Origin of the sequence: Shewanella submarina, from assembly GCF_042646185.1 — a bacterium.
GTDB lineage: Bacteria > Pseudomonadota > Gammaproteobacteria > Enterobacterales > Shewanellaceae > Shewanella > Shewanella corallii.
The window spans coordinates 1-56,642 of record NZ_JBHRTD010000018.1 but is presented as its reverse complement, the minus strand read 5'-3'; the positions used below and the strand labels follow the sequence as shown (position 1 = coordinate 56,642).

Genomic DNA, 56,642 nt, shown 5'->3' with positions numbered 1-56,642 from the left:
CTGTGTCCAACCCCGCCACAAGCCTATGCACAAAGCACCGATAAAAATTCATTCAGAAGATAGCAATTGTTCGCCACAAACCGTTAGAATGAGCGGTTATTCGGTAAGGAAGGGTACCTTCCACAAATTTCCAAGCCATAAGTTGTCGGTAAAACTACGCCATGAAATCACATATCCAATCGTTACTCGAACAAACTGTCGATTCCCTGAAACAGCAAGCAATTCTGCCAGCTGATTTTGCGCCGCGAATCCAGGTAGATCGAACCAAGGATAAGAGCCACGGAGATCTGGCAACCAACCTGGCCATGATGATGACCAAGGCCGCCGGCAAGAATCCACGTGAGCTGGCGCAGTTGATCATCGATAACCTGCCTGCCTCCAGCCATGTGGCCAAAGTAGAGATCGCAGGTCCTGGCTTTATCAACTTCTTTATTGATGAAAATGCCCTGGCCAACCAGCTGATGACAGCCCTGAAAGACGACAAGTTCGGTCTTGAGCTGCCTGCTGCCCAGACAGTAGTGGTGGATTACTCCTCCCCTAACCTGGCCAAAGAGATGCACGTAGGCCACCTGCGCTCCACCATCATTGGTGATGCCTGTGCCCGCGCTCTGGAATTCCTGGGCCACAATGTTATTCGTCAAAACCACGTAGGTGACTGGGGTACCCAGTTCGGCATGCTACTGGCCTATATGGAAGAGCTGCAGGCAGAAAAAGGCGAACAGGCCGAACTGGCGCTGTCAGATCTGGAAACCTTCTACCGTGCTGCAAAGCTGCGTTTCGACGAGTCTGCTGAGTTCGCGACCCGTGCCCGTAACCTGGTAGTGTCCCTGCAGTCAGGCGATGAGTACTGCCTGAAACTGTGGAAAGAGTTCAACGATATTTCCCTGAGCCACTGTCTGGAAATTTACCAGCGTTTGGGAGTAAGCATGACCAAGGCCGACGTACATGGCGAATCTGCTTACAACGACGATCTGGCTCAGGTGGTTAAAGATCTGGATGCCCAGGGCCTGCTGTCTGAAAGCAATGGCGCCAAAGTGGTATTCCAGGAAGAGTTCCGTAACAAAGAAGGCGAGCCTCTGCCGGTAATCATTCAGAAAGCCGACGGCGGTTACCTGTATGCCACCACTGACCTGGCAGCTATCCGGTACCGTGCCAACACCCTGAAAGCTGACCGCGCCCTGTACTTCGTGGACCTGCGTCAGGCACTGCACTTCCAGCAGGTATTCTCGCTGGCCAAGACTGCAGGTTTTGCCCCTGAGTCCATGAGCCTGGAACACCTGGGCTTCGGTACCATGAACGGTGAAGATGGTCGTCCATTCAAGACCCGCTCCGGTGGTGTCGTCAAGCTGGTTGACCTGCTGGATGAAGCCAACGTCCGCGCTCTGGAACTGGTTCGCAGCAAAAACCCGGATATGGATGAGCAGGAACTGGCACACATCGCCAAAGTGGTGGGTACCAGCTCTGTTAAATATGCCGATCTGTCCAAGAACCGCGCCAGCGACTATATCTTCAGCTTCGAGCAGATGCTGAGCTTCGAAGGCAACACAGCACCATACCTGCTGTACGCCTATACTCGTGTTGCCGGTATCTTTAAGCGTGCTGAAGGTGTTGACCTGTCCAACGCGACTATCAGCCTGGAACACGACAAAGAGAAGGATCTGGGTAACAAGCTGGCTCAGTTTGGCGAAACCCTGACCCGTATGGTTGGCAAAGGTCACCCGCACGTACTTTGTGCTTACCTGTTTGAGCTGGCCGGTGCCTTCTCCAGCTTCTACGAGGCCTGTCCGGTACTGAACGCAGAAACGGAAGAACAGAAGCACAGCCGTTTGCTGCTGAGCCAGCTGACAGCCAAGACCCTGAAGCAAGGTCTGGATCTGTTGGGCATCGAGACTCTGGAGCGCATGTAATCAATGACCCGGGACTACGCTAATCGTAAACCTCGCAGCACCAAGCCCCGCAAACCCCGCAGCAACAGTAAGGCAGCGCCGAAAAAGCGCTTCCCTGTTGTGGTGGCGGCAATTGCCCTGTTGGGACTGGCAGGCTTTGGTTACTTTTTGTGGAGCATCACGGGTAGCTCAGATCAGGCAGAGGTTGTAGAGACTCAGGTCGAGCAACCCAAGCCTAAACCCGCGCCCAAAAAGGATCCGGACGCTCTGCCACCCAAACCAAAGGATGAGTGGACTTATCAGACCGAGCTGGAAAACAAACAGGTGGAAGTGGACCTGCCAGAGCAGTCAACCGCACCTACCCGCCCCTATCAGATGCAGTGCGCTTCTTTCCGGGTGGAATCACAGGCTGATGAAATGAAAGCTATGATCGCCTTCCAGGGCCTTACGGCTCAGGTACGTAAGGTACAGGGCAGCAGTGGCACATGGTACAAGGTGGTATTGGGTCCCTATGACACCAAGCGTGCCGCCGAACGTCAGCGCCATGTGCTGCAACGTGCCGGTATCAATGGATGTCAGATCTGGTTCTGGGAAGGTTAATACCTACAGCAGGTTAACCAGCTAATCCACATCGAGAATTGCTTTTCAGCCCCGCATCACGCGGGGCTGTTTTTTTGTGCACTCCCTCCCCGCGCCCTTGTAACAAATCATTTTTCCCCTTGTATTCCCAAAAGCCCGTCCCCATATCCTTTTCATCGACCAGCAGCAATGCTGTTTTTGCTGGCAACTTGAGAGGATCTATCGTGACCACAATCGTATCAGTACGCCGTAACAACCACGTGGTTATCGCAGGTGATGGCCAGGTATCTCTGGGCAACACAGTGATGAAAGGCAACGCCAGAAAAGTCCGTCGTCTTTACAACAATAAAGTATTGGCTGGTTTTGCCGGTGGCACCGCCGATGCTTTTACCCTGTTTGAACGCTTCGAAGCCAAACTGGAAATGCACCAGGGCCACCTGCTGAAATCAGCCGTTGAACTGGCCAAAGACTGGCGCTCTGACCGCGCCCTGCGCAAGCTGGAAGCCATGTTGGTGGTCGCCGACCATGAGAGCTCCCTTATCATCACAGGTAATGGTGATGTGGTGCAGCCAGAGCACGACCTGCTGGCCATTGGCTCAGGCGGGAACTATGCCCAGGCTGCCGCCCTGGCACTGATTGAAAACACAGATTTAAGCGCCCGCGACATCGCTGAAAAAGCCCTGACCATCGCCGGTGATATCTGTGTGTACACAAACCAATTCAAAACCGTTGAAGAACTGTCTTACTGAGACGGAGCGTTGAGGAAGTAATATGTCTGAAATGACCCCCCGCGAGATTGTCCACGAACTGGACGCCCACATTATCGGTCAACATAAGGCCAAACGCTCTGTCGCCATCGCCCTGCGTAACCGCTGGCGTCGTATGCAACTGGATGCTGCCCTGCGTCAGGAAGTGACCCCAAAGAACATCCTGATGATCGGCCCAACCGGTGTAGGTAAAACCGAAATTGCCCGCCGTCTGGCAAAGCTGGCTAAGGCACCTTTCATAAAGGTTGAAGCCACCAAGTTCACCGAAGTGGGCTATGTGGGTAAAGAAGTTGAAACCATCATCCGCGATCTGACCGATGCAGCCGTTAAGCTGACCCGCGAAGAGCAGATGGTGAAGTGCCGCACCCGCGCCGAAGAAGCTGCCGAGGAGCGTATTCTGGATGCGCTGCTGCCCAAGCCAAAGAATGACTGGGATAACGACACCCAGAGCGAAAGCCAGTCCAACACTCGTCAGATCTTCCGCAAGAAACTGCGCGAAGGTCAGTTAGATGACAAAGAGATCGAAATCGATATCTCTGCGCCACAAATGGGCGTTGAGATCATGTCTCCTCCTGGCATGGAAGAGATGACCAACCAGCTGCAGAGCCTGTTCCAGAACATGGGCCAGGGTGCCAGCAAGCGCAAGAAGATGAAGATAAAGGATGCCCAGAAGCAACTGATCGAAGAGGAAGCGGCCAAGCTGGTCAACCAGGAAGACCTGAAAGAACAGGCTATCGAACTGGTAGAACAGCACGGTATCGTGTTCCTGGACGAGATCGACAAGATCTGTAAGCGCGGTGAAACCTCAGGCCCGGACGTATCCCGTGAAGGTGTACAGCGCGACCTGCTGCCACTGGTAGAAGGCTGCACAGTAAACACCAAGCACGGCATGGTGAAGACTGACCATATCCTGTTTATTGCATCAGGTGCGTTCCAGATGGCCAAGCCGTCAGATCTGATCCCTGAGCTACAGGGTCGTCTGCCAATCCGTGTTGAACTTGATGCCCTGACCGCAGGTGACTTCAAGCGTATTCTGACCGAGCCACATGCCTCGCTGACAGAGCAATATGTCGCCCTGATGGGTACTGAAGGTGTGAGCATTGAATTTACCGAGTCTGGTATCGACCGTATCGCTGAAGCCGCGTGGCAGGTAAACGAGCGTACCGAAAACATCGGTGCCCGTCGTCTGCACACTGTGATGGAGCGCCTGATGGAGGAGATCTCCTACGAGGCTTCCGACAAGTCCGGCAGCACCATGGTGATTGACGCTGACTATGTTAACGCTCACCTGGACAACCTGGTTCAGGACGAAGATCTGAGCCGCTTCGTGCTTTAATGCGCCAAAGTTTGTTTGTTCCTGTTAGCGCGGGAAAACTGCAGTTGCCCTTGAGTAACTGATTAAAAAAGCCGGGGAATGGTCCCCGGCTTTTGCGTATCTGGAGTGAAGCAATCGACGCTTAGTCAGCCCCCAGCAACACATCCTCTTTAATCAGACGTTTGCACAGTGACAGCAGCAGCTCACGCTCATCGCCAGACAAAGGCGCATAAAAGTCATCGACCACCAGTGCCACGGATTTCTGGGCTGAGGTCTCCACCTCCCGGCCCTTATCTGTCAGGCTCAAATATCTGGCTTTTTTATTCTGCTCACTCTTGTGCGCCACTATCAGCTCACGCTTGATGCAGTTGTCTACCAGACGTTTTATCACTGAACGTTCCCGGTGCAGCCGGTCGCATAATGTTTGCTGCGGCACCTCCCCCAGGTGGGCCAGCACCCTCAGAGCCCCCAGCATCTCCAGAGTGATATCAAACTCAGCCGCCAGTTGTTGGTTGGCCAGGGTGCGAAACTGCTTGTAAGCCAGTCCCATCATAAAAGATTGGCTCATATCCAATTCGGGAATATCGGTAATGCCTTTGCTCATCGGATTCTCTTGTTCTCTGGCGTCATCAAATACAAGGGTAAGCGCTGTGCGCAACGCGCTTTAATGTTCACTGCGGGCTAACCAACCCGTCAGTCGAAAAATAAGGTACAAAATACCCAGGGTGGCGGTCAGCTCCCAGCCCCGTAAAAAGGTATCAGACAAGCCAGTATTGGTGTTGGTCATATACAGCTGCAACGGCAATACGGTCGCCAACAGAGCATCACCGTGTACGTCCCGCAGTGTACCGGTTTCCTTGGTAAAATTGAGGGAAATCCAATACACCAGAGCAAACAAACAGATAGCATACAAGCTTATCACTCCCTGATGACCTGCCATCAACACCATAAAGCATGCCGCCACCGCACAGCCACCTACCTGAGTCACAAATCTGTCCTGTAGTACTGCCATAAACTGCTGTCGGCTGGTTTGGGTAGCCACCGCAATAACAGGCACGATACAGAAAGCTGCCGACACCAGATCCACTATCATCAGAAATGCCAGCCCAGCGCCTATCAAGCCGAGCGACACTAACCGCTGCTCATAAGTGACCTGAGTCGGTGGAGAACTTATAGCCGTACTCTGAGCCTTAGCCTCAGGCTTTACCGGCAAAAACCAGAGCACGGTTTTAAGTACCAAAGCAGTGATCACCATGGCCAGCAAAATCTCATGCAGTCGCTGGGGCATATCCGCCTGGGTATGCTGGGCAAATACCACAATCAATACCCAGTTGATGGTGGGCATAAAGAGTTTGCCGATTTTGACCGGGGTGTCGGCACGGCGACGCATCTGATCAAACAGCACCGCACTGATACTCCACACTACAAAAGGATGGTCACTGAACACCTCATAGGTGATGAGTGCACCGCACGCCGCAACCATAGTGGGAGCAAACATGCCCACCAGCCCTTTCCAGCTGTAATCTTTGCCCTTGGTCAGCACTATCACAGGAAACAATGACAGGTATACAGAAGCGTCCAGATGCAGCAGCTTGCCCAGCAGCATACAAAGACAGACCACCAGGCTGATGCGCAGGGCATCCACAGACCAGTACCTGGCCGCTGTTCTCTGCCCTGACTTCTTCGGCTCTGTCAGGGATACCTGAGTCTCGTCGGCGCTTTGATTGACCAAAGTTGTCATCTGCAACTTACCTCAAGCCATCAGTACAAGTAGCGAAACAGGGCCACCAGCTTTATCCAGCTATGGCTCAGGCCGTCGATAATTGCACCGCCATCTTCCACTACCACGCTGGCACGGGAGCCGGAAAACAGACTGGGATCCTGACCATCAACATGAATGCGTACCCTTACCTTCTGCTGCTCGCGGATCCAACGGTTGTCATTGGTTATGGTCGACAGCTGATTGCCCGGATTACTGGCATCGAAAACCGCTCTGTCCTGACTCAGGATTGCGCCGCTGAACAGCTTCCCCGGAATGGCATCAAAGCTGATCAGTACCCGGGTATCCGGCTTAAGGTGAGTAATGCCTTTTTCATTGAAATCAGCACTCAGCCAATTGCTTTGCTCATTCACCACAAACAGTACCGGGCTACCGGCTTTAACATAACTGCCTGTCTGCAGCTGCAGGTTACTGACGGTACCGGCCGACTGCGCCTTAATTTGAGTTCTGGACAGATCCAGCTGCGCCCTTTCCAACTTGGCACGGGCCAATGCCACAGAGGCAGACTCACCGCTTTGGGTCAGCTCAGCCTGAATACGGCTGACATCAGCCCGGGCAGCCGCCTCACCACTGTCAGCCACCTTGGTGGCAGCCAGCGCATCGTCAAGCTCCTGCTCAGATACCAGGCCCTTTGCCTGCAATGCCTGCACCCGCTTCAGCCGCACATGGCTATTGGCCGCTTCAGTTCGTTTCTGCGCCAACGCCTGCCTGGCGGCCTGCAGCTCCTGCACTCTGGCCGCATTGTCCTCTTTGGCCTTATTCAGCTCAGCCTGCGCCTGCGCAACCGCCAACTGGTAGCTTGTGGCATCTATGCTGAACAGCAACTGCCCTTGCTGAACCGGCTCACCATTATGCACAGCAACCTGTGTCACCACGCCCGACACTTCCGGGGCGATATTGGACACTGACTTATGCAGGGTTGCCTGAGTGGTGAAAGGCGCCAGATTATCCGACATCACCAGAAAAACGGAAAATGTTACAGCCACGGCAATCACAGCCCAAAGCAAAGTTTTATAGATGACTTCTCTCACATTGTTACCCAAGCAACAAAAATAATGAGAGGCATTATATTTATTTTTGTTGCGCAAGCAACAATAAAATCAGGATAGATAGGATCAATCTGCATTAACCAGGAATAAGATCTTGATGAAATTCGGGGCAGCTCACAGCTGATGGTTTGAATTCATTGGATAAAAACGCCACCATCCTGAATCAGGATTTTCCTCACCGAATTGACCGGCACTTAAATGAACAAACAACTCTACATACTGCGCCATGGCCAGACCCGATTTAACGCCGAAGGCAAACTTCAGGGCCACTGTAATTCCCCTCTGACTGAGCTGGGCGAGTCTCAGGCCAGAGCCCTGGGAACTGCGCTGGCAAGGGCCCTGACTCAGGATGGCTGCCCAGTTGATGAGTGGCAGTTAATCGCCAGTCCGCTGGGTCGTGCCGTGCAAACCGCTCAGCTGGTATGTGAGGGTCTGGGGTTGGATAACAGCGCGATTCATACCGATGAGCGAGTGATGGAAGCCAGATTGGGCGATTGGGAGCAACAGGAGATCGCCACCATTATGGCCGCGCACCCGGAACTGGATGGTCGCGGTGACTGGTATCTGCAGGCACCCAATGCCGAGTCTCTGGTGCAGATCCGCAGTCGGCTGCAAAACTGGCTTCAGGATCCGGCGACGCCAGACAAGGTGATACTGGTATCCCACGGTCTGACCGGTGTGGTGCTCAGAGGCATGCTGCAACATCTGGATGATGACGCCCTGTGGCAGCAGGATAAGCCCCAGGATGCCTTTTATCATTTCCGGGAAGGTCAGCTAAACCGGATAAAGGTCTCCTGCTAATCTTCGGAGGCGCACAGCCTCCCCTTCCACATTCCTTCTTCGCCAACAGGTCCGAACAGAGCCAATTCAGGGTGAAAAAAGACTTTTCGCATAATCCTCCCTATCCAGCCAGAATCCCGACACTTTGGTTACAAACCGCGACGCAAACCCAAGATAAAACCTTGCACCTGGGTTTTATTGCAGAGGTTGACGCGAAGGTAAAGATTCCACCTCAAATCGGCTATTTCGATTAATGGCCAGCATTACGTTCGTTTACTTTTTGATCGTATTTATAATACATATAGTTTCCCCGGCGGCAGAATTGCCTGGCAGGGCCGGTATAAAAAGCGGTTGTTAATTACGAAAAGTCACCACTGGTCAAGGGGAGCGACCATGAAACTATATCAAAGCGCTTTGGCTTCATTGCTGTTACTGGCGGGTCTGACCGCTACAGCCGAGGCCGTTATTAAGCCCTATCCCGCCGGGCTAATCATGCGGGGAAAATATGACGGCACCAAGTGTGAAGCGCCAAGGGGCAATATGGCCGCAGGCTACTGTCAGGTTTACTGGAAAGATGTAGAACCGGTCAAAGGCCAATTCAACTGGAGTGTTATCGATAATGCCATTGCTGTTGCCGAAGCCCATAACGCAGCCAAGGGGGTTTCCAATAAGGATGGCTACAAGGTGATGATACGTATCCGTACCGGTGTCTATGCGCCAGACTGGGTAAAGGATGATCCCAATGTGGGAAAAATTACCTGGTACTTTAAAAACACCACGGCCAACCAAACCCATCAGTTGCCATTGTTCTGGAATGATCCCTATCAGGACCACTATCAAGATTTAATGCAAGCTGCAGCCAGCCGTTACGACGACCGTGATGTAGTCGGCGGAGTTGCGGCCTCCATGTGTATGACAGTACACACTGAAATCATGTGGAACCGCACCGGCCGCAAAGAAGTACGCTCGACCAATATGGCCACCATGCGCGGATTGAGCAGCGGTAAACGCTACACCAATGAACGTGATTTCGCCTGCCTGCAACGTCAGGTTCGTATTCACGCCAACACCTGGCACAACACCCCGACCCTGTTCGGTAGTCACCTGTATCAGGTTTATAACTACAACAATGGCGAAAAGAGCAGTGACTATAACAAGACCCGGGATCTGTTCAACTATTGTCGCTCCGGCAGTCAACTGGGTAAACGCTGCGTACTGGGTAACAACAGCCTGCGCCATGATGAAGTCAATAATGACGGCTCGATTAACCAGCTGCTGTATGAAGTTGCACAGGCTGGTGACCCCGTTTATTTCCAGACCAATGTATTCAAAAGCGACACTGGTAACTTCTTTGGTATCAATGAACTCAAAGGAGCCATGAACAATGCTGCAAATTGGGGAGCCATTTCGGTAGAGATCCCCATGTACTGGGACTGCAGCGACTATTTCAATAAGTCCGGATGTACTCAGGCTGTGATAGATCAGCGCCAGAATGAGTTCCATACCTATCAGGCGAGATTGAAGAATAATTTCCGACCTGCCGATGCCACCGACACCAACCGTTATGTGCGCACCCGTCATAACCTGTCCGGTGCGGGTTGGGTGCATAACTCAGGCGCTCTGGATCAGCTCTCATCCACCAGCAGTGGCGAGGTATGGGGTATCTCTTCAGGCAGCAGTATCTGGTATCGCCCAAGTCAGCACAGCAACTGGCAGAGAATCTCAGGAGCTTTGGTACATGTTCAGGTCGCAGGCAAAGGCCGGGTTGTCGGGGTCAATGGCAACGGCAATCTCTACCAGAGAGATAGAGCCAACAACCGCTGGACCGGGCTGGGCAAACCGTCACTGAACAGTGGAGAAAAGCTGATTACAGTGGATACCACAGACGATGGCGTGCTGTGGGCCACCACCAGTAGCAACCGGGTTTTCAAACGCACAGCTTCGGGCAGTTGGTCTCTGGTTAACGGCGGTCTCAAGCAGGTATCTGTCAATGATGATGGCTCAGAGGTTTGGGGCATAGCACCCAACAACACCATCTGGCGCTGGAACGGCTCAGGATGGAGCAATATCAGTGGCGGTCTGAAGCAGATATCAGCCGGAACCCATGGCAATGTCTGGGGAGTCAACGGCAGCAATACTGTGTACTACCGCGATGGTAACCGCTGGCAGTCTCTGGGTGAGATGAAAGCAGTATCAGCCCGATAAGCAAAAAACGCCGCCCGGGGAAAGCCAAAGACTTATCCATCGGGCGGCTGTGGCAACTTTGCATCAACTATTCAGTGGAGCAATAGAGCAGCACCAATCATCTCAGGGCGATGTTCAAATCATTCAGCAACTGCAACTGGTAATTCTGTCACGCCCCTCTTTTTTGGAGCGGTAAAGGGCGGTATCAGCACAGCACAGCATGGCAACAGGCGAAGGAAAGTTCTCGCCGTCTTCCGATGCAATGCCCTGGCTGACGCTCACCATGGTTTCCTCCGGCAATCCATACATGCCGAACTCCAGCGAGCGTACTCTGGCGCGAATACGTTCAGCTACTTCCTGCGCCTGCCATTCCGCACAGCCCGGCAGGATCAGGGCAAACTCTTCTCCGCCATAACGGGCAGCCATCGACTGCTTGTTGGGCAACTCACCGCGGATCACCCGGGCAATCCGCTTTAAACACTTATCTCCCTGAATATGGCCATGCATATCGTTGAAAGACTTAAAATAATCCACATCGATAATGACGGTACACAGAGGCAACTTATCTTCCTTACAACTGTCCCAATGACGCTGCAGCGCTTCATCAAACGCTCGCCGGTTATAAAGAGATGTCAGGGGATCTTTGGCCGCCAGCTCAGACATGCGCGCCAGCTCAGCTTTCAGCTCACTTAAATCCTGCAGTGACAACACAAACAGCTCGCCAATACTGGAAACCGACAAATGCACAGGTAACACACCGCCACAGGCCTGATTAATCACCACCTCTCTGGGGCCGTGTTGCAGGGGCATCAACATCCCCTCCCGGCGCACCAGCATAAACTCGTACTCGGACTTAAAAGGCGTGGTAAGCCAGCTCTGCCAATGTTCATCCAAAAACGATTCGCAGGTGTCGCCCAGCAGCATGGCTGCCGCCAGATTGATACTCAACACTTTGCCTTTACCATCCACCAGCACCTTGGCGTCCTGCATCTGCCCCAACAGTTGAGTCAGTTCATTCTGCAATGGATCTGGTCCCACTCTCAGATGGTTCAATCTGGGGTGAAATGGTGTCACATTGGCTGAGGTTATCTTGTTATATTTGGCGGTTAATACGCTCATCACCGGCTCCCTGTCGGTACACTTTCCCGAATTGGCAAGCCCAGTTTATGACGCCACTATATGTTGAACCTTCCGGCAATCTTGATTTTTAACATACTGTTTCTAAACAAAATAAATTCAACCTCAACAGCAAGACGGAGCCTGTTGTAAGGTTGCTGGCGGATAAAATGAGATGTTGGAAGTGGGGGTTGAAGGAAGAGAGGGGCAGAAAACTGATGGTATCGATGACGATTTGCTCTTATAAGATGACTATTTTCCCTAAATAAAAGTGCCGAAAAAGATCGGCACCAAACAACACACATACAGCTGCAAATCAGACTTTAAGCTGTGGGTTTTTTATCAATCACCACAGGATCCGGGCTGTTTAGCAACAGGCTCTGGCCCTCGATATTAAACAGCAGTCTGAAGCCCGTTTGCCCATTCACCTGGTCGGAGTCATGCAATGTTAAAGTTTCAGGCGTGGCAACGACGGAGTCGATTACCCCATCAAAGGGGTTGGCAAATGAGGCACCGGCAAAGCTTAAGCCTTTACCTGTCTGGTCATCCAGGCTGTAGATAATCTGGGTATTTTCCTCTGTTACTACTACAGTACCTGGCGGGTTATAAGTAAACAGTGGAACGCCAGCCTCATCCAAAGTAACAGTTACAGTAATTTTTTTTAGTGCCATTTTTTCTTCCTTGTTGTTGAAACTACAAATACACAGAGGGCAACTCGCCCTGTCTTGCCAGTCGCTGTTTCAGCGACTCAAGCTTTTGTCCCTCTCCCAAACATTCAAGCGCCTTGATATAGGGCGCCAGCAATCTGGGCTCCATTGATTTATCAATCATGACGGCCAGGCTGGCCTCGACCTCAAAGCAAAGCGCTTGTGACACCTGAGAGAAATGGCTTTGCTCTATGGTAAGCAGGAGCATTTTTGCTGCAGACAAGTCACTGAGCAGACTGGTATCAGCCGATGATTCGACATGCAGCTTGGACAGCAAATCCACCGCTATATGACTTGCTGCCAACGCTTCAGCATCATCGCCACTGAGTAGGTATTGTTTGGCTTTGGCATAACTTAGCAATGCGGCAAGCTTGTCCTGCCTTACCGCAGACAACTGAGTGGTATCTATATTGAGTCGACGCTCTATATCGCTGACAGTATTCAGGTCTTCATGGGGTACCAAGCCATGTAACAGCCGACTGACTTCCAGCAAGGCTAGCTCATAGACCCATAACAAATTGTTCGGATCTTCCTTTAGCACCTCGTATCTGAGTGCAAAAGCTGTATTTAAAGCCAACTTTCCTTTCTGCACTTCACTTTTATAGAAATACAGGTCTGCCAGTTTCTCAAGCAGATAACTGCGGCGATCTTTGATATAGGCGTCCTTATCCCGCTCAAGGGCTGCATCAATCTGCTCGTAAAGCTGTATCCCTGCACTTATCTGCCCCTGATGCACTTTGGACGTCGCCAACCAGGATTGAGTGTTGGCGGTATTGGCCAACAATTGCTCATTATCAGGTTGTAACTGCAACAAGCGCTCTTGAGTCACCAAAGCCGTCTCAAAATTGATTGTGGCTGAGTCGAAATCCATGCGCTTGAGTGCCAGTGAGCCTAAGGAGCTTTGGGCATAGGAAAGCTCCAGCAGCGCGTCAAAATCCTGCGGCGCAGCCGCTACCATAGCCTCGCTGTGGTCAAGATAAGCCTTAAACCAGGGTCGGGTGGCGTCCCAGTCTGAGTTGTCATACTCCAACTGTCCCAACCAAAAGGCGTTAGCCCCCAGGGTTTTAAGTAGTTTCAGATTCTCGGGCTGAACCTGCAACAACACCAGCAACTGCGCCCGTGCGGTCAGCAGCGCCTGCTTGGCCTCATCGGTTTTACCGCGGGAGTAGGCCACCTCGCCTATCGCCTCCAGCGTTTGGCCATGCTGGAAACGGGCGTCGAAACCCACGCCCTCGTCCCAATCCGGGCGGCTGAAATACTCCAGCGCCTTGTTGCTGATGCCATCGAGCAAGTCCATACGGCCAATGCCCCTGAGCTTATCGGCGAAATCCCCCACCATAAAGCCCAGCAGGTTTTCCGCCGCCAGCCGCTTTTCGGTGGCGCGCTGCTCAGCCTGCTGACTCTGAAAGCCCATGTAGGCAGACAGGCAGGTCAACAACAGCAAAGAAGCGGCAATGGCTATTTTGCTCAGCTGCAGTAAACGCTCCCGTCGCTCTGACTCTCTGATATAGGTCAGTTCAGACTCGGTTAATACCAGCAGAGGATCGGCTCGCAACTCCTGAGCCTCCTGCAGCGGTTTACCATGGGGTAATAAGTAGTTACGGGACCGTTTTTCATCCAGCCAGCGGCGGGTATGAACAGAGAGCCTGGCCCGGCTTTTGAGCGCATCCTGATGTTGATTAATCCACTCACTGGCTCTGTGCCAGCGCCGTAACAGGGCTTCATGGGCGATGCGGAAACAACGTTCGCCGTGATACAGGTGAGCCACAAACAAACGGGCGGTCACCAGAGCATCCACCAGACGTCGTTCAGCATCGGTTTGCAGGGCGCTGAACCGGGCGCTGCGACTGGTCAGCGTCTCCTCGTCTTCACGGAAACTGACCAGCAGGGAGAGGACTCTCGGCAGGGCTTCAGCATCCTTTTTAGGGAGTTGACTGATGGTTTGCTCGGCGGTCTGACCTATGGCTCCCTCAAGTCCGCCCAGTGCCTGATAACAACTGACCAGCAGGGTATTACCCTGTTTGCCCAGATACAGGGCTTCCAGAGTGTACTGCAACATAGGCAGTGCATCGGGGTAGTTGGCGGCTTCCTCCACCAGCAGTTCATCCAGAGTCAGGCCCGACTCAGGATCGGTTTGCCACTCTAATCCGGCGGCCCGTGCGGGCAGTCGTATCATACGGGCCAGCTCTGCCCTGGATGCCTGGGCCAAATCAAACTGTGCCCCGCGTGCCCGTCCTTCAGACAGCGTGGGGAAACTCACCAGCTCAGGGTAAAACTCATTGCGACAGGCGCTGAGCACCAGTACCGCGCCAGATCCTGCCAGGGTCTCCAAGAGCTCAATAAAGGCAGTTCTGTCCTGTCGGCTGTGTTCCCGGGAGGTAAGCAGCACTTCCAGCCTGTCCACCACCAACGCCAGTCTGGGCATGTCAGGTCCGACTCGCGGCAGGCGTTTTTTTAGGTCTTTCAGCAGCTCACCGGCATTGTTGCGAAGCTTTTCTGACAGGCTGAAGGCACTTTCGTCGGGGAACAACCCCTCACCCTCCAACTCCCAATCCAACATGGCGCTGGCCACTGCCATAAACAGCATGCCCTGCTCCACATCGGCAAAATCCACTGTGACATGGGACAATACAGCGACGCCGTCTACGCCTTCTGGCAGCGCCAGTCTTGGCAGCACTCCCGCCTGCAGCAATGAGGACTTGCCGCAGCCGCTTGGCCCTAATACCAGACAAAATGCACGGCCATAACGGACCTGGCGCACAATGCGTTCAAGCAGGGCATCCAGCGCCCGCTCGCGACCAAAAAACAGATCTGAATACGCCTGAGAGTAGGCCTGCAGGCCGGGAAAGGGAGATTTTCCTGCCCAGGAAGAGGCTAATTCAGGCTGTGGCGCAGGGCTTTGGGGCAGTTGGATATCCGCGAGGATGCGATAACCTTTGCCGCGAATGGTTTCAATATATGAGGGATTGGATGCGCTGTCTCCGAGAGCACGGCGCAACTGGTTTATCACCTTGTGCAGCGGGTTGTCGCCACTTTCGAAAGCTGGCCAGACACTGTCAAGTAGCTGTTCGGTGGTAACAAGTTCTCCGGGACGGGCGCAGAGCAACAGCAGCACTTCCATCGCCTTGGGCTCGATGGATTTGGCCCGGCCATGTCGCGCTAATTTGTTGGTGGCCGGCAATACCTGCCATTCACCCAAACCAAACTCTACCCTGTCCATTTGATATGCCATCCCTGAATCAAGGCACCTTTATATCCCAGCCCCGCGAAGATGTTAACCTTTTGACAGCAAATGAAACAATTTGAAAAAACCAGGAAGGCTTTCATACTCAGAAACTCAGCCCCTAAAGCAGGACAAGTGGCGCTCAAGAGCTTAAAATCAGCTCATCACTCTGGAATGCGAGCAGTCATGAACACTCATCCCAACGTCACAGCACTGAAACTGAAAAAGAAGTCCCGCCTGCTGGAAATCACCTTCAGCGACGGCAGCCAGCACAGCCTGAGCTGTGAGTTTTTGCGGGTGCACTCCCCGTCCGCCGAGGTCCACGGACACGGCAAGCCCGTACTGGTTACCCATAAGAAAGATGTGAACATCAGGGCTATCGAACCCGTGGGAAACTATGCGGTTAAGCTGATCTTCGATGATGGACATGATACCGGCCTCTACTCCTGGAAAGTGCTGTGGGATCTGGCCAGCAACCAGACCACACTGTGGGAACAATATCTGGCCCGTCTGCGCGCAGAGAAAGGCTCCCGCGAGCCGCTGATCGCCATGAATATCAAGTATTCCTGAGCAACTATCCGGCTATGGCAGCGGCATCCCGGCGGGATCGCCAGCTGTCGGGCAACTCAACTGCCGACCACAGATCACGGCACAGCTCCGCAGAATTATCCCACCTTCCTGCCAACAACCAGTGCACCAGTTTGTCTGCCACACAGGGGTAATTAATGGGCTGGGGACACAACTGCTTCAGCCAGCGTTCAAGGGTGACAGGGTCGAGACTCATCATGGTCTCAGCCGCTCCCAATAACTCCAACGCCGCCACATTGGACAGCTGCTCAAACTGACCGATAACCGGCTTAACCAGCAGCTTCTTTCCTAATGTCAGCGCTTCGCTGGCCAGTTCAAATCCGGCATTACCTATCACACCACCGCAGTTTGCCAGTTGCGCCTTAAAACCATCCCGATCAAACCCGCGCCACTCGATATGTGGAGGCAATGCGTCCGGCTTTATGCCTGCGTGATACACCTTAAAGCTGTAGTCACTGTGAGGTGCCAGCAGGGCGGCAATAGACTCGGGAGACTCAAAAGGCAGATACACCAGAATATGATGGGGGAACTCCTGCTGCACGGGGCTGACTTCAACAAAAGGCGGCAGAATGGGAAAGCCAAAGTGATGCCAGTGACAACCCAGTGCAACGTCTACCGGGGCAAAGTAGTTCAACAGCTTTTCGTTAAGCCAGGTATCGCCGACTTTGGGCACGGGATACTTAAGGGCAGCCTGATGACTTATCCCCACAGACGGCACGCCCTGTTGACGGGCCGCCCAGGCGGAAACCGGCTCGAAATCGTTGAGCACCAGATCATAGCCTGGCAGATCCAGCGAGTTGATCTCCCGCCACCATCCCAGGTTCAGGTTTTTCAATACCGTCTTGCCCGGCGAGATGGCGCCGCTGCAGGTGACAAATGTCAGCCCTCTGGCAACCCGGTAGTCGCCGAACGCCTGCATATCAAAAAACTGATCCGCCGCACGACCGCTGAACAGGTAGTCGACCTCAACGCCCTGCCTGGCCAGCGCATCAGCCATCACTCTGGCGCGGCTCAGGTGTCCATTGCCTGTGCCCTGCACTCCATACAGTATTTTCATTGGCTCAATCCCCTCTTTCTTCCCCGAATCACGCCACCAGCAAGGTTGCCGGGACCAATCCAAATGCGCCGATCCCCAAAGCAGCACCGGCCAGAATATCCAATGGGTAATGCACCCCCAAACCTATGCGGGAGAGGCCAACCATCGCCGCCCAGGCAAAGGCCAGTGGCGCAAAGACAGGGTAAACCGCCAATATCGCACTGGCGTATACACAGGCGCCCGCGGTATGACCGGATGGCAGACTGAATCTGTCTGAGGGTTCAAAATCGATTTTCAGCCCCAGCGCCTGATGGCATGGACGGGTTCGGCGTATGCTGTTTTTGAGCAGCCAATAAAGGGGGAGTTCAATGACAAATCCGGCGGCCAACAGCAGAAAGAACTGCTGACCTTTTTCGCTCAGCCCGAGCAGGGCCAATGCCGTCACCAGATAAACCGGGCCATCAGCGGTCGCTGATAATCGTCTGAGCCAACGCAGACTGTTATAACGGTGAAACCAGCCAACTATGGTGCAATAGAGACGCTTGTCCTGTTCACTTAACAGCCTTGCCGGAGCCAGGAATAATAGCCGCACTTGCGTGCCTCCAGTCAGATTGATTCTGACTCAGGCTATGTTTGAGGCATGACGCGAACGTGACAGTTTGCCTACAGATTTATGAAACCGCAGAGTGGTCCCGGGCCGCCCGGGCACGGTAAATCTTAATCAGGTGGTAGATATTGATGCAGGCGACAAAGGCATTCATCCCCGCCACCGGCCAGGCGGTGATGGCAACGCCATAAATGACAAACAGAGAACAGCCAATAAAGTTAAGCCAGCGCAGCCAGATAATATCTTTCATCATGAGTGAAATGGCCACCATGACTGATGCAGCATAACCAGTAATTTCTACGGTATCCATTTGGCCTCCGGCAAAGTTCGGCATTCGATGGCAGTCTAACAAAGGGATGATTAAAAATCCCCCGCATGTCGGGTTTGCCATCGGATAATATGCTGTCATGATGAGGATTTGTCGCCGGCTGGCAGATAAAACCTGACAAATCAGTCTGCTGAAAGCTTGTGTGACAAGCCGCACAAAATTGCGGCAATACCGTGATTGATGACGCTTTAATTTTTAAGATTCCCTTATATACTGCGATAAGTAGCCATGCCCAATATCAGGGTGCGTCAAACAGGAGTGCTATATGGAATACAACACCTCAGAACTTTGTGACATGTTCCTGGATGTGGTCGATGTCGTCGAGCCGATGTTCAGCAACTATGGTGGTTGTAGCTCTTTTGGTGGTGCTATCAGCACCGTGAAATGCTTTGAAGACAACGGTGTGATTGCCGATGTGCTCTCTGAAGACGGCGAAGGCCGGGTATTGTTGGTTGACGGTGGCGGTTCGCTGCGTCGCGCACTGCTGGATGCCAATCTGGCAGAGACAGCAGTAGCCAATAACTGGGAAGGTATTCTGGTTTATGGCTGTGTGCGTGATGTCGATGCCCTGGAAGAGTTTGATATTGGTATTCAGGCTATCGCCTCAATTCCAGTAGGCGCTGACAATAACGGCGTTGGTGAAGTTGATGTACCGGTGAATTTCGGTGGCGTGACCTTCCTGCCCGGTGACCATGTCTACGCCGACAACACAGGCGTTATCCTGTCGCCTGAGCCCCTGGATATTGAATAAAGAGCGATTGAATAACGGGCCTCAGCCACGCGATACACCACCGGAAGGGAGCCATTGGCTCCCTTTTTGTTTGCGCTATTTTTCTCAATTTACACGCAGCACAATGAAAGCTGGGTAATGAACCCGCTCACGGCTTGTAATCCCCCGTCACCACAGTGAAAATAGCGGCCATCGCCAAAATTTATATGGACTGGCCCAAATGGATGCACTGACACTTTTCCCCAAGGAACAGCTTGATTCCCTGATCTCCCCAAGGCCGGGAGAAACCAAACTGGGCCAATGCTTTGCCCTGCTCGACAGCTTTACCCCACAGGCACTCAACCAGGCCAAAGCCAATGGTGCCCGCTATGCCTTACTGGGTGTCAGTGAAGATGTAGGCCCCCGGGCCAATCTGGGTCAGGGTGGCGCCGACCACAGCTTTACTCCTGCCATCAAAGCCTTTGCCAACCTGCAGTCCAACCGTTTTTTCGACGGTGAACAGTGCCTGTTGGTCGGTCATATCAGTTTAAGCCACCCTCAAATTGAGGACGAACTGGACGCACTGCGCCTGGCAGTCGCACTGCTGGACGATGCCGTGACTCAGACTGTCACTATGCTGCTCGCTGCCGGACTGGTACCTGTGGTGATTGGTGGTGGTCATAACAATGCCTATGGCTTGCTGCGGGCGACCTCTGAGCATCATGGTAAAGGTGTGGCAGCGGTGAATCTGGATCCCCACTGCGATTTCCGCCCTTTGGAAGGCCGTCACAGTGGCAATGGCTTCAGCTATGCCGCCGTTCAGGGATATCTGGCTCAGTATCATATTCTGGGACTGCATGAACAGAAGAACAGCGAAGCCAGTCTGCAACAGCTTGAAGCTTTTGGGGGCAGCTGGCACAGCTTTCAGGATATCTGGGTACGCCGCACGATTTCGCTGGAAAACGCGCTGACGCAGATCATTGAGGCCAATAATAAGCAGCCTGTGGGGCTGGAGCTGGATCTGGATGCCATCAGTGAGTTGCCCTCCAGCGCCATCACTTTTGCCGGTGTGCCTCTGACAGATGCCTGCCACTATGTTTCCTCCCTGACAACCCACTGCCCCTGCGCTTATCTGCATCTTGCAGAAGCGGCACCGGCAAGGCATCCCGCCGGTATCGAAGCGGGCAAAAGAGTCACGGGTCAGGCTATTGCCGAGCTGCTGCTGGCTTATATGAGCGGCAAACCCTAGTTTTCATTGGCTTGCCGCAATAAACCTCAAGTTGAAAGATGACGTATGTTACGTATCGCTAAATCTTACAGCTTGGTTATAATGCGGCATGCCTTGCCAAACCCGTGTGCTGTGTCAGGTTTTTCCAGCAAATATGACTCTGCGCGCCGAATTGGTGAGCAAAGGCAGTGATGCCGACATAACAGGAAAGTTAATTACCAACTCGATCACAGAGTGGGGCGTCAAAGTTACCCGGTATATCCCCTTTGACATACACTCGCTGTACATCATCGATACAACAGGAAGCAATCAATGTCTGAGGACAAGTCATCCAGTACCCACTTCGGATATAAAACCGTAGAGTCGGAAAAGAAAGCCGATATGGTTGCCGACGTATTCCACTCAGTAGCCGCCAAATACGACATTATGAATGACGTGATGTCCTTCGGTATTCACAGGCTCTGGAAACGATTCACCATTGAGACGGCTGCAGCCCGTCCGGGTATGAAGGTGCTGGATCTGGCCGGTGGTACCGGTGATTTGACCGCAAAGTTCTCCCAGCTGGTTGGTGAAAAAGGTGAGGTTATCCTGGCCGATATCAACGACTCCATGCTGAAAGTGGGCCGCTCTAAACTGCGCGACCGCGGCATTGTGGGCAATGTGAACTATGTTCAGGCCAACGCCGAAGCCCTGCCTTTCCCTGATAACCATTTCGATATCATCACCATTGCCTTTGGTCTGCGTAATGTGACCGACAAGGACAAAGCCCTGCGTTCTATGCAGCGTGTACTGAAGCCGGGTGGTAAATTGCTGGTGCTGGAGTTTTCCAAGCCGCAGCACGATTTGATGCGCAAGGTGTACGACATGTACAGCTTCAAAATCCTGCCTAAGATGGGCGATATCATCACTCAGGATGCCGGTAGCTATGAGTACCTGGCTGAGTCTATCCGTATGCACCCGGATCAGGAGACACTGAAGCAGATGATGATCGACGCCGGTTTCGAGCAGGTGGATTACACCAATATGACTGACGGCATCGTCGCCCTGCACAAAGGGTACAAGTTCTGATGTTACAGCGGGAGTGGCCTTTGTTGGTTTGCGCCGCCGCCGAGTCCGGCATTAACCGGATGATTCAGCAGGCTCCGGCGGAATATGCCAGAGCTCAGCTGGATGGTAAGTCGGTGACAGTGGAACTGACTCAGCTTTCCTTCCCTCTGACCCTGATATTCAGCGGCCAACGTACTCAGGTGTTGAGCCGCTATGAAGGTGATGTCAGCGTCAGTGTGAAAGCCGATGCCGCCACTCTGATTAAGCTGGGCGAAGGCGCTCAGCTGACTGAATTAATTAAACAGGACAAGCTGTCTCTGGACGGTGACCTGGCGACCTTGCAGGCGTTGAGTCAGTTCCTGCAGCAAAACCCGCTGGATTTTGCTGACCCCATTTCCCGCTATCTGGGAGATGCCCCTACCCATAAACTCTTCGAAACGCTCAAATCCGGTCAGATGTTCGCACTCAAGGTGCTCCAGGGTACCCGTGATCATTTAAGTGAACTGGCGACCGAAGAGTACCGCATCGCTCCGGGCCGACTGGAGTATCTGCACTTCAAAGACAGACTCGAAGATCTGTGCCGTGATGTCGACAACATAGACACCCGGATACAACAACTGACAGACAAGGTAAAACCATGACAGGCGCCAGCTTCCGCCGTGGCTACCAGGTTATCCGTACTGCGCTGCAGTATGGCCTGGATGAAATGCTACCGGCGAAACTCACCCCCTGGTACTACAAACTTCTGCGAGGCAGCCTGTTCTGGTTGCGCAATCAACATAAAGACAAGCCCTCCGGCGAACGCCTGAAACTGGCAATGCAGGAGTTGGGACCGGTTTACATTAAATTCGGTCAGATGTTGTCTACCCGCAGAGACCTGTTGAGCGATGAGTGGGCCGAAGAGCTGGCCATGCTGCAGGACAGGGTTCCACCTTTCTGCTCAACCCTGGCCCGTGAAGCCATTGAGGCGGAGTTGGGACAGTCCATCGACAGCCTGTTTGAAGATTTCGACGATGAACCTCTGGCCTCAGCCTCCATCAGTCAGGTCCATACCGCCACGCTGAAGCGCACCGGCGAGCCTGTGGTACTTAAGGTACTGCGCCCCAATGTGGAAGCTCAGGTGAAAGCGGATTTGGAACTCATGACCCAAAGCGCCCGCTTTGTTGAATGGGTTCTGGGTGACGGCAACCGTCTGCGTCCGCTGGAAGTGGTGCAGGATTATGAGAACACCATTCTGGGTGAGCTGAACCTCAAGCTGGAAGCCCACAACGCCATGAAGCTGAGGGGTAATTTCCAGGATTCAGACGCCATCTATATCCCCTATGTCTACGAAGATCTCTGCTATCCCCGCCTGATGGTGATGGAGAAGGTCGAAGGTATTCCGGTTTCCGATATCGAAGCGCTGAAAGCTCAGGGCACAAACTTCAAGCTGCTGGCAGAACGCGGAGTGGAGCTGTTCTTTACTCAGGTGTTCCGCGATAACTTCTTCCATGCGGATATGCACCCGGGCAATATTTTTGTCTCCCGTGATCACCCGGACAACCCTTACTACATTGGGTTGGACTGCGGCATCATGGGCACACTGACCGAGGAAGACCAGCGCTATCTGGCCGAGAACTTCCTGGCCTTCTTCAACCGCGATTACAAGCGTATTGCCCAGCTGTATGTGGAGTCCGGCTGGGTATCCGCCAACACAGATGTGCCCGCCTTTGAGCAGGCAATCAAGGCGGTGTGTGAACCTATGTTCAACAAGCCGCTGAATGAGATCTCTTTCGGTCACGTACTGTTGGAGCTGTTCCGCACTGCCCGCCGCTTCGACATAGTGGTGCAGCCGCAACTGGTATTGCTGGAAAAAACCCTGCTTTATATTGAAGGTTTGGGACGCCAGCTTTACCCGGAGCTGGACTTGTGGGCCACCGCCAAGCCGTTTCTTGAGAACTGGATGGCTGAGCAGGTCGGTGCCAAAGCAATGTTCAAAAAAGTGCAATCCAAGGCCCCCTACTGGTCTGATAAACTCCCTGAGCTTCCTGAGCTGGTGTATGACAATCTCAAGCTGGGTAAGAAGTTAATGGGTAATTACCAACAGCTCATTGACCGTTACTTAAGTCATCAAGAAAGAGCTCATAAAAGTAACTACCTGCTGATAACTTCTGCCGTTTTGGTGATCTGCGGCACGATATTGTTCGGACAGATGGATACACTATGGCTTCCTTGCGCCTGTATTGTGACCGGCGCAGCAGTGTGGCTTTTGGGATGGCGAGCCAGGCCTCGAAAGCGAAAATTTTAGGTAGCACTAAACAACTAAAGGTTCATAATAGAACCGATACTTAATCTAAGAGGAAAGCTTCACATGGGTGGCATTAGTATTTGGCAACTTCTGATTATCGCGCTGATCGTAGTACTGCTGTTCGGTACCAAGAAACTGCGTACCCTGGGTGGTGACCTGGGCGGTGCAATCAAGGGGTTCAAGAACGCCATGTCTTCTGAAGACGAGAAAAAGGCTCTTGAAGAGCAGAAAGCTCAGCAAGCTGCTCCACAACAGACCGCAGCTCAGCAGCAGCCAGAGCAAACTGCTCAGACTGCACAACCAGCTCAAAAAGCTGAAGAGAAGAAAGAACAGGCGTAATTTTCTATGTTCGATGGTATCGGCTTTATGGAGCTGCTGCTCATCGGTATTATCGGCCTGGTGGTACTGGGCCCTGAGAGATTACCGGTGGCAGTTCGCTCAATCACAGGTTGGATCCGTGCGATGAAACGCATGGCTAACTCAGTGAAAGATGAGTTGGAACAAGAGCTGAAAATTGAACAACTGCACAATGACCTGAAACAAGCAGAGTCAAAGGGGCTGTCTAATCTGTCCCCTGAGTTGCAGGAGTCCATTGATCAGCTTAAGCAGGCTGCTCAGTCGGTGAACCGCCCTTATCAGGTTGACGATGTGCTCGACAGCCAGAAAAAGCAGGAATCAGCACCCTCTGCCGCGCCAGCGAACACCACTTCATCCGCACAGGCTACTCAGACCGGCAACACTGCTGACTCTGCAGATAACAAGCCTCAAGCAAACGGATAATCGATGTCGCAACAACAACCTTTAATCGCACACTTGCTGGAGCTGCGCACACGCCTGTTGCATGCCGTTGCTGCTGTGATGCTGGTGTTTCTCTGCCTGGTTTACTGGGCGCAGGACATCTATCACTATGTAGCAACGCCGCTGCTGGAAGTGATGCCACAAAGCGGCAGCATGATTGCTACCGACGTGGCTGCGCCATTCTTCGCGCCTTTTAAGCTGACACTGATCCTGTCGTTTTTTATTGCCATTCCCTATGTGCTTTATCAGATCTGGGCGTTTATCGCACCCGGCCTGTACAAGCATGAAAAACGACTGGTAATGCCGCTGCTGTTCAGCAGTACCATGCTGTTCTATCTGGGCATGGCGTTCGCTTATTTTATTGTGTTCCCGGTTGTGTTCGGCTTCTTCACCAGTGTCGCGCCGGAAGGGGTTAACATTGCAACCGATATCAACAGCTACCTGAGCTTCGTGCTTAAGCTGTTCTTCGCATTCGGTCTGTCATTTGAAATCCCTGTGGCTGTGGTACTGCTGTGCTGGGCCGGGGTGACCTCAGTGGAAGACCTGAAAGAGAAGCGCCCTTACATAGTTGTTGGTGCCTTCGTAGTTGGTATGTTGTTGACACCGCCAGACGTGATCTCTCAGACCATGTTGGCCGTGCCTATGCTGCTTTTGTTTGAAGCCGGATTGCTTGCTGCTCGTTTTTACAGTAAAACTGACAGCGAAGATGAATCCGACGAACAAGAACACGCCAACTGATCCGACTGCAGTACTGCGGATCTCCCGGCTGTAAAACAATAAGGATGCTGTGTATGCGTTTTGCAGGGATTTCCGCCGTTTGCCTTTTATTGTCAACTCAGGCCTTTGCCTCGGTTGAAACTCAATTGACCCAATGTGCCGCCATCAGCGATAAGCTGGACAGGCTTATCTGTTACGACAAGCTGGCGGCCGCTGTCGGTCACTCCTCCTCCCAACCAGCTGTTGTTTCTGCTCCAGCCAAGCCAGCTGTCGCGCCTGTACCTGCAGCCCCGGTAGCAGCACCTGTTGCTGTAGTCAGTGCTGAAGAGCAGTTTGGTAATGAAAACAAAGCCAAAAGACAGCAAGCAGAAGAGATAGAAAAGCTCTACTTCGAAGTTGCTTCGGTTGATAAAGACCCCTATGGCCGCCTGCAACTGACCTTCAGCAATGGCCAGAAGTGGAAGCAAACCGAAAGCCGCCGTTTTAAGGTGAAAGCAGGCCAGACAGTGTTTATTGAACGCGCCGCGCTGGGCTCTTTCCTGATGGGAATGGATGACCGTAACAGCACTATCAGGGTCAAACGCATTAAGTAAATATGTCCGACCACATAGACATCGCTGTCAATCTGATTGGCAGCGCCCTTGAATCGAATCTCGACACTGTTGTAGCTGAAGCCGAAGCAGCCGGTGTTTCTCCTCTGATTGTTATCGGCAGTTCTCTGGTAGAAAGCCGTCAGGCCATTGAGGCATGTCAGGGGTATCCCGGCAAGCTCTACTCAACCGCCGGCGTGCACCCTCACCATGCCAGCAGCTGGAATGAGTCCAGCTACGACGAGAACCGTGCACTGTGCGCCAATACCTACGTGGTGGCTGTGGGCGAGTGTGGTCTGGACTATAACCGCGACTTTTCTCCAAGAGACAAACAGCGTGAAGCCTTTGCCGCTCAACTCAAGCTGGCAGTGGAGTTGCAGTTGCCCGTTTTGATGCATGAGCGGGATGCCCATGCAGATTTTCTGGCAATTCTGAAAGAGTACAGACCCCATTTGGTGGATGCCGTGCTGCACTGTTTTACCGGTAACCGTGAGTCCCTTGAAGCTTATCTTGAGCAGGATATTTATCTTGGGATTACCGGCTGGGTGTGCGATGAACGTCGCGGTCAGGAGCTGGCCGAAATAGTGCCTTTAATCCCCGACGACCGCATTATGATAGAGACGGACAGTCCCTACCTGCTGCCCCGCAGCATGCGCCCCAAGCCAAAATCCAGCAAAAACCTGCCAAAGTACCTGCCCTATATCGCTGAGTACATTGCGGGCCTGCGTCGCCAGGCACCGGATCAGTTTGCCGCCAGAACCCTGGCCAACAGTCGCCGTTTCTTCCGCCTGGATGCCCTGCCATGAAACACCTGATATTGTTGCTGGCCTGGGTATGGGTGCTCATTGCACCGACTGCGCAGGCCAAAGATGAGCTGGAGATCAATGACTCATCACAGCCACGTATAGCCCTGAATCAGTGGATGGATATCAGCACTAAAGAGGTGATGAGCCTCAATGCGCTGATGCGTCTGTCTGAGGATGACTGGCAACCTCTGAAAACCGGTGACACAGAAAGAATTGGTGTCAGCCAATTCTGGTTCAGGTTGAAGGTTGCCAACGGTCTGGGCTACAACTACCGCGTCCTGTCTCTTAATAATCCTCTGCTGGATCGCATTGAGATCTTCCACCTTGAAAATGGCCGCTTGATTGATCAGGCCATTATGGGTGACAGCTTACCCTTCTCCCAGCGTCCGGTAAAAAGCACAGGTTTCCTGTTCCCCATCGAGATGGAGCCCAACTCTGAGCATACTTTGTATGTTCGGATTGACTCCCGTGGCGCGGCGCATCTGAACTTTATGCTGCTGTCACCCAAGTTGATGTACCAGCAGATGGAATCCTATCTGCTGCTCAATGGTGCCCAGCTCGGCGCGCTGGCTGCAATCGGTCTGTTCTCTCTGTTTATTGCCCTGACCTCCAAGTCATTCAGTTACGCCTATTACTCGGGCTATGTGCTGAGTATGACCCTGCTGGTTGCTGCCATTAATGGCTTTGCTTTTCGCTTTCTGTGGCCCTCGCTGCCGCAGATGCAACTGTACGCTATCCCCTTTCTAATCCCGCTGGTGATGGCCTTCGCAGTCATGTTTACCGAGAAGTTACTGCAACTTAAACGCCATAGCATGCGGCAGTTACGCCTCTCCAGAGCGACTGCTGCCATCGCCGTGTTTATCAGTCTTATCTCGCCGCTGATGCCCTATGACCTGGCGATACGTATCCAAATCATTATGGTACTGGCCATCAGCAGCATGTTGATGTTCTTCGCCATTCGTCAGGCGATTAAGGGTGACAAGCTGGCCAGGCTCTACAGCATTGGCTGGTGCACCATGTTGGCAGGTGCCCTGTACACAGGACTCTTGTACCTGGGCATTTTGCACGCCGATTACAAGCCGCAACTGCCGGTAATGGTTGGGCTGACATTTGAGGTGGTGTTTATGGCGGCCGTGTTGGCTATTCGCTACAACGATGAACGCCGTGCCAAACAGGCGATGCAGGAGAAAGCACTGGAACAGGCCCAACGGCTGCAGGATCTCAGAGAGGAAGCCCTGCGGGATGAAGAGAAGACCAAGCAGCAATTGGAGCGCATGGTGCAGGAACGCACTCTGGAGCTGGAAATCACCCTGCGAGAGCTGAATGAAGCCAACCAAAAGCTCACTGAAAAAGCGACGGTAGACAGCCTGACTCAGCTGAAAAACCGCCGTGCCTTTGATAAACGCCTGGTGGCCGAAGGTCGCATCAGCCGGCGTCAGCAAACCGCGCTGTCACTGCTGATGGCAGACGTCGATCACTTTAAAGCTATCAACGACAGTTATGGCCATCTTGCCGGTGATGAAATTTTGCGCCAGGTGGCAGAGTTACTTCAGTCACAACTTAAGCGCCCAAGTGATCTGCTGTCACGTTTTGGGGGTGAGGAGTTTGCTATCATACTGCCCAACACCTCTGCCGAGGGGGCAATTCTGCTGGCTGAACAGATACGTGAAGCCGTGTTAGACGCCGATATTGAGTGGGAGGGCAAAGCCATTCCACTGACCATCAGTGTCGGGGTCAGTGCCGCTATTATTGAGTCCGATGAGCACCCGACAGAGTTACTAGAGCAAGCGGATAAGGCCCTGTACCAGGCCAAGCAAACAGGCCGTAACAAGGTGTGCCTCTATTCGCCAAAGGACACGACAGTCACCGAATTCAGGAGTCGAATGTGAATATCATTACCAGTGCTTTTCCCAACCGCAGAATGCGCCGTATGCGCAAGCACGATTTCAGCCGCCGCTTGATGGCTGAAAATCAGCTGACGGTGAACGACCTTATTTATCCTATGTTCGTGTTGGAAGGTAACAACCGTACTGAGCAGGTTGCTTCCATGCCGGGTGTTGAGCGCTACTCCATTGACCTGCTGCTGAAAGAGGCGGAAGAGTTGGTTGAACTGGGTATCCCTATGATCGCCCTGTTCCCGGTCACTCCTTCAGAGAAAAAATCTCTGATGGCTGAAGAAGCCTATAACGCCGATGCGCTGGCTCAGCGTGCAGTACGTGAACTCAAGCGTGAATTCCCTGAGCTGGGCATTATGACCGACGTGGCGCTGGATCCCTTCACTACCCACGGTCAGGACGGCATCATCGACGATACCGGTTATATCCTGAATGACATCACCACAGAGATTCTGGTGAAGCAGGCCCTGTCTCACGCCGAAGCCGGTGCTGATGTGGTTGCTCCTTCCGACATGATGGACGGCCGTATCGGCGCCATCCGTCAGGCACTGGAAGAGGCCGGTCACGTAAACACCCAGATTATGGCTTACAGCGCCAAGTACTCTTCCAACTACTATGGTCCATTCCGTGATGCAGTTGGTTCAGCCGGTAACCTGAAAGGCGGTAACAAGCACAGCTATCAGATGGATCCTGCCAACAGCGACGAAGCCCTGCATGAAGTGGCTTTGGACATTCAGGAAGGCGCTGACATGGTAATGGTGAAACCAGGTATGCCTTATCTGGATATCGTTCGCCGAGTAAAGACAGAGCTGGCGGTACCCACTTTCGCTTATCAGGTCAGTGGCGAGTACGCCATGCACATGGCAGCCATTCAGAACGGCTGGCTGTCTGAAAAGGCGGTGATCATGGAATCCCTGCTGTGCTTCAAGCGTGCTGGTGCCGATGGCATTCTGACCTACTTTGCCAAGCAGGCTGCACAGTGGCTGAAAGAAGCCAGATAATCGCCTGAGCCAGGTAAAACGCCGCTGCATTCAGCGGCGTTTTTGTATCTGTGATACCAGCAGTTAATCTTTTATAAACAAAGTGATCCAGCTAACATTCAGGGCCACTACCGCTGGGCAAAAACTCCTCACCATGATTGGATAAGAACATACTGAAGTGTGAGGTTCTGATACCATGACTAAAGCGATAAAAGTTCTGCTCGCCACCACTGCACTGTTTTTCAGTGCTCAAACTCTGGCTTCCGGTGGATGCGGCTTTGAAACAGAAAACACAGGGCTGATCGGCTCCTGTACCCAAGAGGAACAAGAAGTGATTCTGACCGGAATGATAGAACCCAAAACGCTGATTCAGGAAGATGATTTCAGTGAAGGCTACCAAAGTTATCAGGTGGATCAGGGCACGCTGGCTGCGCTGAAGTCTGTTACCACACCAACTGAGATTGTCGTGATTATCGGTACCTGGTGCCCAGACTGTCACCGCGAAACACCTCGCTTTATCCGCATTATGGAAGAGCTGAATAACCCGAACATCACCGCCAAATACATAGGCGTTGATCGTCAGAAGAAAGATGATGAGGGCCTGGCTAACGAGTATGAGTTTACCCGTATCCCCACCTTTATCGTGATTCAGGATGACAAAGAGATTGGCCGCATTGTTGAGCGTCCGACTGAGTCTCTGGAAAAAGATCTGGCGAAGATTCTGAAGTAATCAAAATCTCCCAGGATCAAAAAAGGCCGCAGTAGCGGCCTTTTTACTATCGAACCCCAGCTTAATGACTGAGGTTTTCTGCCAACTGTTGCAGCACACCTTCACGCAGGGCGCCACCGGACAGATGCAGCTTATCGATATGCAGCTGATCAAACAGGGCAATAAGGATAGCAACACCGGCGGCAAAGGTGGGGACACGCTCGGCATTCAGGCCTGTAATTCCGGTGAGTCTGGCATCTGTCTGGGCCAGAATTTCATCACGTATGCTCAGCAGTACTTCTTTGGTGATGATTTGTGGCAGCTCTCTGTGAGCCAATAACTCCATCACAGACTGCACTGAACCCGATGCTCCAACAACGCCATTCCAACCGAGTCGGCGCAGTTCCTGCTCCTTCTCGCCCAGAATACGGATGGCATCTGCGGCGGCATCTTCGAAGTCTTTCACTGAGTAGGGGAAGCTATCGAAGTACTGACGTGAGCTGGTCACACAACCAAAACCTACACTGGCCTTGAACAGGACTTCCATCCCCTCGCCCACGATGAACTCGGTACTGGCACCGCCAATATCCACCACCAGACGACGACCGCCGCCCTGAGTGTTGGCCACCATGCCCTGATAAATCAGTTCGGCTTCGCGCATACCGGAAATGACTTCGATGGGACATCCCAACAGAGGCACTGCGCGCTCGCTGAACTCATCGGCATTGCTGACACTTCGCAGTGTTGCCGTAGCGATAACGGCAACGTTGCGGCGATCAACCTTGTGATGGTCCAGCATACGACCAAACATCGCCAGACAATCCAGCCCCCGTTCCATCACGGATTGCTGCAGTCGGCCATCTTCCCCCATCCCCTCAGCCAAGCGTACTTTGCGCTTGTACTTGGCGATGATCTTGGGGCGGTGGCCTTCTGTATGAGCCACCAACATGTTAAAGCTGTTAGAGCCCAGCGTTATGGCTGCATAATTGGTCTTGCGCATTTACGAGTGTCTACGGGTCCTGTCGTGACGTGGAGGACGACCACTGCGATGAGCTCCCTGTGGTCGTGGTGCACCTGTGCGTTCGCGCAGATTGCGCGGCGCGGTGCTGTGTTTACGGTGGATCTTCACCGGCGGAGCCAGATCTTCCAGCAGCGCTTCTCTGTCATAGTTGCTCAGAGGAATGGAGTGCTTAATGTACTCCTCAATCGCTGGCAGATTCAGAGCGTATTCTTCACAGGCAAAGCTGACAGACACGCCCTTCTGACCTGCACGACCGGTACGACCGATACGGTGTACATAGTCTTCGCAATCATCCGGCAGATCATAGTTGTATACATGGGACACATCAGAGATGTGCAGGCCACGGGCTGCTACGTCGGTCGCAACCAGGATATCCAGTTGGCCTTTGGTGAACTGTTCCAGAATGCGCAAACGCTTCTTCTGAGGCACATCACCGGTCAACAGGCCAACACGGTGACCATCACCTTCCAGTGCTGCCCACAGCTTTTCACACATATGCTTGGTGTTGGCAAACACAATGGCTTTGTCCGGCCAGTCCTCTTCAATCAGCGTCTGCAGCAGACGCATCTTGTCTTCCATGGAAGGATAGAAGAGTTCTTCTTTAATATTCTTGGAGGTTTTCTCCTCCGGCGCGATCTCAACCTTTTCAGGGTCGTTCATATGATCGTAAGCCAGCTCCTGTACCTTCATGGACAGGGTAGCTGAGAACAGCATATTCAGACGGTCTTTCGCATTCGGCATACGGCGGAACAGGAAACGAATATCCTTGATAAAGCCCAGGTCGAACATGCGGTCAGCTTCATCCAGCACCACGGCCTGGATGGCAGACAGGTTAATCACCCCCTGACGCACGTAATCAATAATACGACCTGTGGTACCAATCAGGACATCGACGCCTTTTTCCAACACTTTCATCTGGGCGTCGTAGCCTTCACCGCCGTATACAATGCCCACTTTCAGCTTGGTATGCTTGGACAGCAAAGTGGCATCTTTGGCGATTTGAATCGCCAATTCACGGGTAGGTGCCATAATGATGGCTCGAGGCTGATTAGTCTGGCGACCTTCCGGCTCAGCAGTCGTCAACAGATGGTTAAAGGTGGCTACCAGAAATGCCAGGGTTTTACCTGTACCGGTTTGTGCCTGACCTGCGATATCTTTTTGCTGGAGGAGAATTGGCAGCGACAGCGCCTGAATTGGAGTGCAATACTCAAAGCCGTTTTCGGACAGTGCCTTAAGCACCTTCTCTTGCAGAGGGAACTCGGCAAATTTTTGTTTGGATAAATGTGTTTCGCTCATAGCGCAAGCATACCAGTTAGGGTTGCAATAAGATACTCGATCGTTTGAAATAGCGGCAAGTAAAACAAGGTGTAACTAACGGGGCGATATAATCAATCAGGTTTCTAAACCCAAATATTGGCGGTCGCCGTATTCGGAATGGATTTCTGATATTTTCATTGAGATGAAAATGAGTCTCATACCCCGGGCTTGAAAAGCCAAAAAACGCACCCAATATACAGGGTATGCCATTCACAAACCAGCGATGGCACCACATAAACCGGAGAAGATCATGAGTGACAAAATCGTAACCCTGAGCGACGACAGCTTTGAAAATGACGTACTGAAATCAGAACTGCCTGTACTGGTAGATTTCTGGGCTGAATGGTGCGGCCCATGCAAAATGATCGCTCCAATCCTGGATGACGTTGCCGGCGAGTACGAAGGTAAACTGACCGTAGCCAAGCTGAACGTTGACCAGAACAACGCCTCTCCAGCCAAATATGGCGTGCGTGGTATTCCAACTCTGCTGCTGTTCAAAAACGGTGAGCTGGCTGGTACCAAAGTTGGCGCTCTGTCCAAGACTCAATTGAAAGAGTTTATCGACGCTCAGATCTAATTTGAGCCCGAGTGCGTCAAACGGCACAATTTTATTGATAAATTGTGCCGTTCCTTCCGAAAAAATATGGACGCCTCCATTGGTTAGTGCTACTTTAATAACCAGATTCTTTCAAATAACCCACTCCTCACCGTTCAATCCACTCAAGCCTACACAATCGAAGCAGATTGAGCGCGATGAGCCTGTCGCGTAGTTACAAGACCCATCGAAATGAACTTATCAGAACTGAAAAACAAGTCGATTTCCGACTTAGTAGCCTTAGCCGAAAGCATGAAACTGGAAAATATGGCCCGCGCCCGCAAGCAGGACATTATTTTCTCTATCCTGAAAGCCCACGCCAAAAGCGGTGAAGACATTTTCGGTGGCGGTGTACTGGAAATTCTGCAAGATGGTTTCGGCTTCCTTCGCAGCGCCGACGGTTCCTACCTGGCAGGCCCGGACGATATCTATGTATCACCAAGCCAGATTCGCCGCTTTAATATGCGCACCGGTGATACCATTGCAGGTAAGATTCGCCCACCTAAAGAAGGTGAACGTTATTTTGCCCTGCTGAAAGTCAACGAAGTTAACTTCGACAAGCCTGAAAACTCCCGCAACAAGATCCTGTTTGAAAACCTTACCCCACTGCACGCTGAAGAACGCCTGCGTATGGAGCGTGGTAACGGTTCAACTGAAGATATTACCGCCCGTATTCTTGACCTGTGTTCCCCTGTGGGTAAAGGTCAGCGTGGTCTGATTGTAGCCCCGCCAAAAGCCGGTAAGACTTTGTTGCTACAGAATATTGCTCAGTCAATCTCCTACAACAATCCAGATGTGGTGTTGATGGTATTGCTGATTGACGAACGTCCTGAAGAAGTAACTGAAATGCAGCGTCTGGTTAAAGGTGAAGTGATCGCTTCTACCTTTGATGAGCCAGCAAGCCGTCACGTTCAGGTTGCTGAAATGGTGATTGAAAAGGCCAAGCGCCTGGTAGAGCACAAGAAAGACGTAGTGATCCTGCTGGACTCTATTACCCGTCTGGCCCGTGCCTACAACACAGTAATCCCTTCTTCCGGTAAAGTACTGACAGGTGGTGTGGACGCCAACGCCCTGCACCGTCCAAAGCGCTTCTTCGGTGCTGCCCGTAACATCGAAAACGGTGGCAGCCTGACCATTATCGCCACGGCTCTGGTTGATACCGGCTCCAAGATGGACGAAGTGATCTACGAAGAATTTAAAGGTACCGGTAACCAGGAACTGCACCTGTCCCGTAAGGCGGCAGAAAAGCGTGTATTCCCGGCCATCGACTTTAACCGTTCAGGTACCCGTCGCGAAGAGAAGCTGACAACTCCTGACGAACTGCAGAAGATGTGGATCCTGCGTAAGATTCTGAACCCAATGGACGAAGTAAGCGCCATGGAGTTCTTAATTGACAAGCTGGCCATGACCAAGACCAATGACGAGTTCTTCACTGCGATGAAGCGCGCCAAGTCTTAATCAGCTAATACGTTGAGACCAATAGCTTGATATGAAAGCCACCTTTCCCAGGTGGCTTTTTTATTGGGCGATACTCAGTTGATGGCGCAAGCACCATGGCTATGTGAGTAACCCTGAAATTGACAAGCTGGCCATGACCAAGACCAATGACGAGTTCTTCACTGCCATGAAACGCACCAAGTCTTAATCATCTGCTTAACTGCACTGAAAGCTTGAACAGAAAGCCACTCAAACGAGTGGATTTTTATTGCCTGTATTCAGCATGTTAGTTCCATTACTCGACATAAAAAAAGCCACCGGAGACGGTGGCTTTTGAATTACGGAGTAAGAGTAATGGCTGGTTCGTTCCAGCTGGCTTTCACTTGATTAGCAAGACACCAGGGTAGCTGACATCTTGCGTCTCAAATAGGCGATCTGCTGCATATGCGGCAGGTCCTTAGGACAATTGTCCTGACAACCCAACAGCGTCATACAACCGAATACACCATCCTGGTTACCAATGACATGGTAGAAGTCATCGGCACTGCGGGCATCGCGACTGTCCAGCTCAAAGCGGGCAATCTTCATCAGGCCAACTGCACCCACGAAGGTTTCACGCATCTGCTTGGTGGCGCAGGCGGATACGCACACACCGCACTCCACGCAACGTTCCAGCTCGTAGAGTTTGGCGGCCTCTTCTGGATCCATAGGAGCTTCCAAAACATGGATATCCTGATCGTCACCACGGGGATGCAGCCACAGCTTAAGACGCTCGGCGATTTCACGCATAAACTTGCCTGTGTTCACCGACAGATCGCCAATCAACTCAAAGCCCGGCAATGGCATCAGGGTGATAGTGGCATCACTGAATTTGCTGGTCAGGGTGCGGCAAGCCAGAGTAGGCATGCCGTTAATCACCATGGCGCAGCTGCCACAGATACCGGCACGGCAAACAAAGTCGAACTGCAGCGAGCTGTCCTGCTCTTCACGCAGACGATTCAGGGCGATAAACACTGTCATTCCCGGCGTTTCATCCAGCTGATAGCTGACCATTTTCGGCTTATCACCCGGCTGTTGCGGATCAAAACGGAAAATATTGAATGTTAGGGTACGGCCCTGACTCATGAGTTTTTATCTCCAACCTGCGCTGACAATTTGTCGATCAGACGTTCGTTCTTTGGCATTAATTCTTGTGGCAGTTCAAATGGCATCAGCGCTTGCTGCTGGGTATATCTGTCTGCATGTTCACCCAGCTCCGCCAGCTTAACGGCGATTTCAGCTTCACGGGTGGCGGTATCCGGGTGTGGAATGGTGTTGTCGATACCATAGCCGCGATAGCCAGGTGGCAACTCCATCTGCATCACATCCAGATCTTCATAGTGAATTTCCGGCTCCAGCGCATTGGCATCCGGCCAACAGCACAGAGTGCGCTTCAGCCAGTCGCGGTCATTCCGTTGCGGGAAGTCTTCACGGGCGTGGGCACCCCGGCTCTCGGTACGGGCCGCTGCACCGCAGGCCACAGTCAGTGCCACTTTAATCATGCGGCGTACCCGCAGAGCTTCAACCAGCTCGGGGTTGGCATGACGCTTCTTGTTCTTAACAATCAGATTGCGGCTACGTTCCAGCAGGGCTTTCAGGCCTTCAACGGCTTTATCCAGCTCAGGACCGTTACGGAAGATGCCCACATAGTCCATCATGATTCGCTGCATTTCCTGCTTCAGTATGTACGGGCTCTCAGTGCCATGGCCGTCAATCAGAGCATCAATCTCAGTGCTCAGCTCGCCCATCGCCTGCTCAACCAGACTGGTGTCCACCACCAGATCGTTGTTCTCGCCAAAGTCAGCCACGTACTTACCTATGATCATACCGGCAACCACTGTCTCAGCCAGGGAGTTACCGCCCAGACGGTTAAAGCCGTGCATATCCCAGCAAGCCGCTTCACCTACGCTGAAAAGACCTTTCAGCTGTGGGCTTTCGCCGGTAGCGTCGGTACGGATACCGCCCATGGAGTAGTGTTGGGTTGGGCGCACAGGGATCCAATCCACAGCAGGATCAATCCCCAGGAAGTACTCACAGATCTCCTGCACTTCACGCAGGTTGGTCTCGATATGCTCGCGACCCAGCAGGGTAATATCCAGCCACAGGTGAGGGCCGTAAGGCGAGTCAACGCCTTTGCCTTTACGCATATGTTCAGTCATACGACGGGAAACCACGTCACGGCTGGCCAGCTCTTTCTTATCTGGCTCATAGTCGGGCATAAAGCGGTGACCATCGACATCACGCAACAGACCACCGTCACCACGACAACCTTCAGTGGTCAGAATGCCCACAGGCACAATGGCGGTTGGGTGGAACTGTACGGCTTCCATATTGCCCAGGGTCGCAACGCCGGTTTCCAGCGCCATCGCCTGGCCAATACCTTCACAGATAATGGCGTTGGTAGATACTTCATAGATGCGGCCATAGCCACCTGTGGCAATTGTGGTGGACTTGGCAATATAGGCGCGCAGCTCACCGGTGATCAGGCAGCGGGCGATCACACCGTGACAGCGCTTGCCGTCGTGAATGATCTTCAGGGCTTCCATACGTTCATGCACAGGAATGCCCATAGAGATAGCTTTGTTATCGACTGCATACAGCAGCGAGTGACCTGTGCCATCAGCGGTGTAGCAGGTGCGCCACTTCTTGGTACCACCAAAGTCACGGGCGTTAATCAGACCGTGTGCCGCTTCGGCTTCTTCAATGGTCACCTTCTCGGCGTTAACCACAACCTGACGGGGACCTTGAGTCACACGGGTCCAGGGCACTCCCCAGTTGGCCAGTTCGCGCACAGCTTTGGGGGCACAGTGGGCAAACATACGTGCCACCTGCTGATCACAGCCCCAGTCAGAACCTTTGACTGTATCCTGGAAATGAACGTCTTCGTTATCGCCCATCCCTTTAACTGTGTTACCCAAACTCGCCTGCATACCGCCCTGGGCAGCAGCAGAGTGAGAACGCTTGGCCGGGATCAGTGACAATACCAGAGTGTCCAGACCACGTTCTTTGGAGGCAATGGCTACCCGCAAACCTGCAAGGCCGGCACCCACCACCAATGAATCTGTATAGATAATTTTCACGCTTGTTCCTTACAACTTTCTACAGCTGCAATATCAAGTAGTTACACTTCAGCTTTGGCTCAGCTCGGTGAATATGGTGTTACCGGCAGAGTCAACTCACTGCCAATCAGCAGGTAGCACATCAGACTGGCGATACCCAGCACCATCAAATAGATCATCAGACCATGGGCAAAACGGCGCAGCTTATGACGCTGGAAAGTCAGGCCCCACTTCACCGCCACCCGGTACAGGCCAAACACAGCGTGTACCACTACTGCAGGCAGCAACAGGGCGTACAGAACCCAGGTGTTGTCGTGATATACCCGCTCAGCGCTCATATTCGGACCGATATTGGGGGCCTGGATCATCTCAAACAGGTGAACCGGAACCAGGAAGAAGAGTGCAGCGCCAGTCAGCAACTGGAAATACCAGATACGGGTGTCACTGTGGCGGATGGTATTCAGGCTGGATTGCAGCGCGCGCCACTGGCCCAACTGAGTCGGGAAACGACGCAGAGCTGTCAGTGCGTGCAATACAAAGACGGCCAGCATAAACACAGAGATGATCTGGGTGATTACCGGGAATCCTTTGCCATCCTCACTGAAAATGCTGCCTTCAAGAAAGTGCACTACATGATAAAAAGCATCTTTGCCCAGCAGAATGCTGGATTCAAAGTGCAGATGGAACAGCAGAAATACGCCCATCAGTACCCCGGTGGCGCTTTGCAACCGATCTGCCTTGGCAGACCAGTGATGACCAAGCACCCGTGGGCTGACGGGATTGGGTACATAGGTTTTGGTTGTCATTGTTAATTATTGTGTGGCCGGTATCGGCCTGTTTTGAGTAGGGGCGATTAAGATAGCAGCGACTCTGTTAGCCTTGACGCAATAATCAACAAGTTGCGACACAGATCACCGGCAGGATAGCTTTTTTCAGAGCATGATCACGCCAACCCTTGCTTCCACGGCAAGTGGCCAGACCAATTAACCAATAAATTCATTTAGTTACCTGACGCCCAATGTGCAACTCACAATTGCAGCAACGGGATGTCGACACATATTGGTCGAATATTCGCACTGCACCTCGCCTTGGGCTACAATACCGCCCCAATTTTCAACATAGCCACAGAGGCATGTCATGGCCTGGATCCAACTGCGAATTCATACCGGCAAACAGGAAGCCGAGTTGTTAAGTGATCTTTTAATGGAGCTGGGATCGGTTTCCATCACCTTTGAAGATGGTCAGGATGAACCGATTTTTGAACCTAAGCTGGGAGAAACCCCGCTGTGGACAGATACAGTGGTTATCGCCCTGTTCGATGCCAATATGGATCTGCAGCCAATAGTAGAAATGCTGAAGAACCTGCCGTACATGAGCCAGGACTTCGCCTACAAGATTGAGCAAATCGAAGACAAGGACTGGGTCCGTGAATGGATGGATGCCTTCCACCCAATCAAGTTTGGTCAGCGTCTGTGGATCTGCCCAAGCTGGCGCGAAATTCCTGACCCACAAGCCGTAAACGTGATCCTGGATCCTGGTCTGGCTTTCGGTACCGGTACCCACCCTACGACAGCCCTGTGTCTGGAATGGTTGGATGGACTGGAGCTGGCAGGCAAAGAGGTGGTCGACTTCGGTTGTGGCTCTGGCATCCTGGCAGTAGCTGCGCTGAAACTGGGCGCGGACAAAGTCACTGGTATCGATATCGACTATCAGGCCATTGATGCTTCCAAAGCCAATGCGGAGCGCAATGACGTGGCTGATCGTCTGTCTCTGTATCTGCCTCAGGACCAACCTGCTGACCTGAAAACCGAGATTCTGGTAGCCAATATTCTGGCCGGCCCACTGCGCGAACTGGCACCGCTGATCGCCGACCTGGTGCAACCGGGTGGCAAGCTGGCTCTGTCCGGCCTGCTGCGTGAACAGGCTGAAGAGATCTCCGAGTGTTATGCCCAGTGGTTTGTGATGGATGAACCTGCTCACAAAGAGGACTGGACGCGCTTGACGGGTGTACGTAAATAGTACAAACACCCTTGCATGGCGCGTCAGCGCTGACTTCTTGCCAGACAAATGTCAAGAAAAAAAGTTGCACTCAGGTCATTTATTGACCTTTTCAGGAAGTGTAAAAAGGCGTACTATAGCGCCCCTTTGAAGAGCAAGGTGAAGCAATCATGCAAATTGGACCCTATCAACTGAAGAATCAGCTGATCGTGGCACCAATGGCTGGTGTCACCGATCAAGCCTTCCGCAACCTCTGCCTTCGTTATGGCGCAGCCATGGCGGTGTCGGAAATGTTGCTGGCTAATCCGGATGTATGGGACACGGATAAAAGCCGCCTGAGACTGAGTCATTCAGGTGAGGAAGGTATTCGCTCAGTACAGATTGCCGGGGCAGATCCAGATGCCATGGCCTGGGCCGCGCGCTACAACGTAGAGCAAGGTGCCCAGATCATCGACATCAATATGGGGTGCCCGGCCAAGAAAGTGAATAAAAAGCTGGCTGGTTCAGCCCTGATGCAAAATCCCGAGCTTGTGGATCAAATCCTCAAGGCCGTGGTTGGCGCAGTGGATGTACCGGTTACGCTCAAAATTCGCACGGGTTGGGATCCGGACCACAGGAATGGTGTCCAGATCGCCCGGATAGCCGAAGATAGTGGCATTGCCTCGTTGGCCGTTCACGGCCGTACCAGACAGTGCATGTACAAAGGCGATGCCGAGTACGACACCATTAAAGCTATAAAACAAAGCGTCTCAATACCCGTGGTCGCTAATGGGGATATCACCACGCCGGAGAAGGCACGTTATGTGCTGGACTACACCGGAGTGGATGCCCTGATGATCGGCCGGGGAGCTCAGGGACGCCCCTGGTTATTCAGAGAAATACAACATTATCTGGATACCGGGGAAAAGCTGCCGCCCGTGACGGTGGAGGAAAAGCGTCAAGTGATGCTTGACCACCTTACCAAGCTGTATGCCCTGTATGGGGAGTTTAAAGGCGTGCGATTCGCCCGCAAACATATCGGCTGGTACCTGGACCAGGACGCACAACGGGATTTCAGAGCCCAGTTTAACAAGCTGGAATCCGCGGCGGAGCAATATTCCCTTGTGGAATATTATTTTGATGAATTGATTTCAGAATTAGACAAAGAGCAGATTACGAATGTTTGATCAGACAACTCACACAGAAGCCCATCCGCTTACCGTAGGCAAAATTGAAACTGCTAACGGCACCATTAAGCCTCAGTTGCTGCGCGACGCTGTAAAGCGCGCTGTAAGCAACTTCTTCGCTCAGTTGGACGGTCAGGAAGCACAGGAAGTTTACGAGATGGTGCTTTGCGAAGTTGAAGCTCCACTGCTGGACATCATCATGCAGCACACTCGCGGTAACCAAACCCGCGCAGCCAACATGCTGGGTATCAACCGTGGTACTCTGCGCAAGAAGCTGAAAAAGTACGGCATGAACTAATCAAGTATTCTTAATGCTTTGATTCAAAAGGGCTCGTTAAGTAATTAACGGGCCCTTTTTCTTTAGGCAGCATCCACATCTGTCCATTTGATAATGGCGCGTACATTCATCAGGGCGAAAACCATATTGGCGACCCACATGGCACTGCTGCCGGACATTACGCCCACCACTATCCAGCACAGATTGCCGAATATCATCACCACAAAGCCGCTGCGGCTCTTGTTGCCGATCAGCCAGATAGCGATAAAGGTGAGCAGCATCGCCAACCAATCCACCCCCAGATAAACCCAGAAGTCCATCAAGCCGCTCCTTTGCCTGTTGCTGTAACGAATTTATCCAAGCTATCAAGACTTTCATCGAATGACGACTGCCAGACAGTAGAATATGGCAATTGTATCGGCGCCGTGCTACATCTGAAGAGTCCCTCTTTTCCCGGGTGCAGGTATGCAGTATCAAACCTTTGTGTTGGACGACATGTCCAGTTTGGCCGAATCGGTGCAGGTTGAATTTAAGCTGGCCGCCGGTCGCGATGGACTGGGAAAAGTGCCCGAGGATATGTGGGAGAGTTACAGCGCCTTCGCCAATACCATTGGCGGCGAAATCATTCTTGGCGTACGGGAAGAGCAAGGCGTGTTTACTCTGGAAGGTATCCCTCAGCCGGACCCTATGATTGAGTATCTGTGGCAACACCTGAACGACAAATCCAAAGTCAGTATCAACATACTTCAGCCAACGGATATTCAACTTATTCGACTTGTCGATAAACATGTCATTCGTATCCGGGTCCCCCAGGCGGAGATTCATCAAAGGCCTGTGTTTATTGGTACCGATGCCTACAGTGGCTGCTACCTGAGAGTGGATGAAGCCGATATGCATGCCAGCCGGCGTCAGGTATCACAGATGATGCGCCGGGCAAGGGAGGCTCTCTCTGGGCAATAGATCAAACCAGGGACGGGATATCACAGCCTCTTCAATCGCACTTAAATATTCAGGGTTTTCGCAAATACCTGACTCAATCCAGGCGGAGATCCAATCATCGGGTTGAGCGATCAAGCCACCTCCTGCTGACGGGTAAGCCTGCTGACTTAGCGTCAGATTATGCCTGCTGAATGTCAGCTGCGCAGATTGCATATAGGCTGAGTGCGGCCAGGCCCAACTCGCACCATAAGTAAGCAACCACTCACAGCCAACCTCTTCTGAAACAGGCGTCAGGATAATCTGCCTGAATTTTAATCCGGCCATCAGACTCTCGGTAAAATCAGGCCTGACATCTCCCTGTTTAGCCACACAGATCTGTGGCAGTGGTACCACCTTGTCAGATGTGGACTGGCAGCCCACTAATACCAAACAGATCAACATGCTTATCAGCAACCTATCCATTGCCGCCTCTCCCCCTCAAGCACCAGCTTTAAGCATAGGCGACCAAAGAGAAATTGGGATTGTTCCGAAATGACTATTCAGCATTGCATTCACAGAACAAACAACGGGTTAAAATATTGACCGGGATCGCAACATCATATCTGCCAAGCTTTATAGTGACCCCGCTTTTCATAACCCCAGGCTTTCCGTAAATCGGAGAGCAAAAACAATAAGATGAGAGTGCCCGATGAACACAAAAGCTATACTCTGCTCTGCCCTGCTGCTGTCTGCACCTGCTGCCCAAAGCGAAGAACTGATCCAGTGGTGGGATGTGAGCGTTACCGCCCTGTATGGCCAAAACTATGACCTGGCCCCCAGCCATGATCAGACCGGACTGACCTTTGAAACGGCCGGTGGCTGGAAGTACGGTGACTGGTTTGCGTTCCAGGATGTCACTTTCTTCAATGGCAACAACGGTGGTGTAGATGACTCCACCTATGGTGAAATCACCACCCGCTTCAGCATGGGCAAGATATTCGGTATGCAGGCCATGGGCCCGGTTTCAGACCTGTCGCTGGCACTGTCTCTGGAAGAGGGCAAGGGTGATGTAGAAACTCTGCTGTATGGTCTGGGTATGGACCTGGATGTTCCCGGCTTTACCTACCTGAACCTGAACACTTATCGTCGTCACGCACTTAACAGCAGCGGCAATATCACTGATGGCTGGCAGCTGTCTCCCTCTTTCCGTATCGACATCCCAGTTGGCAGCAGTAAGCTGATCATCGATGGCTATATCGACTGGGTTTTCGCTACCGATGATGACGCCTTTGAGCCTCACTTCCACTTCAACCCGCAAATCAAATACGATCTGGGCCAGTTGCTGATGGGCGACGCCAAAGCCAACAAATTCCTGGTCGGTATCGAATATGATTTCTGGGAAAACAAATACGGTGTCGATGGTATCCAGCAGAATACCTTCTCTGTGATTGCCAAGTACCACTTCTGATAAAGACACAGAAGTAAAAAGGCCCCGAAACCATTCGGGGCCTTTTTATATCTGAGTCAACTCACTCAGTTGATTCAGTTCAAGGTGGGGCAAACTGCCCGCTCCCGGTATAGAAGGCTCGGCACCGACGCCAGGGTTCAACCAGGCGGAACAGCAGCCTGCGCGGCGAGCGCCCTGCACATCAGACGACCAGCTGTCTCCCACATGCAATATATCAGCAGGAGTAACAGCCAATCGCTCACAGGCCTGATCAAACATGTCGCCCCAGGGTTTCATTCTCACCCCCTGTCCCGGGTGCAACACAAATCGCATCAGTTCACCCAAGCCTATTTTGTCGGCATCGACATTGCCATTGGTGATGCCAACCAGAACATACTTCTCATCCAGTTGTGCCAGCAACGCCAGAGTATCTTCAGGTACGCTGAAGTCACTGCGATAGTGTAAAAAGCACTCCATCGCCTGGGCCACTTCCCGCTTTACCTGATCCGGTGAATATCCCCATAGAATCAACGCCCGGGTCAACACTGCCTCGCGACAAGCGCCGGTGTCATGCAGCAGTGCCGGATTAGCCCTGACCACCAGACGTTTGCAAGCCAGCCAATCGGAGTCGCTCCATTCATGTGCAGCATTAAAGCGGCTGCACAAATGGTCATTCAATTTGGCTCTGGCGGTGTGGATAATAGGTCGGTTGTCATATAGTGTGTCGTCCAGATCAAAGGACAACACACTGACTTTGCCCGGCCGCAAATAGATCTTCATTTGTTTCCTTTTCTGGCTCTTGGGTGAGCCCCGTCGTATACCTTGGCCAAATGACCAAAGTCCAGACTGGTATAAATCTGTGTGGTCGCCAGATTGGCGTGTCCCAATAGCTCCTGAACCGCCCGTAAATCGCCGCTGGACTCCAGCATATGGGTGGCAAATGAGTGTCTCAGTTTATGGGGATGGACCCGACCACTGCTGCCCTGTTCAACACCCCATCTGGCCAGCCTGGATTGAATGCTGCGGTGGGATAAACGAGCGCCGGTTTTGGCGAGGAACAGCGCATTGTCTTGACAGGGAAATGTCCCACGGATCTTGAGCCAATCCTGCAGCGCGGCGATGGCTTTACTGCCCACAGGCACAATACGCTCTTTACTGCCTTTACCCATGACTCTGACTTCCCGGGTCGAAAAGTCGATATCCCCGGTATCCAATGCCGCCAGCTCAGCCAATCGCAAACCTGAAGAGTAAAACAACTCCATCATGGCTTTATCTCTGAGCAGCAGCGGGTCGTCACCATCCATACTCAAAAGTGCGCTGACACCATCGGCGTCCATATTCTTGGGCAGAGGTTTATTTTGTTTGGGAGCTTTGAGTGTTCTGGCCGGATTGGCTTCGACGACCTTTTCCCGCCGCAGAAACTCGTAAAACTGCTTGATTGCGGACACAGACAAGGCAATGGAGCGGGGGCTCAACCCCTGCCGATGCAGTTTGGCCAAAATGCCCTGCAGTTCATCCCGGTCAGCGCTGAGCAGGCTCAGTTCCGGCTTAAGCAGTTTGATACGTTGTAATTCGTAGAGATAGTTACGACAGGTGAGTGGCGACAGTTGCCGCTCAGATGCGAGAAAATTGCTAAAGCGTTCCAGCCACAGGCTGTCTTTGTCTGTCATGGCTTACCCTGTCAGAGTTTAGGTAACAGGTGATCCAGCATCAGTCTCAGTTGGTCCATCAACATATGATCCATCTCTGGATGGAAATGACTGCCGTCGTGGCTGGCAATGGCAAAGATAACCCGGCCACACTCTTCTGATAAGCGGGTCAGAGCCACGGAGCCAATTTCAGCGCCGAACAATCGCTGCGACTCCGACTGAGTCAATCGACCGAAGTAGTAACCTGTATCCAGCCGTTTTTTCCAGATATCGGCCAGCGCGCTGTCGAGGTCATGCACTGTGATTAAGCGAACATGGCTGAAACCATATTGAGTCTGGAGCCGGGTCGACAGCAGTTGCCGCAGCTCACCCATATCTTCACAGTCCAGCAATTCACTGGAAAGTTCGCAATTAAATCGGAATATCTTTTCGTTACGGGAAGCCATCGACAGCAGGTGAGTGATCTCCTCTTCCAACTGACTGACTCTGGCCCTGAGCATCTCCTGGCGACGCTCAACCAGAGACACTGCACCCCGCTCTGCATGTGGCAACCTGAGAGCCAGCAGCAGCTCAGGATGACGCTGAAAGAAGTCAGGATTATCGAGCAGATACTCACGGATTATCTGCTCATCCAGCATGGCCACATCGGCCTCGATATCGGAAGTCACAACCTGACTGGCAGGCTGAATGGTGTCACTCATAACTGAAATTGTCCGTCAAATACCTGCTCTGCAGGCCCTGTCATCCATAAAGGTTTACCTTCGCCTTCCCAACTGATGGAAAGGCTGCCACCGGGTAAGTCTACCTGAACCTGCTGTCCAAGTTTACCCTGCAATTGGCCTACAACTACGGCAGCGCAGGCACCACTGCCACAAGCCAGGGTTTCTGCAGCGCCCCTTTCGTACACTCTCAGTTTAATATGATCTTTGCTGAGTATCTGCATAAAGCCAACATTCACCCCTTTGGGGAAACGTTCATGGCGGGTCAACTGACGGCCAATGCCATCGACATCAGCCTCATCGACATTATCCACATCCATCACGCAGTGAGGATTCCCCATGGAGACAGCGCCACACAGGAACGCCTGTTGTCCTGCCTGCAGCAGGTAAGTCTTTTCAGGTTTCTTGGCTTTGAAAGGAATTTGCGAAGGTTCCAGCACAGGAACGCCCATATTAACCGTGACATTACCATCACGCTCAATTCGCAGCGTCATCTTGCCATTGGCGGTGCTAACTCGGATTTTATGCTTGTTGGTCAGTCCTTTATTACGTACAAAGCGAGCAAAACAGCGGGCGCCATTACCGCACTGCTCTACTTCGCTGCCATCGGCATTGAAGATACGATAATGGAAATCCAGATCAGGATCATAGGGTGGCTCTACCAGCAGTAACTGATCAAAGCCGATACCAAAATTTCTGTCAGCCAGACGCTTGATCTGCTCGGGCGAAAAAAACACATTCTGTGTTACGCCATCGACCACCATAAAGTCATTGCCCAGACCGTGCATCTTAGTGAAATGGATCAAAAGAAGGTTCCTTTCGCGACGCCCGCAGGCGTCGGCTAACTCATTAACTTAATTGTCAGTTTACGGCAGCAGGTGCTCACCTTGCCAGAGCTGGACTAATTTTTCCCGCTCGCGCACCAGATAATGTTTGTCGCCGTCCACCATGACTTCTGCCACCCGGGGACGGGAATTGTAGTTGGATGCCATAGTAAAACCGTAAGCTCCGGCACTGCGTACTGCAAGCAGATCGCCCGCCTGCACATTCAACTGACGGTTTTTACCCAGGAAGTCGCCGGTTTCACACACAGGACCAACAATATCAAACGCCCGGGTTTCACCGGCCCGTGGTGACACGGGAATAATCTTCTGCCAGGCACTGTAGAGGGACGGCCTGATCAGATCATTCATGGCACCGTCGACAATGGCAAAGTTCTTGTCACTGTTCTCTTTGAGATAAAGCACCTGGGTCACAAAGAGTCCGGCATTGGCAGCAATGGCACGGCCCGGCTCAAAAATCAGCGTCAGCTGGCGACCTTCAAATTTAGTCAGCAGGGCTTTGGCATAATCATCAGGATGAGGAGGAGTCTCTTCGTCGTAGGTCACCCCCAGGCCGCCACCCACATCAAAGTGCTCAATCACCACGCCCTGCTCTGCCAGCGTATCGATAAGAGCCAACAGGCGATCTACGGCATCCAAAAATGGGTTCAGCTCTGTCAGCTGAGATCCGATATGGCAATCCACACCTTTGACCTTCAAATGAGGCAAAGCGTGAGCACGCAGGAACAGGCCTTCAGCCTCCTCCATGGCAATACCGAACTTATTCTCCTTCAGTCCGGTAGAGATATAAGGGTGAGTTCCTGCATCAACGTCCGGATTAATACGCAGGGAGATAGGTGCTTGCATATCCAGCTCACCGGCCACCTCATTCAGGGTTTCCAGTTCAGCCGCAGACTCGACATTGAAGCAGTGAATCCCCGCTCGCAGCGCCTGAGCCATCTCATCCCGGGTTTTACCCACACCGGAAAACACCACTTTGGCAGGATCACCTCCAGCCTCCAGCACCCTGGCCAGCTCACCGCCTGAAACGATATCAAAACCGCTGCCGAGTCTGGCCAGCACATTTAATACCGCCAGATTGGAGTTGGCTTTCACCGCATAACAGATCATATGAGGAACAGAGCCCACTGCTTTATCAAACGCGTGCCAATGACGCTCCAGTGTGGCTCTCGAATACAGATATAAAGGGGTGCCATATTGAGCAGCGATATCCGCTATCTGGCAATCCTCGGCGCAGAGTACATCATCCTTATAGAGAAAGTGATCCAACTTAATTTATTCCTTTGAATTTTGTTCTGTTTGCTCCACCTTGCCTGCCTGATTGTCCTGCATGGCAGGGGCTTTATACAGAGGGCCTTTCTGACCACATCCGACGCTCACTAAACTAGCAAGTAATACCAGTAAAAACAGTCTCATTTTTCTCAACATCTGTGCTTCTGTGGGCAATGGACTTATAATCGCATCCATCAGCGAGAAAGCAAAGGACAGTTACACATGGCTATGACAGATACCGAGTTTCATCAATTAGCCGATGAGATGTTCAATACCATTGAGACGGCTATTGAAAACGCTATTGATGAGCAGGATGCAGACGTGGATATAGACGCCAGTGGTGGTGTGCTCCAGCTGGAATTTGATGACGGCTCCAAAATCGTAATCAACAAGCAGGAACCCCTGCATCAGATCTGGGTTGCGACCAAGTTTGGTGGCTACCACTTCTCATTTGAAAATGGTCAATGGCTGGATATGCGCACCAATGCCGGCGAGTTTATGCCGTTTGTGCAGCAGTCAATCGCCCGCCAAAGCGGGATTCAGGTGAACTTCTGATACTCCCTGTTACTGACCCAAAGCAGCCAGATGGCTGCTTTTTTGTTGCCGATACAGCGGTTCACTCAAAACTCCCTGTTCAGCTCGCGACTGGCGATACCAAATGGTGACAGTGTCAGCTCGCCATTGACCCGTTCAAGCCGGAAAAACTGCGGCATATTGAACCTGATACCCGGTGAGTGTTGAGCTCCAAATACAAACTGGTGGCTGATGCGCTTTACCATGGCGCCAATTTCAGAATTCTTCTGCACAAAGTGCTGCTGGCCATTGTCTTCGTCCAGCACAAACACATCCAGGTCCTGGCCATCCTGTCGCAGAAAATACTGAGTCACGCCTTTGGTGGCATAGTGCTGAATCGCTTCAGGCAAGGTCGCCAGTGGCTCATCCGGCAGCGCAGGACGGGGGAGAGACACCACATGACCTTTCACCAGTTGCTGGAACAGCGACTTGGTATCACTGAGGTCCTGCCACACCAGTCCGGTCGTACTGTAGAAAAGCCCATACTGCTCTTTGCCAATCTGGACAGGTTGCATCATGGTTGTTGCCGTTTTGCCGTGATGACTCAATCTGGCATTTTGGCGCAGGAAGTTGAGTACGGTTTGGCTCAACTGGGCAGTCAAACGCTGGGAGTGAGACAATACATCCAGTTTCACTTCCTCCTTCGAGCGTTTTAGCCCGGGAGCCACATAAACCAGCGCCTGCAGCAGGGCCTTATCCCCCTGATAATGGTGAATATGGAACTCCCCCCAGTTATTGATTGAGAGAATATCCACCCCTGCCAACATGTTGCGCTTATCCTGACCAAGAGACAGTACATTGGCATTGAGGCGGTCCACCATCATCTCCTGCCCCTGCCATTGACCTGTGGGGTCCTGCTCCAGATTCAACAAGAACAGTACCTGTCTGAAATACCAGGGATTACAGAGATCCTGCTTGGAAACTTTGATCTCATTGCGTGGCAACAACGGCAAAATTTGCCGACACAGGCTTTGCAGTCGCCGATCAGGGATCAGGTCATCACCTCTGTCACGGAACCAGGCGGTCTGCGCCGTGGCCACACCATTGATACAGGCCCAGGCCAATACCGCCGCCAGAGTATCCCCCTGAAACAGCAGCTCCCCTTCGGTATCTCCATCATGCTGCATTCTCACCAACAGAAACTGATGCTCATGGATGATTCTCAGCCTCTGCTCGGCAACACCACAGCTCCACAATAGATTGAGCCGCACCAGCTGATCACTGTCACCACTGAAGTAGGTGTGCAGTTTACGGGTCAACATCCCCAGCTCATCTATCCGCATGTCGCTGTTAAGTTGACGGGAAGCAGCGAATTTGAGCAGGGTCTGATAACTGCGGATCATCAGTTCATTCAACTGTCGGTTGAACCACAATAACTGCCCCGCATGCCAGTTCTCGCTGGCATCCAACCGCTGCAACAACTCCTCATCCCAGCCCCAGGCTTCGACCATACTTCTGAGTTTATAGAAACGCCAGTCGATGCTTTGTTCGCGGGCTGTCAAACGCACACCACACTTGAGATAAAAACAGCGCCTAACCAGCTCCAAACGTCTGTCATCTCCCAGTTTGGTCAGGTAGCTTTCAATTAGTTCGTAGAGGATGCAATAAGGATCATTACCGGCAGAGAAATCCCCTTCACAGGTGCGCTTCCAAAGCAGATCTGTCAGCAGCTCCTGATGAGCCTCTCCTGAGGCATAGGCTTCGAGCAGGACCACCTTAAGCAAAGCTTTATGAGGAGCGCCCAGACCTTTATACAGCTGCCACAATGCTGCCCCCAGGTACTCCCCGGCCAGCTGCTGGTGCACATCTCCCAGCAGCAACAGGTCAGGTGCAGCCTGAGCACCAGGCCACCAGGCGACGGTTTTACCCGCCAGGCAGATATGACTGCGGTAGAACTCTTCCAGCAATAGCCAGCGCTGAGCAGTACCACTGTGCTCATGCCCCATCGCTCTGTCCGGGGCATCATCGTCCAGCTTCGACGTAAATTGCCGCGGGTGAACCAGATAAAAGTTGGCTTCAAGCTGATACTGCATTAGCCACTGACCGATGAGATCGGCTTTTTCACGCAGCTGCTGCAGCTCATAGGGGCCCAGCTCGGGGTGATGCACCAACCATACGTCCAGGTCACTGAAACGGTTCTGGCCAAAGCTGCCACTACTGCCCATGGTGTAGATGCCTTCAATGGCAGGCAAACCAGATGGTGACTCCGGCTCAGGCAGTCCAAGGCTTTTGAGGGTTTCCAGTACTCTGGGAGAAATGTGGTAATCAAAGATACCGCTGGGAGCAAAGGGGCCGTTGTAACCCGGCAGCCCACGGGCATGACAATGAAACAGAGTGGGAATTAATTTCAGCAGCTGACGTTTGAGTGGAGACAACAAGGCCTGTGCCCGGGCAAGCCGTACCTGATTCAGGCGAGCAGCCAGATCCCGGCTACGGGACAGTTTGTCATTGCGACTTCCCGGCAAGGCTTCAATAAACACACCCTCCCCGACACCTGAGTTGTCAGGCGCTGATATGCCGTCAATTAACCTACCGTTTTCCAAATTAATTTCCCGAGAAAAACAACAAGGTCGATGCTATCAGCTTAGCGGTCCGACACAATAGAACGAGATCAAGATCACACTAATTAGCGAGCTATAAGCTGTAAAAAGCAACGTCTCGCTGAAAAATGAAGCGATATTTACGGATAACGACAGGGACAGACTTCAAAGATCCTGCAACCATGACTTTCATCACGGGAGATTAGTGTTTAGCATGTCCGAAATTAAGATCTCAGATGGATTTAGAGCATGTCCCAAAACCTGATTCGTATCGCTACACGCAAGAGCCCACTGGCTATGTGGCAGGCAGAGTTTGTCAAAGCCGAACTGGAACGTATTCACCCTGGCCTGGTAGTTGAATTGCTGCCAATGAGCACCAAAGGTGACATCATCCTGGACACTCCTTTGGCCAAAGTAGGTGGTAAGGGCCTGTTCGTAAAAGAGCTGGAAGTTGCCATGTTGGCCGGTGAAGCAGATATCGCTGTTCACTCCATGAAGGATGTTCCTGTTGAGTTCCCTGAAGGTCTGGGCCTGGAAGTTATCTGTGAGCGTGAAGATCCTCGCGACGCTTTCGTTTCCAACACCTACAAGTCCATCGATGAACTGCCTGAAGGTGCTGTTGTAGGCACATCAAGCCTGCGCCGTCAGTGCCAAATCCGAGCAGCCCGTCCAGATCTGGTTATTAAAGATCTGCGTGGTAACGTGGGAACCCGTCTGGGTAAACTGGACGCCGGTGAGTACGATGCCATCATCCTGGCCGCCGCAGGTCTTATCCGTCTGGAACTGAATGAGCGTATCGCCAGCTTTATCAGCGAAGAAGAGTCTCTGCCGGCAAACGGTCAGGGCGCTGTAGGTATTGAGTGCCGCACTGATGATGAAAGAGTAAAAGCTCTGCTGGCACCACTGGAGCACAAAGAAACCCGCCACCGTGTACTGGCAGAACGCGCCATGAACACTCGCTTGGAAGGCGGCTGTCAGGTGCCTATCGGTGCTTTTGCTACGCTTGAAGGTGACACCCTGCACCTGCGTGGTCTGGTAGGCAACCCGGATGGCAGCGAGATCATTCGTGGTGAAGTTACCGGTTCAAGTGCTGATTTTGAACAACTGGGTATCTCTCTGGCAGAGGAATTGCTGTCAAAGGGTGCCAAGACCATTCTGGATGCCGTTTACAACAAGGCGTAACCATGAAGGTACTGCTGACGCGCCCCGAGGGGCGCAATCAGACTATGTCCACCGCGCTGTCTGAGCGCGGTACTCCCCATTTAGTGACGCCCCTGCTTGGCGTTGAAGCCACTCCCCCCTCCCGCTCTACCGATGACATCCTCAGCGCCGACATCATTATTTTTGTCAGCACCAATGCCGTGAACTTTGGCACTCAGGCTCTGGATCAGTCCTGGCCTGCCCACATACAGTACTTTGCTGTGGGAAAAGCCACCTGGGAAAGTTTTGCTGCTGCCGGAATTTCCGGCGTCAGAGCCGCAGATGACAATCAGCAAACCGAAGGCTTACTGGAGCTGGACGCATTGCAGCATGTCGATGGAAAGAAAGTTGTTATTGTGCGGGGAAATGGTGGCCGGGAACTGCTGGCACAAACCCTGACATCCCGTGGCGCCACTGTCGAATTCTGGGAAGTATATCGCCGCACCTGTCCGGATTATGATGCCGCTAAAGTATGCCGCGAGTGGCAAGAGTTCGGTATTGATACCATAGTAATAACCAGCCCTGACATGCTGGAAAACCTTATCACACTGGTACCAAAAGAATTATTTCCATGGCTGAGCGCATGTCATATCATAGTACCCAGTAGCCGGGCCGAAGCGCAGGCCATCGCCAGGGGATTGACCCATGTCACCAACGCCGGTGCCGCACATGCGGAGGCCATGCTGGCAGCTCTGAAATGACATACCCTTGATGGCATAGCGCACGGTCGTTGCATTTTCGCCATCAAGGACTGTTTCATGGACAACAAACCGCCCAAGTCCCAGGAAGCTGAAAACAATCAGCAAGAGCCTGTAGAATCGATCACCCGGGACATTCCCCCTGAAACACCCACTGAACCGGAAACTCCGGAGCCAGTGGTCACTCCCCAACCTGCAGTCAATGAATCCACTGCCACGGCACCTGCAGCGCCTCGTCGCTGGGGATTAGCCTTATTGGCACTATTGGGACTTCTGCTGAGCCTGCTGGCTCTGGCCGGAGGTCTGTATCTGTACGACCAGTTCAACAAACAAAACCTGCGACTGACTGAACAGTTAGCTCAGCAGGACAAAGCCATGCAACAGGCGTTGGCAGGTCCTCAATCTCAGTTGGCGACGTTAAGCCAACAGCAGCGACAAACCGCTGCGGAACTGGCACAACTGGAATCTCTCCCGGAGCAACACAGAGAACTGAGTGAGCGCCTGACCTCGTTGGCGAAACGAAATCCAAACCATTGGCAGGCAGCAGAAGCCAACTATCTGGTGACCATGGCAGGCCGCAAACTTTGGCTGGAGCAGGACTCCCTGACTGCAGCGGGACTGCTGGAGGCGGCCGATCAGCGTATTGCCGCCATGAAAGATCCCTCTTTGCTGCCACTGCGTAAAGCGCTGGCAAAGGACATTGCCGCCGTAAAAGCGATTAAGCAGGCTGATATTGCCGGAACCGCTTTCACCCTGGATGAGATCATCAATAACCTGGACACGCTGCCGCTGAACCGTGCAGACGCTCAGGCCGGGCTCATTCCTCAAGAGCAAAATAATGAGCTGTCGGATTCGGTTTCTGACTGGCAAGCCAATCTCTACAAAACCTGGCAGGCATTGCTGGATGACTTTATCGTTATTCGTACAAGGACAACTGATACCGCACCTTTGCTGACACCTGAACAACAGTGGTATCTGGTTGAGAATATCCGCAGCAAGCTGCTGCAGGCACAGCTGGCTCTGTATCGGGGCGATGAAGTGAACTACCGCAGCTCACTGAAAATGGCCCATAACTGGCTGTATCAGTATTACGACCTGTCCTCTCCAGAAGTCGAATCAACCCTGGAAGTACTGAAAGTAATGGAGACGCTGAAGCTGTCACCCGTCACCCTCAATCGTTTTGCATCTTCATCTCTGCTGAAACAATTGACTGAGCAGGGTGAACTGCAATCGGCAGAGGGAGAGTCTCTATGATCAGGGCGCTGGCTTTTCTTATCATTATTCTATTGGGTCTGTGTTTAAGCCCATTTATGGTGGGCAATACTGGCTATGTCTATGTTGCGATTGCGGATAAACAGATTGAGACCAGTCTGGTGTTTGCCACATTCCTGCTGGTATTGGCTTTCGGTCTGCTGCAATTGGTCGAATGGCTGCTGATCCGCCTGCTCACCCTGATGATAAACAGTCGCCTGTTACCCGAGCGCTGGCGCCGTAATGCTGCCCGTAAAAACACCCTGCTGGGCGCACTGGCACTGGCTGAGGAGAACTGGCAACAGGCTGAAGTTTCAATGGCCAAAGGCGCCCAAAAAGGTGAACTGCCGGCACTGAATCTGCTTGCGGCGGCCCGCGCGGCCCAGCATCAGCAAAATTACGAGCAGCGGGATCTTTACCTCACTGAAGCCGAAACCTACCCTCAGGCACAGCAAGCTGTGCGTACCAGCCGGGTGCGCTATTTAATGCAGCAACAGGCCTGGGACGAAGCGACCCGCGAGCTGGATAAGCTACACCCTGGACCACGCAGCAGTGTTCCGGTACTTAAGTTGGCACTTGAGCTATACCGCCACGAAAAAAGCTGGGGAGAGCTACTGAAACTCATCCCTGTACTGAAGAAAAAACAGATATCCACACCTGAAGAGTTAGCTGCACTGGAGCACACTGTTCACACTCATCGACTGGAGAATGCCAGTGAGGCCGGGCTGCCACAACTGGAACTGACATGGGGTGACGTGCCACGGACACAACAGGACACAGATCTGTTAGCGCTTTATTGTCGGGGACTTGCAAAGTTCAATCAGGATGAGAAAGCGATCAAGCTGTTACTCAAATCTCTGAAAAAACACCTGCATCCGGAGCTGATAGTCACCCTGGCGGAGATAGCGCCAACCGACAACGACAGCGCCCTCAAGTTTCTTTCAGGTATCGCCGTAGCAGAAGAAAATAACGCCGCTTACCAGGAAGCCATGGCCAAATTGAATCAACGTCGTCGGGAGTTCAAACAGGCAAAATTGCATTGGCAACGTGTATGTGAATTGGCTCCAAACCGTCAATCATGGTTGGCTTTAGGTGAGCTTCAGCAGCAATTGGGAGACAACATTACCGCCCTGAACAGCTTTCACAAGGCTGCAAAAATGTGAATAATCAGCTGTTTGGGTAGATATTGTATGATCTCTGCCCAAACAGAAAATCAAACAAAATTCTGACGCCGACCACACTATACGAATCAATCGTCTAATAATTACCCAAAAAGTAATATTACAATCCAGAACAAGCTTACCAAACCACATAAACCAACATAAAAACACTTATCAAACAATACTTTAACCCACGTCAATAAATTGACCCCACAGCTTGCAACAAAATACCATTAGATGCTTGGTTGGGCATCGCCCAACCCGAATCAGAAAAACGGACTTTTTGAGGCTGTTGGGAGCAATAAAATGGGAACTTACACCACACCTAAAGCAGGTCAACTGACATATGTAAACGGAAGCATATCCGTTGATACCGGAGAACTTGAACTCCAACTGCAGTCTGGTGAAAGGTTTGAACAGGGCAGCATCCTGCTGATCGACGACAATGCTGAATTTGAAATCCTGTTCGACGACGGCAGCACGCTGTCCAATGAAACAGCGTCTTTCACTCCGGATACTCCCATAGAAGAAGACGATGCCTTACTGGCAGAAATCGATGCCCTTCAGCAACAAATCCTTGATGGTGATGATCCAACAGAAGGCTTGCCGGAAACTGCTGCCGGAACGGGAGGCAATCAGGGCCACGCTGGATTCAGCAATATTGATCGCAGCGGCGGAGAAACTCTCGGCAGTGCCGGCTATGACTCAAATGCCACCAACGTCGGCTTCCAGGGCGGTAACGGTGAAGAAGAGTTCCTGACATCATTTATTGAATCTCTTACACTGGATCTGTCTGCTCCAGACAACAGCTCGGACAACACACCAGTCATCACAGGTACGACCAACGCCGCGCCGGGAAGCACGGTGACTATCGTCGTGACAGACTCAGAGGGGAATCAGCAAACCATCTCTGCAATCGTTCAACCTGACGGTTCATTCAGTGCCGAGGTAACTGAGCCGTTACCCGATGGCAGCTATGACGTCGACGGTACAGTGATCGACAGCAATAACAACACAGCCAACGATTCAGACGTCGGAGATGTGGATACAACAGCCCCAGCGGTATCTGTCGCAATCACCAATGATCAGAACAATGATGGTTACATCAATGAAGCTGAACTTGGCGACAGTGTTAGCTTCGTCGTCTCTCTGGGCCAGGGTACAGCCATAGGCGACACTCTGGTCGTTACCGATCAGAATGGCCAGGTTATCTTTGAAGGTCCTGTTACCCAGGAGATGCTGGATAACGGCCTTGAGTTGTCCACTCCAGCTCCGGAAAACGGCGCCAGCCTGGAGATCACTGCCACAGTGACTGATCCAGCTGGTAACAGCGCGACAGGTTCTGACAGCGCCATTCTGGATTACGGCAATGGCGACGGTGCCCCACTGGCACCAACCGTTGTCATCACCGAAGATAGCAACAACGACGGTTACATCAATGAGTCCGAGCTCGACGGTGAGGTGAACTTTACCATTACTTTGGGCGATGGCACTGCTGTGGGTGACACACTTGTTGTTACTGACAACCAGGGCAACGAGTTGTTCAATGGCCCGGTCACTCAGGAGATGCTGGATAACGGCCTACAACTGTCTACCACCGCCCCGGATACCGGTACCAATCTGCAAATAACTGCAACAGTCACAGACCCAGCAGGCAACACAGCCTCAGGCTCTGACAATGCCATACTGGACACTACCGCACCGGAAGCCAGCATTGATCTCAATCCTATCGTGGTCGGTGATGACAACGTCA

General features: G+C 52.4%; 56 protein-coding genes. 33 read left to right on the top strand and 23 right to left on the bottom strand.

Annotation, left to right across the window (positions count from 1 at the left end):
• Nucleotides 1-161: 161 nt before the first annotated feature.
• From argS to hslU, 4 genes are all read left to right on the top strand, one after another.
• On the top strand, nucleotides 162-1,907 hold the full coding sequence (gene argS, locus ACFOE0_RS17410) for an arginine--tRNA ligase (protein ID WP_248933868.1): 1,746 nt from the start codon (nucleotides 162-164) through the stop codon (nucleotides 1,905-1,907).
• A gap of 3 nt (nucleotides 1,908-1,910) precedes the next feature.
• Nucleotides 1,911-2,486 (top strand): SPOR domain-containing protein, encoded by a 576-nt coding sequence (locus tag ACFOE0_RS17405; RefSeq protein ID WP_248933866.1) that lies wholly within the window; start codon nucleotides 1,911-1,913, stop codon nucleotides 2,484-2,486.
• Between the two features lie 203 nt (nucleotides 2,487-2,689).
• Complete coding sequence (gene hslV, locus ACFOE0_RS17400; protein WP_115138326.1) at nucleotides 2,690-3,214, top strand: ATP-dependent protease subunit HslV; 525 nt, start codon at nucleotides 2,690-2,692, stop codon at nucleotides 3,212-3,214.
• 22 nt (nucleotides 3,215-3,236) lie between these two features.
• Nucleotides 3,237-4,568, top strand: a complete 1,332-nt coding sequence (hslU, locus tag ACFOE0_RS17395) for an HslU--HslV peptidase ATPase subunit (protein ID WP_248933864.1) — start codon at nucleotides 3,237-3,239, stop codon at nucleotides 4,566-4,568.
• A 121-nt stretch (nucleotides 4,569-4,689) separates the two neighbouring features.
• On the opposite strand, the gene ACFOE0_RS17390 is transcribed toward hslU, so the two are convergent.
• Genes ACFOE0_RS17390 through ACFOE0_RS17380 form a run of 3 tightly spaced genes read right to left on the bottom strand, consistent with a single transcriptional unit; the run spans nucleotide 4,690 to nucleotide 7,358 of the window.
• Nucleotides 4,690-5,151, bottom strand: a complete 462-nt coding sequence (locus ACFOE0_RS17390; RefSeq protein ID WP_115138328.1) for a MarR family winged helix-turn-helix transcriptional regulator — start codon at nucleotides 5,149-5,151, stop codon at nucleotides 4,690-4,692.
• A gap of 60 nt (nucleotides 5,152-5,211) precedes the next feature.
• Nucleotides 5,212-6,288: a DUF2955 domain-containing protein gene (locus ACFOE0_RS17385; RefSeq protein ID WP_248933863.1), complete on the bottom strand. Its 1,077-nt coding sequence runs from the start codon at nucleotides 6,286-6,288 to the stop codon at nucleotides 5,212-5,214.
• Nucleotides 6,289-6,308: 20 nt separating this feature from the next.
• Nucleotides 6,309-7,358 carry an HlyD family secretion protein gene (locus tag ACFOE0_RS17380; RefSeq protein WP_248933862.1) on the bottom strand — a complete coding sequence of 350 codons (1,050 nt, stop codon included), beginning with the start codon at nucleotides 7,356-7,358 and terminating at the stop codon, nucleotides 6,309-6,311.
• Nucleotides 7,359-7,574: 216 nt separating this feature from the next.
• Here ACFOE0_RS17380 and ACFOE0_RS17375 point away from each other — a divergent pair, with 216 nt between their 5' ends.
• Nucleotides 7,575-8,177: a histidine phosphatase family protein gene (locus tag ACFOE0_RS17375; RefSeq protein ID WP_248933861.1), complete on the top strand. Its 603-nt coding sequence runs from the start codon at nucleotides 7,575-7,577 to the stop codon at nucleotides 8,175-8,177.
• Between the two features lie 372 nt (nucleotides 8,178-8,549).
• On the top strand, nucleotides 8,550-10,361 hold the full coding sequence (locus ACFOE0_RS17370; protein WP_248933860.1) for a tectonin domain-containing protein: 1,812 nt from the start codon (nucleotides 8,550-8,552) through the stop codon (nucleotides 10,359-10,361).
• 123 nt (nucleotides 10,362-10,484) lie between these two features.
• Here the strand turns inward: ACFOE0_RS17370 and ACFOE0_RS17365 are convergent, their stop codons facing one another.
• From ACFOE0_RS17365 to ACFOE0_RS17355, 3 genes are all read right to left on the bottom strand, one after another.
• Nucleotides 10,485-11,459, bottom strand: a complete 975-nt coding sequence (locus ACFOE0_RS17365; RefSeq protein WP_248933859.1) for a sensor domain-containing diguanylate cyclase — start codon at nucleotides 11,457-11,459, stop codon at nucleotides 10,485-10,487.
• 320 nt (nucleotides 11,460-11,779) lie between these two features.
• Complete coding sequence (locus tag ACFOE0_RS17360; protein ID WP_248933858.1) at nucleotides 11,780-12,127, bottom strand: DP-EP family protein; 348 nt, start codon at nucleotides 12,125-12,127, stop codon at nucleotides 11,780-11,782.
• A gap of 22 nt (nucleotides 12,128-12,149) precedes the next feature.
• A complete protein-coding gene (locus ACFOE0_RS17355) occupies nucleotides 12,150-15,395 on the bottom strand; it encodes an nSTAND1 domain-containing NTPase (protein ID WP_248933856.1) in 3,246 nt (1,081 codons plus the stop codon).
• Nucleotides 15,396-15,572: 177 nt separating this feature from the next.
• Between ACFOE0_RS17355 and ACFOE0_RS17350 the strand changes: the two genes are divergently transcribed.
• Complete coding sequence (locus ACFOE0_RS17350) at nucleotides 15,573-15,956, top strand: gamma-butyrobetaine hydroxylase-like domain-containing protein (RefSeq protein WP_248933855.1); 384 nt, start codon at nucleotides 15,573-15,575, stop codon at nucleotides 15,954-15,956.
• Nucleotides 15,957-15,960: 4 nt separating this feature from the next.
• On the opposite strand, the gene ACFOE0_RS17345 is transcribed toward ACFOE0_RS17350, so the two are convergent.
• The 3 genes from ACFOE0_RS17345 to ACFOE0_RS17335 form a co-directional block, all read right to left on the bottom strand.
• Complete coding sequence (locus tag ACFOE0_RS17345) at nucleotides 15,961-17,031, bottom strand: MJ1255/VC2487 family glycosyltransferase (protein ID WP_248933853.1); 1,071 nt, start codon at nucleotides 17,029-17,031, stop codon at nucleotides 15,961-15,963.
• Between the two features lie 28 nt (nucleotides 17,032-17,059).
• On the bottom strand, nucleotides 17,060-17,602 hold the full coding sequence (locus tag ACFOE0_RS17340) for a phosphatase PAP2 family protein (protein ID WP_248933852.1): 543 nt from the start codon (nucleotides 17,600-17,602) through the stop codon (nucleotides 17,060-17,062).
• A gap of 79 nt (nucleotides 17,603-17,681) precedes the next feature.
• Nucleotides 17,682-17,927, bottom strand: a complete 246-nt coding sequence (locus ACFOE0_RS17335) for a uroporphyrinogen decarboxylase (protein ID WP_248933851.1) — start codon at nucleotides 17,925-17,927, stop codon at nucleotides 17,682-17,684.
• Nucleotides 17,928-18,210: 283 nt separating this feature from the next.
• Here ACFOE0_RS17335 and rraA point away from each other — a divergent pair, with 283 nt between their 5' ends.
• The 13 genes from rraA (at nucleotide 18,211) to ACFOE0_RS17270 (ending at nucleotide 29,732) form a co-directional block, all read left to right on the top strand.
• Nucleotides 18,211-18,696 (top strand): ribonuclease E activity regulator RraA, encoded by a 486-nt coding sequence (gene rraA, locus ACFOE0_RS17330; protein WP_115138337.1) that lies wholly within the window; start codon nucleotides 18,211-18,213, stop codon nucleotides 18,694-18,696.
• A gap of 199 nt (nucleotides 18,697-18,895) precedes the next feature.
• On the top strand, nucleotides 18,896-19,903 hold the full coding sequence (locus tag ACFOE0_RS17325; protein WP_248933850.1) for a formimidoylglutamase: 1,008 nt from the start codon (nucleotides 18,896-18,898) through the stop codon (nucleotides 19,901-19,903).
• 291 nt (nucleotides 19,904-20,194) lie between these two features.
• On the top strand, nucleotides 20,195-20,950 hold the full coding sequence (gene ubiE / locus ACFOE0_RS17320; RefSeq protein ID WP_115138339.1) for a bifunctional demethylmenaquinone methyltransferase/2-methoxy-6-polyprenyl-1,4-benzoquinol methylase UbiE: 756 nt from the start codon (nucleotides 20,195-20,197) through the stop codon (nucleotides 20,948-20,950).
• The gene (locus tag ACFOE0_RS17315; RefSeq protein ID WP_248933849.1) at nucleotides 20,950-21,570 is read left to right on the top strand and encodes a ubiquinone biosynthesis accessory factor UbiJ; all 621 of its coding nucleotides are present in this window, start codon (nucleotides 20,950-20,952) and stop codon (nucleotides 21,568-21,570) included. The genes ubiE and ACFOE0_RS17315 overlap by 1 nt, the downstream gene beginning before the upstream one ends.
• Nucleotides 21,567-23,216, top strand: a complete 1,650-nt coding sequence (ubiB, locus tag ACFOE0_RS17310) for a ubiquinone biosynthesis regulatory protein kinase UbiB (protein WP_248933848.1) — start codon at nucleotides 21,567-21,569, stop codon at nucleotides 23,214-23,216. Before ACFOE0_RS17315 ends, ubiB begins: the two co-directional genes overlap by 4 nt.
• Nucleotides 23,217-23,279: 63 nt before the next feature.
• Nucleotides 23,280-23,555, top strand: coding sequence for a Sec-independent protein translocase subunit TatA (gene tatA / locus ACFOE0_RS17305; protein ID WP_248933846.1), 276 nt, complete (start codon nucleotides 23,280-23,282; stop codon nucleotides 23,553-23,555).
• 6 nt (nucleotides 23,556-23,561) lie between these two features.
• Nucleotides 23,562-23,996, top strand: a complete 435-nt coding sequence (gene tatB, locus ACFOE0_RS17300) for a Sec-independent protein translocase protein TatB (protein WP_115138343.1) — start codon at nucleotides 23,562-23,564, stop codon at nucleotides 23,994-23,996.
• Nucleotides 23,997-23,999: 3 nt separating this feature from the next.
• Nucleotides 24,000-24,752, top strand: coding sequence for a twin-arginine translocase subunit TatC (gene tatC / locus ACFOE0_RS17295; protein WP_115138344.1), 753 nt, complete (start codon nucleotides 24,000-24,002; stop codon nucleotides 24,750-24,752).
• Between the two features lie 53 nt (nucleotides 24,753-24,805).
• Nucleotides 24,806-25,324, top strand: a complete 519-nt coding sequence (locus ACFOE0_RS17290) for a hypothetical protein (protein ID WP_248933845.1) — start codon at nucleotides 24,806-24,808, stop codon at nucleotides 25,322-25,324.
• A 2-nt stretch (nucleotides 25,325-25,326) separates the two neighbouring features.
• A complete protein-coding gene (locus ACFOE0_RS17285) occupies nucleotides 25,327-26,127 on the top strand; it encodes a TatD family hydrolase (RefSeq protein WP_248933844.1) in 801 nt (266 codons plus the stop codon).
• Nucleotides 26,124-28,016, top strand: a complete 1,893-nt coding sequence (locus ACFOE0_RS17280; protein ID WP_248933843.1) for a sensor domain-containing diguanylate cyclase — start codon at nucleotides 26,124-26,126, stop codon at nucleotides 28,014-28,016. The genes ACFOE0_RS17285 and ACFOE0_RS17280 overlap by 4 nt, the downstream gene beginning before the upstream one ends.
• Nucleotides 28,013-29,023, top strand: coding sequence for a porphobilinogen synthase (hemB, locus tag ACFOE0_RS17275; RefSeq protein WP_115138348.1), 1,011 nt, complete (start codon nucleotides 28,013-28,015; stop codon nucleotides 29,021-29,023). Before ACFOE0_RS17280 ends, hemB begins: the two co-directional genes overlap by 4 nt.
• A gap of 175 nt (nucleotides 29,024-29,198) precedes the next feature.
• Nucleotides 29,199-29,732, top strand: coding sequence for a thioredoxin family protein (locus ACFOE0_RS17270; RefSeq protein ID WP_248933842.1), 534 nt, complete (start codon nucleotides 29,199-29,201; stop codon nucleotides 29,730-29,732).
• 61 nt (nucleotides 29,733-29,793) lie between these two features.
• Here ACFOE0_RS17270 and ACFOE0_RS17265 read toward each other — a convergent pair whose 3' ends face one another.
• Both ACFOE0_RS17265 and rhlB read right to left on the bottom strand, forming a co-directional pair.
• Entirely contained in the window at nucleotides 29,794-30,711 is a 918-nt protein-coding gene (locus tag ACFOE0_RS17265; RefSeq protein ID WP_248933841.1) for a Ppx/GppA phosphatase family protein, read from the bottom strand.
• Nucleotides 30,712-32,028, bottom strand: coding sequence for an ATP-dependent RNA helicase RhlB (gene rhlB, locus ACFOE0_RS17260; protein WP_248933840.1), 1,317 nt, complete (start codon nucleotides 32,026-32,028; stop codon nucleotides 30,712-30,714). It abuts the gene before it with no gap.
• 271 nt (nucleotides 32,029-32,299) lie between these two features.
• On the opposite strand from rhlB, the gene trxA reads away from it, so the two are divergent.
• A complete protein-coding gene (gene trxA / locus ACFOE0_RS17255; protein ID WP_115138352.1) occupies nucleotides 32,300-32,626 on the top strand; it encodes a thioredoxin TrxA in 327 nt (108 codons plus the stop codon).
• A gap of 210 nt (nucleotides 32,627-32,836) precedes the next feature.
• Nucleotides 32,837-34,102: a transcription termination factor Rho gene (gene rho, locus ACFOE0_RS17250; RefSeq protein ID WP_115138353.1), complete on the top strand. Its 1,266-nt coding sequence runs from the start codon at nucleotides 32,837-32,839 to the stop codon at nucleotides 34,100-34,102.
• Nucleotides 34,103-34,468: 366 nt separating this feature from the next.
• On the opposite strand, the gene ACFOE0_RS17245 is transcribed toward rho, so the two are convergent.
• From ACFOE0_RS17245 to ACFOE0_RS17235, 3 genes are read right to left on the bottom strand one after another with little or no spacing between them, the layout of a single operon-like run.
• The gene (locus tag ACFOE0_RS17245; RefSeq protein ID WP_248933839.1) at nucleotides 34,469-35,206 is read right to left on the bottom strand and encodes a fumarate reductase iron-sulfur subunit; all 738 of its coding nucleotides are present in this window, start codon (nucleotides 35,204-35,206) and stop codon (nucleotides 34,469-34,471) included.
• Entirely contained in the window at nucleotides 35,203-37,200 is a 1,998-nt protein-coding gene (locus tag ACFOE0_RS17240; protein ID WP_248933838.1) for a fumarate reductase flavoprotein subunit, read from the bottom strand. The genes ACFOE0_RS17245 and ACFOE0_RS17240 overlap by 4 nt, the downstream gene beginning before the upstream one ends.
• Before the next feature lie 59 nt (nucleotides 37,201-37,259).
• On the bottom strand, nucleotides 37,260-37,985 hold the full coding sequence (locus ACFOE0_RS17235; protein ID WP_248933837.1) for a fumarate reductase cytochrome b subunit: 726 nt from the start codon (nucleotides 37,983-37,985) through the stop codon (nucleotides 37,260-37,262).
• Between the two features lie 331 nt (nucleotides 37,986-38,316).
• On the opposite strand from ACFOE0_RS17235, the gene prmA reads away from it, so the two are divergent.
• The 3 genes from prmA to fis all read left to right on the top strand — a co-directional run bounded on the left by prmA (nucleotide 38,317) and on the right by fis (nucleotide 40,641).
• Complete coding sequence (gene prmA / locus ACFOE0_RS17230; RefSeq protein ID WP_248933836.1) at nucleotides 38,317-39,198, top strand: 50S ribosomal protein L11 methyltransferase; 882 nt, start codon at nucleotides 38,317-38,319, stop codon at nucleotides 39,196-39,198.
• A gap of 149 nt (nucleotides 39,199-39,347) precedes the next feature.
• A complete protein-coding gene (gene dusB, locus ACFOE0_RS17225; protein ID WP_248933835.1) occupies nucleotides 39,348-40,343 on the top strand; it encodes a tRNA dihydrouridine synthase DusB in 996 nt (331 codons plus the stop codon).
• Nucleotides 40,336-40,641, top strand: coding sequence for a DNA-binding transcriptional regulator Fis (fis, locus tag ACFOE0_RS17220; RefSeq protein ID WP_011761333.1), 306 nt, complete (start codon nucleotides 40,336-40,338; stop codon nucleotides 40,639-40,641). Before dusB ends, fis begins: the two co-directional genes overlap by 8 nt.
• 62 nt (nucleotides 40,642-40,703) lie before the next feature.
• Here the strand turns inward: fis and ACFOE0_RS17215 are convergent, their stop codons facing one another.
• Complete coding sequence (locus tag ACFOE0_RS17215) at nucleotides 40,704-40,940, bottom strand: hypothetical protein (RefSeq protein WP_248933833.1); 237 nt, start codon at nucleotides 40,938-40,940, stop codon at nucleotides 40,704-40,706.
• Nucleotides 40,941-41,085: 145 nt separating this feature from the next.
• Here ACFOE0_RS17215 and ACFOE0_RS17210 point away from each other — a divergent pair, with 145 nt between their 5' ends.
• The gene (locus ACFOE0_RS17210) at nucleotides 41,086-41,580 is read left to right on the top strand and encodes an AlbA family DNA-binding domain-containing protein (RefSeq protein ID WP_248933832.1); all 495 of its coding nucleotides are present in this window, start codon (nucleotides 41,086-41,088) and stop codon (nucleotides 41,578-41,580) included.
• On the opposite strand, the gene ACFOE0_RS17205 is transcribed toward ACFOE0_RS17210, so the two are convergent.
• Nucleotides 41,536-42,021 carry a hypothetical protein gene (locus tag ACFOE0_RS17205; RefSeq protein WP_248933831.1) on the bottom strand — a complete coding sequence of 162 codons (486 nt, stop codon included), beginning with the start codon at nucleotides 42,019-42,021 and terminating at the stop codon, nucleotides 41,536-41,538. The two genes, ACFOE0_RS17210 and ACFOE0_RS17205, sit on opposite strands and share 45 nt — an antisense overlap.
• Before the next feature lie 226 nt (nucleotides 42,022-42,247).
• On the opposite strand from ACFOE0_RS17205, the gene ACFOE0_RS17200 reads away from it, so the two are divergent.
• Nucleotides 42,248-43,006: an outer membrane protein OmpK gene (locus ACFOE0_RS17200; protein WP_248933830.1), complete on the top strand. Its 759-nt coding sequence runs from the start codon at nucleotides 42,248-42,250 to the stop codon at nucleotides 43,004-43,006.
• A 45-nt stretch (nucleotides 43,007-43,051) separates the two neighbouring features.
• On the opposite strand, the gene ACFOE0_RS17195 is transcribed toward ACFOE0_RS17200, so the two are convergent.
• Genes ACFOE0_RS17195 through lptM form a run of 6 tightly spaced genes read right to left on the bottom strand, consistent with a single transcriptional unit; the run spans nucleotide 43,052 to nucleotide 47,611 of the window.
• Nucleotides 43,052-43,765, bottom strand: a complete 714-nt coding sequence (locus ACFOE0_RS17195) for an HAD-IA family hydrolase (protein WP_248933829.1) — start codon at nucleotides 43,763-43,765, stop codon at nucleotides 43,052-43,054.
• Nucleotides 43,762-44,655, bottom strand: coding sequence for a tyrosine recombinase XerC (xerC, locus tag ACFOE0_RS17190; RefSeq protein WP_248933827.1), 894 nt, complete (start codon nucleotides 44,653-44,655; stop codon nucleotides 43,762-43,764). Before xerC ends, ACFOE0_RS17195 begins: the two co-directional genes overlap by 4 nt.
• Before the next feature lie 11 nt (nucleotides 44,656-44,666).
• The gene (locus ACFOE0_RS17185) at nucleotides 44,667-45,272 is read right to left on the bottom strand and encodes a DUF484 family protein (protein WP_115138382.1); all 606 of its coding nucleotides are present in this window, start codon (nucleotides 45,270-45,272) and stop codon (nucleotides 44,667-44,669) included.
• A 59-nt stretch (nucleotides 45,273-45,331) separates the two neighbouring features.
• Nucleotides 45,332-46,159: a diaminopimelate epimerase gene (gene dapF, locus ACFOE0_RS17180; RefSeq protein ID WP_248933826.1), complete on the bottom strand. Its 828-nt coding sequence runs from the start codon at nucleotides 46,157-46,159 to the stop codon at nucleotides 45,332-45,334.
• A gap of 60 nt (nucleotides 46,160-46,219) precedes the next feature.
• On the bottom strand, nucleotides 46,220-47,464 hold the full coding sequence (gene lysA, locus ACFOE0_RS17175) for a diaminopimelate decarboxylase (RefSeq protein WP_248933825.1): 1,245 nt from the start codon (nucleotides 47,462-47,464) through the stop codon (nucleotides 46,220-46,222).
• Nucleotides 47,465-47,470: 6 nt separating this feature from the next.
• A complete protein-coding gene (gene lptM, locus ACFOE0_RS23240; protein ID WP_428848487.1) occupies nucleotides 47,471-47,611 on the bottom strand; it encodes an LPS translocon maturation chaperone LptM in 141 nt (46 codons plus the stop codon).
• Nucleotides 47,612-47,689: 78 nt separating this feature from the next.
• Between lptM and cyaY the strand changes: the two genes are divergently transcribed.
• Entirely contained in the window at nucleotides 47,690-48,022 is a 333-nt protein-coding gene (cyaY, locus tag ACFOE0_RS17170; protein ID WP_248933824.1) for an iron donor protein CyaY, read from the top strand.
• Between the two features lie 65 nt (nucleotides 48,023-48,087).
• Here the strand turns inward: cyaY and ACFOE0_RS17165 are convergent, their stop codons facing one another.
• Nucleotides 48,088-50,583: a class I adenylate cyclase gene (locus ACFOE0_RS17165; RefSeq protein WP_380712433.1), complete on the bottom strand. Its 2,496-nt coding sequence runs from the start codon at nucleotides 50,581-50,583 to the stop codon at nucleotides 48,088-48,090.
• A 246-nt stretch (nucleotides 50,584-50,829) separates the two neighbouring features.
• Here ACFOE0_RS17165 and hemC point away from each other — a divergent pair, with 246 nt between their 5' ends.
• The 5 genes from hemC to ACFOE0_RS17140 all read left to right on the top strand — a co-directional run.
• Nucleotides 50,830-51,762, top strand: coding sequence for a hydroxymethylbilane synthase (gene hemC, locus ACFOE0_RS17160; protein ID WP_115138370.1), 933 nt, complete (start codon nucleotides 50,830-50,832; stop codon nucleotides 51,760-51,762).
• A 2-nt stretch (nucleotides 51,763-51,764) separates the two neighbouring features.
• The gene (locus tag ACFOE0_RS17155) at nucleotides 51,765-52,481 is read left to right on the top strand and encodes a uroporphyrinogen-III synthase (protein ID WP_248933823.1); all 717 of its coding nucleotides are present in this window, start codon (nucleotides 51,765-51,767) and stop codon (nucleotides 52,479-52,481) included.
• A 57-nt stretch (nucleotides 52,482-52,538) separates the two neighbouring features.
• Nucleotides 52,539-53,732, top strand: coding sequence for a uroporphyrinogen-III C-methyltransferase (locus ACFOE0_RS17150; RefSeq protein ID WP_248933822.1), 1,194 nt, complete (start codon nucleotides 52,539-52,541; stop codon nucleotides 53,730-53,732).
• Complete coding sequence (locus tag ACFOE0_RS17145; RefSeq protein ID WP_248933821.1) at nucleotides 53,729-54,892, top strand: heme biosynthesis HemY N-terminal domain-containing protein; 1,164 nt, start codon at nucleotides 53,729-53,731, stop codon at nucleotides 54,890-54,892. The genes ACFOE0_RS17150 and ACFOE0_RS17145 overlap by 4 nt, the downstream gene beginning before the upstream one ends.
• A 303-nt stretch (nucleotides 54,893-55,195) precedes the next feature.
• On the top strand, nucleotides 55,196-56,642 hold a 1,447-nt coding region (locus tag ACFOE0_RS17140; RefSeq protein WP_380712430.1), incomplete at its 3' end, for a retention module-containing protein.

What these genes read in the sequence shown, in the direction of transcription:
- ACFOE0_RS17235 (WP_248933837.1), bottom strand. Translation starts at nt 37,985, where the DNA reads ATGACAACCAAAACCTATGTACCCAATCCCGTCAGCCCACGGGTGCTT.
- ACFOE0_RS17210 (WP_248933832.1), top strand. Translation starts at nt 41,086, where the DNA reads ATGCAGTATCAAACCTTTGTGTTGGACGACATGTCCAGTTTGGCCGAA.
- rraA (WP_115138337.1), top strand. Translation starts at nt 18,211, where the DNA reads ATGGAATACAACACCTCAGAACTTTGTGACATGTTCCTGGATGTGGTC.
- xerC (WP_248933827.1), bottom strand. Translation starts at nt 44,655, where the DNA reads ATGACAGACAAAGACAGCCTGTGGCTGGAACGCTTTAGCAATTTTCTC.
- ACFOE0_RS17345 (WP_248933853.1), bottom strand. Translation starts at nt 17,031, where the DNA reads ATGAAAATACTGTATGGAGTGCAGGGCACAGGCAATGGACACCTGAGC.
- hemC (WP_115138370.1), top strand. Translation starts at nt 50,830, where the DNA reads ATGTCCCAAAACCTGATTCGTATCGCTACACGCAAGAGCCCACTGGCT.
- ACFOE0_RS17370 (WP_248933860.1), top strand. Translation starts at nt 8,550, where the DNA reads ATGAAACTATATCAAAGCGCTTTGGCTTCATTGCTGTTACTGGCGGGT.
- rho (WP_115138353.1), top strand. Translation starts at nt 32,837, where the DNA reads ATGAACTTATCAGAACTGAAAAACAAGTCGATTTCCGACTTAGTAGCC.
- ACFOE0_RS17195 (WP_248933829.1), bottom strand. Translation starts at nt 43,765, where the DNA reads ATGAAGATCTATTTGCGGCCGGGCAAAGTCAGTGTGTTGTCCTTTGAT.
- ACFOE0_RS17265 (WP_248933841.1), bottom strand. Translation starts at nt 30,711, where the DNA reads ATGCGCAAGACCAATTATGCAGCCATAACGCTGGGCTCTAACAGCTTT.
- ubiE (WP_115138339.1), top strand. Translation starts at nt 20,195, where the DNA reads ATGTCTGAGGACAAGTCATCCAGTACCCACTTCGGATATAAAACCGTA.
- tatC (WP_115138344.1), top strand. Translation starts at nt 24,000, where the DNA reads ATGTCGCAACAACAACCTTTAATCGCACACTTGCTGGAGCTGCGCACA.
- ACFOE0_RS17390 (WP_115138328.1), bottom strand. Translation starts at nt 5,151, where the DNA reads ATGAGCAAAGGCATTACCGATATTCCCGAATTGGATATGAGCCAATCT.
- ACFOE0_RS17365 (WP_248933859.1), bottom strand. Translation starts at nt 11,459, where the DNA reads ATGAGCGTATTAACCGCCAAATATAACAAGATAACCTCAGCCAATGTG.
- ACFOE0_RS17350 (WP_248933855.1), top strand. Translation starts at nt 15,573, where the DNA reads ATGAACACTCATCCCAACGTCACAGCACTGAAACTGAAAAAGAAGTCC.
- ACFOE0_RS17315 (WP_248933849.1), top strand. Translation starts at nt 20,950, where the DNA reads ATGTTACAGCGGGAGTGGCCTTTGTTGGTTTGCGCCGCCGCCGAGTCC.
- ACFOE0_RS17270 (WP_248933842.1), top strand. Translation starts at nt 29,199, where the DNA reads ATGACTAAAGCGATAAAAGTTCTGCTCGCCACCACTGCACTGTTTTTC.
- argS (WP_248933868.1), top strand. Translation starts at nt 162, where the DNA reads ATGAAATCACATATCCAATCGTTACTCGAACAAACTGTCGATTCCCTG.
- fis (WP_011761333.1), top strand. Translation starts at nt 40,336, where the DNA reads ATGTTTGATCAGACAACTCACACAGAAGCCCATCCGCTTACCGTAGGC.
- ACFOE0_RS17375 (WP_248933861.1), top strand. Translation starts at nt 7,575, where the DNA reads ATGAACAAACAACTCTACATACTGCGCCATGGCCAGACCCGATTTAAC.
- ACFOE0_RS17155 (WP_248933823.1), top strand. Translation starts at nt 51,765, where the DNA reads ATGAAGGTACTGCTGACGCGCCCCGAGGGGCGCAATCAGACTATGTCC.
- hslU (WP_248933864.1), top strand. Translation starts at nt 3,237, where the DNA reads ATGTCTGAAATGACCCCCCGCGAGATTGTCCACGAACTGGACGCCCAC.
- ACFOE0_RS17335 (WP_248933851.1), bottom strand. Translation starts at nt 17,927, where the DNA reads ATGGATACCGTAGAAATTACTGGTTATGCTGCATCAGTCATGGTGGCC.
- dusB (WP_248933835.1), top strand. Translation starts at nt 39,348, where the DNA reads ATGCAAATTGGACCCTATCAACTGAAGAATCAGCTGATCGTGGCACCA.
- ACFOE0_RS17290 (WP_248933845.1), top strand. Translation starts at nt 24,806, where the DNA reads ATGCGTTTTGCAGGGATTTCCGCCGTTTGCCTTTTATTGTCAACTCAG.
- ACFOE0_RS17355 (WP_248933856.1), bottom strand. Translation starts at nt 15,395, where the DNA reads ATGGCATATCAAATGGACAGGGTAGAGTTTGGTTTGGGTGAATGGCAG.
- ACFOE0_RS17185 (WP_115138382.1), bottom strand. Translation starts at nt 45,272, where the DNA reads ATGCTGGATGAGCAGATAATCCGTGAGTATCTGCTCGATAATCCTGAC.
- ACFOE0_RS17150 (WP_248933822.1), top strand. Translation starts at nt 52,539, where the DNA reads ATGGACAACAAACCGCCCAAGTCCCAGGAAGCTGAAAACAATCAGCAA.
- ACFOE0_RS17145 (WP_248933821.1), top strand. Translation starts at nt 53,729, where the DNA reads ATGATCAGGGCGCTGGCTTTTCTTATCATTATTCTATTGGGTCTGTGT.
- ACFOE0_RS17285 (WP_248933844.1), top strand. Translation starts at nt 25,327, where the DNA reads ATGTCCGACCACATAGACATCGCTGTCAATCTGATTGGCAGCGCCCTT.
- ACFOE0_RS17205 (WP_248933831.1), bottom strand. Translation starts at nt 42,021, where the DNA reads ATGGATAGGTTGCTGATAAGCATGTTGATCTGTTTGGTATTAGTGGGC.
- ACFOE0_RS17385 (WP_248933863.1), bottom strand. Translation starts at nt 6,288, where the DNA reads ATGACAACTTTGGTCAATCAAAGCGCCGACGAGACTCAGGTATCCCTG.
- prmA (WP_248933836.1), top strand. Translation starts at nt 38,317, where the DNA reads ATGGCCTGGATCCAACTGCGAATTCATACCGGCAAACAGGAAGCCGAG.
- ACFOE0_RS17245 (WP_248933839.1), bottom strand. Translation starts at nt 35,206, where the DNA reads ATGAGTCAGGGCCGTACCCTAACATTCAATATTTTCCGTTTTGATCCG.
- ACFOE0_RS17325 (WP_248933850.1), top strand. Translation starts at nt 18,896, where the DNA reads ATGGATGCACTGACACTTTTCCCCAAGGAACAGCTTGATTCCCTGATC.
- cyaY (WP_248933824.1), top strand. Translation starts at nt 47,690, where the DNA reads ATGGCTATGACAGATACCGAGTTTCATCAATTAGCCGATGAGATGTTC.
- ACFOE0_RS17360 (WP_248933858.1), bottom strand. Translation starts at nt 12,127, where the DNA reads ATGGCACTAAAAAAAATTACTGTAACTGTTACTTTGGATGAGGCTGGC.
- ACFOE0_RS17405 (WP_248933866.1), top strand. Translation starts at nt 1,911, where the DNA reads ATGACCCGGGACTACGCTAATCGTAAACCTCGCAGCACCAAGCCCCGC.
- ACFOE0_RS17200 (WP_248933830.1), top strand. Translation starts at nt 42,248, where the DNA reads ATGAACACAAAAGCTATACTCTGCTCTGCCCTGCTGCTGTCTGCACCT.
- ACFOE0_RS17280 (WP_248933843.1), top strand. Translation starts at nt 26,124, where the DNA reads ATGAAACACCTGATATTGTTGCTGGCCTGGGTATGGGTGCTCATTGCA.
- trxA (WP_115138352.1), top strand. Translation starts at nt 32,300, where the DNA reads ATGAGTGACAAAATCGTAACCCTGAGCGACGACAGCTTTGAAAATGAC.
- rhlB (WP_248933840.1), bottom strand. Translation starts at nt 32,028, where the DNA reads ATGAGCGAAACACATTTATCCAAACAAAAATTTGCCGAGTTCCCTCTG.
- ACFOE0_RS17215 (WP_248933833.1), bottom strand. Translation starts at nt 40,940, where the DNA reads ATGGACTTCTGGGTTTATCTGGGGGTGGATTGGTTGGCGATGCTGCTC.
- tatB (WP_115138343.1), top strand. Translation starts at nt 23,562, where the DNA reads ATGTTCGATGGTATCGGCTTTATGGAGCTGCTGCTCATCGGTATTATC.
- lptM (WP_428848487.1), bottom strand. Translation starts at nt 47,611, where the DNA reads ATGAGACTGTTTTTACTGGTATTACTTGCTAGTTTAGTGAGCGTCGGA.
- tatA (WP_248933846.1), top strand. Translation starts at nt 23,280, where the DNA reads ATGGGTGGCATTAGTATTTGGCAACTTCTGATTATCGCGCTGATCGTA.
- ubiB (WP_248933848.1), top strand. Translation starts at nt 21,567, where the DNA reads ATGACAGGCGCCAGCTTCCGCCGTGGCTACCAGGTTATCCGTACTGCG.